Here is a 56,275-nt window from a genome sequence, read left to right on the forward strand (position 1 = left end):
GGCTGGCCCGGGCGCCGCGGGGGGGGGGCCCCCCCGCCCCCCCCCCCCGGGGGGGGGGGGGGGGGGGGGGGGCCCCCCCGCCCCCCCCCCCGACTCGACCTCGCCTGGCACAGCCTGGAGACCAACGCATTCGGGCTCGACGAATTCATGCGCTGGCTCGGCCAGGCCGACCTCGAACCGATCATGGCGGTCAACCTCGGCACCCGCGGCACCGCCGAGGCGGTCGACCTGCTCGAGTACGCCAATCACCGCGGCGGCAGCCACCTCGCCGACCAGCGGCGCGCCAACGGCACGGACGACCCGTACGGCATTCGGCTGTGGTGCCTGGGCAACGAGATGGACGGCCCGTGGCAGGTGGGCCAGCGCAGCGCGACCGAGTACGGCCGCCTGGCGGCACAGACCGCGAAGGCCATGCGCCGTTTCGATCCCGAACTCGAACTCGTGGCCTGCGGCTCGTCCCACCTCGGCATGCCCACGTTCGGTAGCTGGGAACGCGACGTGCTCACCGAGGCGTACGACGACGTCGACCTGATCTCGCTGCACGCCTACTACCAGCCGGTCGACGACGACCTGCCCAGCTTCCTCGCCTCCGGCGAGGACATGGACAGATACATCGACGCCGTCACGGCCATCGCCGACTCGGTCGGGGCGATCCGCCGGTCGACCAAGAAGATCATGATCGCGTTCGACGAGTGGAACGTCTGGTACCAGTCCGCCACCCCGTCGACCCCACCGAGCGGTGACGACTGGCCGGTCGCGCCGCGGCTGTTGGAGGATCACTACAGCGTGGCCGACGCCGTCGTCGTCGGTGGCCTGCTGATCAGCCTGCTCCGCCACAGCGACCGGGTGACGGCGGCGTGCCAGGCCCAACTGGTGAACGTCATCGCACCGATCATGACCGAACCCGGCGGCTCAGCCTGGCGGCAGACCATCTTCCACCCCTTCGCCCGCACCGCCCGGCACGCCCGGGGAGCGGTGCTCGACGTGCTCCGCGACGGCAGCACGACGACCACCGACCGCTACGGTGAGGTGGCCGCGGTCGACGCGGTCTCCACCTGGGACGACGACAGCGGCGAGATCAGCGTGTTCCTCGTCAACCGCGTCACCGACACCCCGGCCGAGGTGACCGTCGACGTCAGCGGCGCCCACCTGACCGGGATCATCGAGTGCGTCACCGTCGGCGGCACCGACCTGGCCGCCAAGAACACCGCCGACGGTCCGGACCACGGCGCACCGCGACCCAACGACACCGCGCGACAGGCCGATGCCGCCGTTCGGCTGACGCTTCCGCCGGCGTCCTGGACCATGCTGCGGCTGCGGGCCACGGAAGCAACCCCGTAACCGCCCTGAGCGGGAAGCGCCCGGCCGCCAGGGGTGGCGGCCGGGCCTTTACCCCGCGATCTTGCACTTTCTGTCCCGACATAAGGGTCACATGCCCCCGAATCAACGACAGAAACTGCAAGATCGGCGCACTCCTCGAGCGCGGGGTGGGCTGCGGCACAGCGCGCCGGTCCTAGCGGCGCGAGGGTTTCACGGGTGGCTCCAGCTCTCCGTCGACTCGGCGGGGAATGGCGGTGCAGCCGTCCTGTAGTTCCTCGGGAAGGATCCAGGCCGGCGCGTCCTGCCAGGCCAGCGGGCGCAGGAAACGCCGGATCGAGGTGGCGCCGACGGAGGTGTGCACGGCGTTTGTCGAGGGCCAGGGTCCGCCGTGGTGCTGGGCCCACGAGACCCGGACGCCGGTGGGATAGCCGTCGAAGACGATGCGACCCGACCGGCCGGCGAACAGCTCGACCAGCCGGCGTACGACAGCGGCGTCGTCGTCCGGCGCGCTGTGGATGGACCCGGTCAGCGACGGTGGGACGGCCGCCAGCGCCGCGTCCAACTCGGCGACGTCGTCGTAGCGCACCACGACCAGGAGCGGGCCGAAGCACTCGTCGGTGATCTCGGCGGTGAGGCCCGACAGCTCGACCTCCAGGAGCGTCGGCGCGACGCGGAAACCCGCCTCGGCGTCGATCCGCGCTCGCGCCGAGACCCGAGCGCCGGCCTGCTCGAAGGCCGCCGCCTGCTGCTCGTACGCGGCCCGGATGCGGTCGTTCAGCATGACCGCACCGCCGGTGGCGGCGACCTTCTCGCGCAGCGCGTCGACCAGGCGCGCGCCGCTCGGATCGGACGGGACGAACGCCAGACCGGGCTTCGTGCACAGCTGGCCGCCCGAGTTGGTGAAGGAGGCGAACAGTCCCTCGGCGATCTGCTCGCCCCGGTCGGCGGCTGCGCCGGGCAGGACGACGATCGGGTTCACGCTGCTCAGCTCGGCGTAGAGGGGAATGGGATCGGGTCGCTCGTCGATGGCCGCCTGGATGCCGCGGGCGGCCCCGACGGAGCCCGTCAACGCGGCGGCGCGGATCGCGGGGTGGCGTACCAGCGAGCGGCCGGCCTGCTCGCCGTACACGGTCGCGATCACACCGTCGGGCCCGCCCAGGTCGCGGACGGCCGCCGCGATGGCCTCGGCCGAGGCGTGTGAGGTCAACGGGTGCGACGGGTGGGCCTTCAGGACCGTGGGACAGCCGGCGGCGAGCGCGGCCGCGGTGTCACCTCCCGCGACCGAGAAGGCGAACGGGAAGTTGCTGGCGCCGAAGACGGCGACCGGCCCGAGGGGTACGAGCATCCGCCGCAGGTCCGGGCCGCGTCCGAGCGGTGTGTCGGCGGCGTGGTCGATGGCGGCCTCGACGTAGCCCCCGTCGCGCAGCACGTCGCCGAACATCCGGAACTGGACCGCCGCCCGGGTGAGTTCCCCGTCGAGTCGCGCGTTGCCGAGGCCGGTCTCCGCCTCCGCCGTCGCCACCACGTCGCCGCGATGGGACTCCAGGGACGCGGCGATGGCGTCCAGCAGGTCCGCTCGGCCGAGTCTGCCCAGGCCGGACAACCACTGCGTGGCGTTGACCGCCTGGCTGGTGATCGCCTCCAGCCGCGGCTCGTCGGTCTCGCGGAGATCCGTCGTACGAGTGTGACCGTCGCGCGGGTCGACCGTGCTGACCATGTTCACAGCAGTCCTCTCCTCACCAGATTGCCCATCAGATCCCGGACGCCGAACTGCCAGGGCTCACACTCCTGGGCGTGTCGCACCCGGTTGACCAGGGTGCCCAGAGCCGGGCAGCCGATCCGTACCACATCATCGATCTTGTGGGTGAAGCCCTCGTCGGGGCGGTCCCGGTCCTGGGTGGGCGCGAACATCGTGCCGAGCATCAGGGCGGCGCCGTCGGGATAGCGGTGGTGCGGCCCGATCAACTGCCGCACCAGTTCCGCCGGGTCGCGCGACATCCGCGTCATCTCCGAGACCGCCTCCAGGTGGAAGCCGTCCACGCCCTCGATGTCCAGGCTCACCTCAAGCTCGCGCACCCGGTCCAGGTCGAACCGTTCGTCGAACAGCCGGATCAGGGGACCGAGGGCGCACGAGGCGTTGTTGTCCTTCGCCAGGGGAAGCAGAAGTGCCGAGCGGCCCTCGACGTCCCGCAGGTTCACGTCGTTGCCGAGGGTGGCGCCGACGATCCGGCCGCTGGACTGGATGATCAGCGTGACCTCGGGTTCCGGGTTGTTCCAGGTCGACGAGGCGAGCACCCCCACCGGGACGGCGGTGCCGACGGCGGAGAGGACCTGGCCCTTGGTGAAGATCTCCGCGTCCGGCCCGATCCCCACCTCCAGGTACTGGCTCCAGATGCCCTCGGCGACGAGCAGGCTCTTGAGCCGGTCGGCCTCGGCCGAACCCGGGGTCAGGCTGTGCAGGTCGGCACCGATGTCGGCGAGCATTCGTTGCCGGATGTCCGCCGCGAGCGCCAGGTCTCCACGGGCCCGTTCCTCGATGACGCGCTCGATGAGCGAGACGGCGAAGGTCACGCCGGCGGCCTTGAGCGCCTGAAGGTCGACCGGGGCGAGCAACCAGGGTCGGCTGTGGTCGCGGGTCGTGGCCGCCGTGTTGGCGAGTATCTCGCCGAAGTCGCCCAGCCGCGGCCCGTCGAGCCCGGCCACCGTCGCGGCGGGGTCGGGCAGCTCGCAGATGTCCCGGACGGTGGGGAACCGCTGGCTGAGGTCGATGACCTGACCGTCTCGGACGGTAACGGGTGACGGGCCGTCGCCGGCCGGATCCCAGATCCGGCCGATGAGGACACTGTCGTCGACGTCGTCGGGCAGCGCCTCGGCGGCGGTCCCGAACCAGTCCGCGCCGTCGGGCTGTCGCCGGGGCTGGGGCACCGTCATGAGCCGCTCTCCAGGTTGAAGAAGGATCGCTCGTCTCGCGGACGGATGTCGTACACGGCGTCCTGGAACATGCGCAGCGGGTGCGGTGTGAACGGGTGCCGCTCGATCGCGGCGAGATCCAACTCGATGCCGAGTCCGACGATGCCGGTCGGGATGAGCACGTCGCCGTCGGCGGTCAGCACCAGCCGTTCGTTGGTGATCTCGGGTCGCCACGGCACGTCCGTCGCCATGATCTCCAGGTAGCGGAAGCTGGGCAGTGTCGCACCGAGTTGCAGCGTGGCGGCCGTACTGAGGGGGCCGCTCGGGTTGTGCGGCGCGAACCCCACGTAACTTGTCGCCGCGAGCGTCGCGATGAAGGCCAGCTCGGCGATCCCGCCGGCATGGGTCACATCGGGTTGGACGAAGTCGACGGCCTGCCGGGCGAGGGCGGGCGCGAAGCCCTGGCGGCCGTACCACCGCTCCCCCGCCGCGATGGGCACCGGCGACGCGCGGCGGATGTCCACAAGCGCGTCGAGGTTGTCCGGCGGGCACGGCTCCTCGAACCACACCGGGTCGAACTGGGCGATCTCCTTCGCGACCTTGATCGCGTGGCGGACGTCGAAGCGACCGTGGCCCTCGACGAACAGCTCGACGTCCCGGCCCACCGCGCCCCGGACAGCGTCGATCTGGGCGAGCACCCGATCCAACTGCGCGGTGGTGATGGTCAGGTCGTAGTTCTCGAACGGATCCCACTTGAGGCCGCGGAAGCCGGACTCCACAGTCCGGCGCGCCGCCGCCGCGTAGTCCTCCGGCGTGACGGCACCGGAGAACCAGCCGTTGGCGTACGCGCGCACCCGGTCCCGGGTCGCACCGCCGAGGAGCCGCGAGACGGGGACGCCGAGGTCGCGCGCCGAGATGTCCCACAGGGCCATCTCCAGCGAGCTCAACGCGGTCATGATGACCGGCCCGCCACGCCAGTACCAGTCCCGCGCCAGGTCGTAGAGGATCTTCGAGATGAGTGTGGGGTCCAGGCCCACGACCGCCTCGGCCAGCTCGGCGATGGCCCCCTGGACGGCCCGTTCCTTGCCCTCCAGGGTGGCCTCACCGAGCCCGATGATCCCCGCGTCGGTGTGCACGCGCACGATGACGAGGTTCGTACGGTAGAAGTCGACGACGAGCGTGTCGATGGAGACGATCTTCATTCTTCGGCTCAACCCTTCACCGCGCCGGCGGTCATGCCGGACACCACGTACTTCTGCACCAGCAGGTAGAAGGCGACGGCGGGCAGCGTGAACAGGAATGCGACGGCCATCACCGTCTGGATCGGCGTACCCAGCTCACCGATGAAGTTCGCGATGCCCACGGAGGCCGGTTGCAGGTCCGGGTTGAAGATGAACGTCACCGCGAACACGTACTCGTTCCAGGCGTGGAAGAAGGCGATGACCGCGGTCGCCGCGATCGACGGCGCGATCAGCGGCACGTTGATCCGGGTCAGGGTGGTGAAGGGCCGCGCTCCGTCGGCGCGCGCCGCCTCCTCCAGCTCCTTCGGGATGCCGTCGATCGCGCCCTTGAGGATCAGCGCCACGATCGGCAGGACGAACGCGGAGTTCACCAGGATGAGACCGGTCAGCGAGTCGAGCAACTCGAATCGGCGGAACAGCGCGAACAGCGGCACGACCATGAGCGCCTCGGGAAGCATCTGCGTGAACAGCAGCACGACGGTCAGCACGGCCTTGCCCCCGAACGAGAACCGGGACAGCGCATAACCGAGCGGGATGCCCAGGCCGACCGAGAGGACCATCGTGCCCACGGCGATGATCAGGCTGTTCAGCAGCCACCCGGCTGCCTTGCCCTCGGCCAGCGCGTCGACGAACACCCCGAACTGGCCGAGGTCCGGCGTGAGGCGGGGCTGGTCGGCGAAGAGGTCGCTGTTGCTCGACAGCGCCGTGACGAACATCCAGTACAGCGGGAACACCGCGACACCGAGTACGACGAGCACGGCGACGATCCGTGCGGTGACACCGAAACGGAAGCGCCTCATCGGGCGTGCTCCTTCTCCACGGCACGGGCGACCAGTCGGCTGCCGATGACGACGATGAGTGAGATGACGACGCCGACCATCCCGATGGCCGCCGCCGATCCGAGTTCCTTCGAGTCGAACGCCTGCGAGTAGAGGTCGATGACGAGCGTCTCGGTGGCGCCGACCGGCCCACCCTTGGTCATCAACCAGATCAGCTCGAACCGCCGCAGCGACCAGATCGTCATGAGCAGCGCCAGGAGCCCCACGGTGGGCTTGATGACCTGCCAGGTGACGGCCCGGAAGGTGGCCCATCGCCCCGCGCCGTCCACGGTCGCGGCCTCGTTGAGGTCCTGCGGGACGGACTGCAACGCGGAGAGCAGCACCACCGAGGTGAACGGGAACAGCTGCCAGATGGTCGTGGCGAGCACCGCCGGGAGCGCGTAGCGCGAGCTGTCCAGGATCGCGCCGCCCGGCACACCGAGTCCCACCGCGTCGAGGAACCGGTTCACGATCCCGTACTGGGCGTTGAGCATCCAGGTGGCGATGAGCGCGACCGCGATGCCAGGAGCGGCCCACGGGACGGTGATCAGCGCCCGCGCCACACCGCGGCCCCGGAACTTCCCGTTGAGCAGGAGCGCGACGCCGAGCCCGGCGCCGATCGCGACGACGACGCAGGTGATCACGTAGACGACGGTGATCAGCAGGGTGTGGCGGAATTCCGGATCGCCGAAGATCCGGTTGAAGTTGTCGAACCCGACCCACTCGCTTCTGGTCGGGTTGAGCAGTCTCGTCCGGGTGAAGCTGAGGTACACCTCCTGGACGAGAGGCACCGCCTGGAAGACGAGGATGAACAGTGCGGCGGGTGCCAGGAACAGGTACGGCGTCCACTTGCTCCCCAGTGGGCTGGGTCGACGCCGCGCTCGGGGTGTTGTCTTCGGTGCTCCGGTCTGCTCGACCACAGTCATCGGGTTCGATCCTTCTGAGGAAGGACGCTGCCGGCGCATGTCCGTCGCGCCGGCAGCGTCGCCGTGTCGAGCGGTCAGCGGACCAGGTCGGTCGCCTGCTGCTGGGCGCGGTCCAGTGCCGACCTCAGGTCGGTCTTACCCTGTAGGGCCGCGACCACGTTCTGCACGACCACCTTGCGGATGTCCGGCGTCTTGGCTTCGAACCCGAGGACGATCTGCGGCAGGCTGGTCTCGGTGAGCCCGTCGAAGACGGGCAGGAACGGGGTCGCCTTGAGCGTCTCCGGGCTGCGCTGCGTGGTGGTGGCGACGCTGCTCGCGCCGAGGATCTCCTGCAACTTGACCTGGTTCTGCGGCTCCAGCGCCCACGTGATGAAGGTGCCGGCCTCGTCCTTGCCCTCGCTCGCCTCGTTGATCACGATCGGCGCGAGGATCGCGCCCTGCTTGCGGACCGGGAACGGGATGGGCGCGACGCTGAAGTTCAGCTTGGCGTTCTGGCCGCGCGTGGCGGTCACGTACCCCCCGTTGTTCAGCTCCATCCCGACCTTGCCCTCGGCGAACATCCGCCGGAACGTCGCCGCGTCCGCGCCGCGCGGGATCACGTTCGCGTCGTACAGGTCCTTGAACGCCTGGAGGCCCTTGAGGTTCTCCGGCGAGTTGATCGTCAGGTTCTTGCCGTCGGACCACGCGCCGCCGAAGCCGTAGACGTAGTTGAAGATGTCCTGCCACACGCCGGCCTCCTCGGCCTCCGTCTGGCGGAACGCCAGGCCGAAGACGTCGCCCTTGGTCAGCGACTTCGCGGTGGAGGTGAACTGCTCGTACGTCGTCGGCGGAGTCGGGATCAGGTCCGCGTTGTAGAACATCGCGTAGTTCGACGCCTCGAAGATGACGCCGTGCCGGACACCGTCGTGGACCATGAACTGGTCCGGCTGCTTGAGCAGGTCGTACTTGCCGGCGTCGATCACCTTGTCCAGTGGTGCGACCAGACCGGCGTCCGAGGCGGCCTCGAACTCGGGCATGTCGAAACGGACCAGGTCGGGCCCCTTGCCACTGCCCATCTGCGTGAGCACCGTCTGACCGAAGGTCGGGTACGGGACCGCGGCGGCGGTGACCTGGACCTTGGTCTGGCTCTGGTTGAACTCGTCGAGCCACTTGGTCAGCAGAGGCCCGCGGCCCGGGTCGCCGAAGGTCGAGGCGGCGAACGTCAGTTTGGTGACGCCGTCGCCCGAATCGCCGTCGGAGCCACAGCCGGTCAGAAGAGCGGCGACCACGCCGAGGGCACATGTCGCCCTGGCGATGCCGAAGCGAGCGCGCTGGTTACCCATCGTTACTCCAGTGTTACGAGTCAGAGTCTTCGGGATGAAATTGCAACGATCGTAGCGCCATGCGCAACGGTGTCAAGTGGCGGTTGCGCATGGCGTCGTCTACATTGCACATATTGCAACGCTAGCGACGGGCTCCCCGTCGCTTCGAGGGGGAAGGCACAGCCTTGGCGCAATCGATTCGCCGTGCGATCGACCTCATCCGTCGATCGGCGGAGCACCCGCTGTCGCTCACCGAGGCGGCGGACGTGCTCGGCGTGCACAAGTCCACGGCCCTGCGGATCCTGCAGACGCTGGAATCCGCGCGCTTCGTCCGCCGGACCGGCGCGGGCACCTACGTGCTCGGTAGCGGACTGATCGAGCTGTCCGAGCTCGCGCTCGGCTCGATGGACCTGCGTCAGTTCGCGGCCGCGCACCTACGCGCACTCCAGCGCGAGACCAGCCACACCGTGCACCTGGCACAGCTGACCGGCGACGAGATCATCTACATCGACAAGGTCGACAGTCCGGCGTTCGATGCCGTCAAGCTGCCCTCACGGGTGGGGCGGGCCGTGTCGATCTACGCGAGCGCCGTCGGCAAGACGATCCTGGCGTACCTGCCGTCCGAGGAACGCGACCGCCTGCTCTCCCCCGTCGTCTTCGAGAGATTCACCGACACCACCTTCGCCGACCACGAGTCTCTCGAAGCCGAACTCGTGCGGATTCGCGAAAACGGCTGGGCCACGGACAACGGCGAGCACGACGCCTACGTGATGTGCGTCGCCGCGCCGATCAGGGACTCCCGGGGCCAGGTCATCGCCGCCGTCTCGATCACGGCGATCGAGGTCATCGCCAACCTCGACCAACTGAGGAGCAACCTGCCGCGCCTGCTGGAGACCGCGAACCAGATCTCGCGCGAACTTGGCTACACACCGCCGTCCGTCCCGAGCCCGGCCGCGCCGGAGGACGGCCGATCGATCGACGAGTGAGCCATGGACAACCGGGGGCGTCGGACCGCGTCTGTCAGCGTCCGGTCGACCCGGGCGCGGCCCACCACCACGTCTCGAGCAGCTTCGACTCCCCCAGCCCGTTCACCCTCTCGACCAGGGCGTCGTCGCCGCGGACGTATCCGGCGGACCGGGCGACCCCCTGCGAGGGCACATTGCCCCGCACGATGGCGAGGCGCAGCCGGGAAAGACCGAGCTCTTCGTGGCAGAACTCGGTCATCCGGCGCAGCGACCGCGACGCCAGACCCTGACCACGATGCGCCGGGCCGACGGCGTACCCCAGGACACCGCCTGCCACGTGCAGGGCGACGAGGCCGAGCGGCTCCCCGCCGTCGCGCGTCACGGCCAGGTCGACGATGCGCTGCGTGCGACGCCGCCGGATCCTGGCCAGGAAGGCGTCCGCGTCGAACGGAGAGGGAATGTCGGTGTTCGCGGCCACGTCGGCCGCGTCGAAGAGCCCGCGAAGGTACGGCAGATCGGAGTCGGCCCATTCCCGTAACACCACCTCCTCCCCGGTCAGCAGGAGAGGAGAACCGGTCGGATCGACGGCGGACGAAATTGTCGATGCGCAGGTCACACGACATCCTGACACGGGTGCGACCGCATCCGGCAACGGGTCGGCTCCGTCGATGACTCCGCGCGAGCTTTCGCCAGTGGTGTCTTTTTCCAGCACTGCGTAGAGGCCGCCGACGATGCGGAGGCTCGCCGACAGTGGGATCTTGTACGGGTGATGGAGGCCGCGCGACGTGAACTCGAACGGGCACGACGCTCCTCGGCCGTGTGGCACGAGCTTCGCTACGAGCGCGGCACCGACGCCGACGGCCAGGCCTGCGACACGAATGCGGGCCGGCGGGCAAGCGTGTTGTGGGCACTGCAGTACGGCCGCCGGGCCACGGACCTTCCGCTGGTGCGGTGGCTGGCCAGGCAGGAGGCCCAGTGTCGACGCGAGGCACCGTTTCAGGGCCTGACTGACGAGACCGAACTGGCTGGCTTTCTGCTCGCAGAGCATCACCAGGTGGAGGACGTGTGGCTGCACTGGGAACTCAAGCGGGCCAACTTCGACACCTGGTGCGGCTACGACGGTGAGCACCTGTTCGCCGCCGGCGCGCCGACCACCGTCGCCTACGTGCGGGACAGCGGGCACGCCGAGCGGGACGACGTGCTGGCGTACCTGTTGGACGAGGAGGGCCAGCCGTGGGTCTCCGAGGAAACGCTTGCGGAATGGTGGCGCGGGAAACGATCGTTCTTCCCGGGTGACCCGGCCGCCGAGGACCCGTCCACCTGGATCGCACGCGCCAAACTGGTCGGTGATCAGACGTTGGCACGCGAGTGGTTGGACCGGTGGGCGGTGGACCGGCCTCGGGACAAGGCCACCCTGAGCCGGCTGCGATATGAGTTGGCTGACCTTGGGGCGTTCACTGAGGCCGCTTCGGCACAGCGGGAGAGCCTGGTGTTCGTCGACAACGCCTGGGATGCGGCGTCGGCCTGGCAGTCCCTTGCCGGGCTGGAACGCCAGGCCGGCAACCACGGCGCCGCCTGGGAGGCGTTACGTGAGTGTCGCCGAGCCCTGCACGACGTGTCCGGCTGGACCGAGGTCGGCCTGGGTCGCATGTATGTGGAGGAGCTTTTCCTCCTGGCCGGTTCCGCCGGCGCCGAGCTTGCCGCCGTGGTGTTCGCCGAGGCCGACCGGCAGGCGCGCCAGGTCCCCCGGTTGCCCCTGGTGGTGCTGCGAGTCGCCGCCGAGGCGGCGGACCGGGTCGGTGACCAGGATGCGGCGAGGCTCTACCGGCGACTGCGCGATGCCGAACAGCGGCGCATCGACGGCGAGCGGGGTTGAGGCCGGACACCCCGCGCCCTCGTGCGGGAGCCGGTGGCGCCGCTGTGGAGGGTCACGCGGGGCCGCGTTCTCTCCGACCCGCTCGGCCGAGGTCTGGCGACCGCTTGAGCAGGACGACACCGCCCACGACGAAGATGATGCTGAGGACCAGCCCGGTGACGTTGCCCTGGGCCAGGGTCGCGAAGAGGCCCAGCAGGCCCACGATGACCGCCACCCCGCCGACAAGCCGCATGAAGTAGCCGCCGACGGACTTGACTCGTTCATTCGCCATGGTGATTCTGTGCCCGACGGGCCGGCGCCACAAACACGGGTCGCCGTGGCCTGCACCAAACCTCGCGGCCGGAGCGCTCAGGCGCCGTTGAGCCGATGGTGTTCGTCGGTCTCCATGTCGATGAAGGCCTGGATCATGCCGCGGTAGATCCGCTCGATCAGGTCCGGGTCCGCGCCGGCGTCGTCCGCCAGCGTGCGGACCCTGGCCACCACCTGTGCCACCCGGTCCGGGGCACGGACCGCCTGCCTGTCGCTCTTGAGCGGGGCCGCCCGCCGGACCAGGGCCTCCCGGCGGGCGAGCAGCCCGACGAGCGCCGCGTCCAACTCGTCGATCTGGGCGCGGATGTCGGTGAGCGCCGATGCGGTGTCTGTCATGCCGGAGATCGTCGCACGGTGGGGCCGGCTGCTCGGACCGTCGACATCCGAGCCCGCTCGCCGCTGCGTGGCGACGCCCGGGCCTCGTATAGTCCCGACGGTGCAGAGCGAGACGGTTCGGCAGGCGTACGGGTCCATCGCAGGTCTCTACATCGACCTGTTCGGCACGACCCGAAAGATGAATCCCGAAGACCCGGCCTTCATCGGTCGACACCTGGCCGGTCATCTCGGCCCGGTGCTCGACCTGGGCTGCGGCCCTGGCCACCTCACCGGTTACCTCCGTTCGCTGGGCCTCGACGTCAGGGGGATCGACCTGGTCCCCGAGTTCGTCACCCATGCGCGGGCCGCCTACCCGGACGTCGAGTTCCACCTCGGGTCGTTCGAACACCTCGATGTCGCCACCGGCTCCGTCGACGGCATCCTGGCCTGGTACTCGCTGATCCACCTGCCGCCGGAGGAGTTCGACGGCGTACTCGGTGAGTTCCGCCGGGCAATGGCCCCGGGCGGAAGGCTGGTGCTGGGGTTCTTCGACGCCGACGAGGTCGGTCCCTTCGCGCACAAGGTGGTGACCGCCTACCGTTGGCCACCCGACGAGGTCTCCGAGCGACTCCGCCGGGCCGGCTTCCGAGAGGTCGAACGCGTACAGCGGCCCAGGGAAGGCAGTCAGCGGCCACACGCCGCCATGGCGGCGGTCGCGGAGTAGCGGCGAGCCGGGGCCGTCCGCGCCATGGGTGCCGATCGCGTCAGTCGGCGTCCTCGACGAATGCCGCACGCGGTTCGAGATGCTGGCCCCGCGCGTACTGCGCGGCGAAGCCGGTCGCGCCGAGCGCCTCGACCGCGGCCGCCCGCACGGCGGCCAGGTCGGCCGCGTCATCGGGATCGGGCACCTGGCCCAGCGCCGCGAACGCGGCGTCCGTGACGGCCACCATTCGACCGGCCCGCGCGTGGTCACCGTTGGCCGAGGCGAGCGCGGCGCCCGCCAGGCAGACGTACGGGACGAACTCCGCCCAATCCTCGCGGAAAACCCTCTCCCGACTCGCGGCGAACAACGCCCGCGCCGCGTCGAGGTTGCCGAGACCCAACTCGCAGAACCCGAGGTTGTGGGTCTCCGAGTTGACGAGCTTGGGCTGGCCCAGGGCCTCGTTCAGCGCGATGCTCTCCCGGTAGAGCTGCCGAGCCCGGGTCAGGTCGCCGGACATCCGGGCCACCGCGGCCAGCACGTGGCGGGGCCGCTCCTCCAGACTCCGGTCGCCGGAGCGAAGGGCGACCGCGAGCGCTTCTTGGGCGCGCGCCTCCCCGCCCGGGAGGTCACCGCCACGGATGGCGACCCGGGCGAGGCTGTACCGGGCCTCCACCTCGCCCGACGGATCGCCGGCCGCCCGTGCCCTGTCGATCTCGGCCTCGCTCATGCGCACCACCGCGTCGGTCTCGCCCCGGCGGAAGGCCGCGCGAACGTCGTCGCTGAAACCCACCTCTGTCGTCCCCTCCGCTCCCCCACCAATGATCACGTGGAAGGCCGCAGCCATCGCCCCCGTGGCGGTCGAGCAGACCTGGGCCGGTTTCCACAGCCGGGAAACCGGCCCCAGGTCTGTCGCTCGTGTTCGCTCGGCCCGGTCAAGGCCTCGCGCGCGGTCAGGCGGCGAGCTTGCCGGCGATCGTGACCACCCGCTGAGCCAGGTGGTCGAGGGCGTTGAGCTGCGCGTCACCCAGCGGCGCGTCGTTGCTTCCGCCGGTGACGTGCGAGACGCCGTACGGGTTGCCGTCGGCGAACTTCACCGGGTCGGTGTAGCCGGGGGCGGCGACCAGGCCGCCGAAGTGGTGGATCGTGTTGTAGAGCGCCAGGAGCGTCGACTCCTGCCCACCGTGGGCGGTCATGGTTGCGGTGAAGCCGGCGTACACCTTGTCGGCCAGCAGGCCCTGCCCCCACTGCGGGCCGAGGGTGTCGATGAACTGCTTGAGCTGGCTGGCGACGTTGCCGAACCGGGTGGGGGTGCCGAACAGCACCGCGTCGGCCCAGACGACGTCGTCGGCGGTCGCCTTCGCCTCGTTCTTCGTGGCGTCGAAGTGCTGGCTCCAGGCGGCGTTGGAGGCGATGGCCTCCTGCGGGGCAAGCTCCGGAACCTGGCGCAGCCGTACCTCGGCGCCGGCCTTCTCGCCGGCCTCGGCGAGCCGCTTGGCCATGGCGTGGATGGTGCCGGTCGAGGAGTAGTAGATGACGGCGAGCTTGGTCATCGGAGGGGTCCTTTCGTCGAAGTAGTTGCTGGCGATAAATTTGCGGCAGCAACAATCTGACTCTAGCAACAGCGGCGAGCGGCTGCCACCGGGGCCGTGAGCGCGGCTCGGAAACCGACAAACGGTGCTGCGGGGCGCAGAACCACCGAGGGATTGGTGATGCCCCGGACCGGGACAGCTCACACCGGACCGGACGTGCCATCGCCGGTACGATCGGCCGCGTGGATCTGGACGCCATCGCCGACCGGCTCGGGGTGCCCGTCGAGGACATCGACCGCGTACACCGCCTGGCGGACGGCAGGCCGTCGACTCCGCTACCCGCCAAGGCCGACGCGCCCGCGATCCTCGACCGGCTCCAGGTACGGCCGGACGACGCCGCCGAGGTCATGGCGGGCTGGCCCGATCCCGACTCACCTCTGTGGACCGCCGAGCTGCGCTGGCTGCTCGACCGCTCGACCGCTCTGGTCCTCGCCGATCTCGGGGGCCACGGCTGGCTGCCGCCCGGCCCGGAGCTGCCGCGCGACCGAGGCCCCGCCTGGCGGCACCTCTACGTGTACGCGTACCTGGCCCTGGTCGACCGCGTCCGGAGCTACCACCGCGACCACGGCATCACCGACGAGGTGTCCTGGGCAACCCTCGCGGACCTGGGCCGCAACCTCGCGATCGACAGGCGGATGCACCGCGAGGGTTGGCCGGTCATGCAGAGCTGGCTGACGCTGCACGCGCGCGGCGGCCTCTACGAGTTGGGCCGATTGCAGTACCAGCGCGGCGGCACCGCCATCGACCTGCACATCCCCGAGGCGGGGCCGCTCACCCCGGAGGCCGTCGACGCATCGCTCGACGAGGCCCGCGCGTTCTTCCCACGCCACTTTCCCGACGAGCACTACACCGCGTTCGCCTGCGGCTCCTGGCTGCTGGATCCGCAGTTGCGGGAGTACCTGCCCGCGGATTCCAACATCATCAAGTTCCAGCAGCGCTTCGAGTTGGACCCCTACGAGGAACCGGAAGGGGTGGACGCCGATGTCGAGGTGCGGCGATTCGCGTTCCGCACCCTGACCACACCGCTCGACGAGTTGCCGCGCGGCACCGTGCTCCAGCGTGCGATCGTCGACCACCTGAAGGCCGGCCGGCACTGGCGCTGGCGCCGGGGCCGATTCCCGACCTAGGACGACGGTCGCGTGGCACCTCAGTCGAGGTCGAACTCGTTGCCCTCCACGTCCTGCATCACGAGGCAGGACTCGTTGTCCTCGTCGGCGGTCAGCAGCCGCACGCGGGTCGCACCGAGCGCGACCAGTCGCGTGCATTCGGCCTCCAACGCGGCCAGTCGCTCATCACCCACGAGCCCGGTGCCGACCCGCACGTCGAGGTGCAGCCGATTCTTGACGACCTTGCCTTCGGGCACGCGCTGGAAGAACAGACGCGGTCCCCTGCCGGTGGGATCGGCGCAGGCGAACGCCGAACCCCGTTGCTCAGGCGGCCGGGCCGACTCGAAATCGTCCCAGGTGGCGAAGCCCTCCACCCGCCGGCGGGCGACCGCTCAGTCAGGGCAGCATCTCGACGTAGCCGTCGCTGCCGTGGACGCGGATCCGCTGTCCGTCGGGGATCAGCCGGGTGGCGTCCACCACGCTGACGACGGCCGGCAGGCCGTACTCCCGGGCGATCACCGCGCCGTGTGTCATCGATCCGCCGACCTCCGTCACCAGGCCTGCGATGCCGACGAAGAGCGGCGTCCAGCTCGGATCCGTGTGCGCCGTGACGAGGATGTCACCCGGTTCGAGGTGAGCCTGTGCCAGGTCGAGGATGACGCGGGCGCGCCCTTCGACGGTCCCGGCGGAGACCGGTAGGCCGACCAGAGCACCGGCCGGCACGTCGTCGCGTCGGTACGCCCCGTTGATGGCGTCGCCCTCGGAGGTCAACACCCGGGGTGGCGTGAGCCCCTGGTACGACCGGAACGCGTCCTTGCGTCGCTGGATCAGCGTGTCGTCCACCCGGTTCGCGCGCACGACGTCGTGCAACTCCTGGAACGTCAGGTAGAAGGCGTCCTCCCGTTCGCGGAGCACGTTGGCCCGCACGAGGCGCTCGGCCTCTCCGAGCAGGGCCTGCTTGTAGAGGAAGTAGCGGCTGATGATGCCGTACTTCGGGTACTCCCGGTAGCCGATGAAGGTCCGGACCCGGTCGATCATGCGCTCGGTCTCGTCGGCCTTCTGCTCCCCGTCCGGCAGTGCCCGCAGGCGCGTCAACACCTCGTGCGCCTTGCGCTGCGCCTCCTGCTGCCCCTGCTCGAAGCGCCGCCGGGCGGCACCCGGCGCGAAGTTCGCGACGTTGTCGAGGAGCACGGGCAGGAGCGTGGCGGGTCGCTCGCGCCACCGCGGTCTCGTGATGTCGATCTCGCCGACGCAGCGCATGCCGTACCGGTCGAGGTAGGCCTCGATGGCGTCGCGCGCCTCGGCCCCGCCCGCGAGCTTCGGCAACTCGTCCAGGAAGTCGTCGTCCTCGACGCCCCGCAGGAACGCCACCACCTCCGGATGCGGACGGATCACGTCCGCGACGTCGAGCAGCGCGAGCCCCATCTCCGACGTGACGTTGCCGGGGGCGGACAGCGTGAGGGTGTCGGCGGCGTTCGTCTCGCCGAGCCACTCCCCCAGTCGGTCGTTGAGCCACCAGGTGGCCTGCATCCCCGCCATGATCGCCTGCATGCTCAACGGATCACCGAGATCCCGCTTGTGCTGCGCGAAGGCCTCCAGCAGGAAGTCGAACAGCGCTGGTCCGGCCAACGGGGCGATGTCGCGTCGCAGGGCGGCGATGGACGCCTCGCTGCGCTCGATCAGTTGGGTGACGATGGCCGGATCGGTCTCGATCGGGGTGGGCGCGGCACCGCCCGGCGGCCCAACGGGGCCGCTGTCCGGCAGCGCCGGGACGAAGCCGGGGCGGTCGAGGACGGTCTGCAGCGCGTCCCGGGTCAACGGATCGGTGCGGCCGGCCATCTCCAGGAAGCGGGCGCGGCTCGCCGGCGCGGCCAGCATCCGGGTCGCGTCGACGAAGAGTCTGCCGCCGGCCTCGTGCATCGGCGCCATGGCCGTCAGCTGCCACATGGAGAGACCCAGTGGCCGCATGGCGTCGGTCATCATCTGCTGGTGGCCGACGGAGAGGTAGACGTGGTTCTCCGGGTCGTGGGCCGTGGGGATGGGGAAGAGCGTGGTGATCGGCCGGCTCTGCACGATCTGGAAGTCATCGTCGACCAGGCACCACTCGATGTCCTGCGGGCAGCCGAACCGCGCCTCGATCTGTCGCCCGAGTCGCACGAGCCGGACGACCTGCGCGTCCGTCAGCGCCGGCTGCTCCCGCCGCGGCGAGTCGATCACCACCTCCTGCGTTCCGCCACCGGGGAGGGCGTGCACGGCGAGCTGTTTTGCGGCGACCGCCCGGCCGACGACCACACCGTCGCGCACCGTGAAGACGTCCGGGTTCACCCGGCCGGAGACCAGGGCCTCGCCGAGGCCGAAGCTGGCGTCCACGGTGGCGACCTTGCGGTTGCCGGTGACGGGGTCGGCCGTGAACAGGACGCCCGCCGACCGCGGGAAGACCATCTGCTGTACGACCACGGCCATGCCGACCTTCCGGTGGTCGATACCGTTGCGGAGGCGGTAGGTCACGGCCCGCTCGGTGAACAGCGACGCCCAGCACCGGCTGACGTGGGCCAGGACCGCCGCCGGACCCACGACGTTCAGGTAGGTGTCCTGCTGGCCCGCGAAGGAGGCCGTCGGCAGGTCCTCCGCTGTCGCGCTGGACCGTACGGCGTAGGCGGACTGCTCGCCGCGCACGAGGAGCGCGCGGGTGATCGCGGCCGCGACATCGCCCGGGATGGCGGCCCCCTCGATGCGCTGGCGGACCTCGGCGCTGAGCGCGCGGATCGCCTCCCGGTCCTCCGGACCCGGGCGCGACAGCCGGTCGAGCAGATCGCCGATCGCCGGCCCTTCCGTCACCACCCGCCGGAAGGCGGCCGTCGTGACGCAGAAGCCGGCCGGCACGCGGAGGCCGTCGATCCGGAACAGCCCGCCCAGGTTCGCGCCCTTGCCGCCGACGAGTGCGACCTGGGTCTGGTCCACCTCTCGAAGATCTACGACGTACTGCTCGATCATCGCCCCACCTCTCCGGCAGCCGCGCTCCGGCGCACCGCTGACCCCACCCGCGGATCGCGGTGGACCCGCCCCCCGTACAACGACCACACACCCACGTCCCGCCCCCGATTTGTCGTCGCCGCCGCGTCCGGCCGCCGATTCTGCGGCACGACCCGGGTCTTGCCGCAAGCCCCCCGGTACGGTATAAGTTAGAAGTGGCAGGGAGTCTGATCTCCCTGCCTTTTGTTGTACTCGCCCGTCGCAGACCCAGGGTCCCGGGCCACACCAACACAGCCATCGACGCCGGGCCGTCGACCGCGAATGCACAACGCCTCGCCGTTCACGAAGAGTCCGAAGAGGACGACAGCGAACGTAAGATTGCATTGGCTGCAACGTTCAGGTTGTAAGATGCAGCGATGACGGGCAACATGGGCCTTCGCGAGCGGAAGAAGGCGCGCACCAGACAGGCGCTCGTCGACGCGGCGATCGCCCTGTTCGCCAGCAGGGGATACGACGAGACCACCATCGCCGACGTGACGGCCGCCGCCGACGTCTCGCCCCGCACCTTCTTCGTCCACTTCGCCAGCAAAGAGGACGTGCTGTTTGACGATCCCCCGCTCAAGCTGGAGATTCTCACCGCCGTGCTGGCGCACCCCGGTCCGGACGAGACCCCCGCGCACCTGCTGCTCCGGGCGTTCCACTCGGTACTCCACGCCGACACCGACCTGATGGGCCAGTCCGAGCGGGTTCGCGCCGACCTGATCCTCCAGACACCGGCACTGCGAGCCGGTGCCGTGCGCAAGGTGTTGGAGGGTCAACGCGAGATCGTCCGGGCTCTGCTCGACGCCTATCCCGACACTCTGGACCCGGTAGCCGCCTCGGCGCTCGTCGGTGCCATGGTGGGTGCCCTGGTCGGCGCGATCACCATGCTCTACTCCGATGCCACGGTCGCGGCCCGGCTGGCCGCCGATCCGCAGCAGCTGCGCGCCGAACTGGAAACCGCCATCACCTCGACCTGGCGACAGCTCGGCACCACCGGCTGACCCGCGAGGGACGACGAGAAGGGTCCACGCCTGTGCTGCTGAGATGGCTGGTTTCGTCGGGCGACGAGCGTCCGGATGCGATCCGGATCGACGACCAGGCGACGTCGTGGGTCCAGTTGCGGCGTCTCGCCGCCGCGGTGGCCGACGACCTGCGCGGGGTGGAGCGTGTCGCCGTCGACGCGACCGCCAGCCTGCACACGGTTGTCGGTGTCGTCGGCGCGCTGCTGGCCGGGTCCGCGGTGATACCGGTGCCGCCGGACGCCGGCCCGATGGAACGTGAGCACATCCTGCGTGACTCGGCACCCGGAGCGATGCTCGTGCCGGCTCACGGCGAACGCCGGGAGGCACCCGAGGGGCTACCGACAATTCCGATCGACCTGGGACGAGGCTCGGACACCAACCATCCGGAGCCGGATCCGGCCGGCATCGCGCTGATTCTCTACACCAGCGGCACCACCGGCGCGCCGAAGGGAGTGACGCTCTCCCGCCGCGCCATCGCCGCCTGCCTCGACGGGCTGGCCGCGGCCTGGCAGTGGACACCTGACGACCTGCTCGTGCACGGCCTGCCGCTGTTCCACGTACACGGTCTGGTGCTCGGCGTGCTCGGCCCCCTGCGGGTGGGCAGCCGGCTGCACCACGTGGGCCAGCCCCGCCCCCAGCGGTACGCGGCGGCGGGCGGCTCCCTCTTCTTCGGTGTCCCCACCATCTGGTCCAGGATCGCCGCCGACGAGCCCTCGGCCCGAGCCCTACGCGCCGCGCGGCTGCTGGTGTCGGGCAGCGCCGCCCTGCCCGCGACCGTCTTCGCCGACCTGACCAGGCTCACCGGCCACCAGATCGTCGAACGCTACGGGATGACCGAAACGTTGATCACGGTGAGCGCCACCGCCGACGGCCCCCGTCGCCCCGGCGCCGTCGGTCTGCCGTTGCCGGGAGTACGCACCCGGATCGTGGACGAGCAGGGCCGCCCCCTGCCCACCGACGGGGTGGCGATGGGCGAGCTGGAGGTGTGCGGCCCGACCCTCTTCGACGGGTACCTGAACCGGCCCGACGCGGACGCCGCCACCCGCACCGCGGACGGCTGGTTCCGCACCGGCGACGTGGCCACCATCGGTCCGGACGGCTGGCATCGCATCGTCGGCCGGGCAGCCACCGATCTGATCAAGAGCGGCGGCTACCGGATCGGCGCCGGGGAGGTGGAGGACGCGCTGCTGGCGCATCCGGGGGTCCGGGAGGCCGCGGTGGTGGGCACTCCGCACCCCGACCTCGGCCAACAGGTGACGGCGTACGTCGTGGGTGACGGGATCGACGAGGCGCAACTGATCGAGTTCGTGGCCCGCCAGCTGTCGACCCACAAGCGTCCCCGGCAGGTGCGGGTGGTCGAGGCCCTGCCCCGCAACGCGCTCGGCAAGGTGCAGAAGAGCCGGCTCCGGGCGGACTGATCCCCCACCGGCCGCCGCGAGGTCGAGGCGTTCCCGGCCGAAAAGTGGGAACGCCGAGTCGCGCACCTCGCGCGGACGACCGCGGGTGCCACCGGAGACCAGGGAGAGCACCATGAACGAGCTGACCGTACGCGCCATTGGCGGGCCGACGGCCGTCCTCGACTATGCGGGCTCGCGCGTCGTGCTGGATCCGACCTTCGACGATCCGCAGACGTACCACTACGGGACGGTCACCGCGACCAAGCTGGTCGGCCCGAGCGTCTCGCCCGCGGACCTCGGCCAGGCCGACCTGGTGCTCGTGTCGCACGAGCACCACCTCGACAACCTCGACATCTCCGGCCGGGAGTACGCGCGGCAGGCCCGCCGGGTGCTCACCACGGCCGCGGGGGCGCCGAAGCTCGGCCCCGACGCGGTCGGTCTTCGGCCGTTCGAGCACGCCGACGTCGGCGACCTGCGCGTCACGGCGGTTCCGGCGCTGCACGGCACGCCGGAGATCGGTGTGGTCAACGGCCCGGTGATCGGCTTCGTGCTGGAGGCGAGTGGCTGGCCCACGGTCTACGTCAGCGGTGACAACGCGTCGGTGGACGTCGTGGCGGTGATCGCGGAGCGGTTCCCGGCGATCGAGGTCGCGATCCTCAACCTGGGCGCGGCCTACATCGCGGCCCGCGGCGAGGGGTTCCTCACCCTGACCGCGGAACTGGCGGCCCGGGCGGCGGCCCTGCTCGGTGTGCGGGCGGTGGTCCCGGTCCACCAGCACGGCTGGGCGCACTACACCCAGGGCGCCGACGACGTCGTGCGTGCCTTCGAGGAGGCGGGGTCGCGCCAACTGCTCGTCGACCTGCGACCCGGCGACACGGCCACCATCTGAGTTCCCGGCGTGGGCGGGTGACCGCCGCTCACGGACGGGTTCCGTGAGCGGCGGCTTGTTTTCGTCACTCGGTCCGCAGCGCCACCGCGACCCGGGTCCTCGCCGCCCAGCCGGCCGGCAGCAGGGCACCGATCACGGCGATGACCAGCCCGCCGAGCCCGAAGAGCAGCAGGTCGACCGACCCGTACACGTCCAGGACCGCGCCCGGCAGGCGGAAGCCCACGCTGCTCGCCATCTCGGTGATGACCGTGCGTTGCAGCAGCACGCCGACCCCCGCACCGACCGCGCCGCCGACCAGGCCGGTGACCACGACCGAGGCGATGACCATCGCCGTGGTCTGCCGGGGCGTCATCCCGAGCGCCTTGTGCACGCCCAGGTCGTGGACGCGTTCCCGGGTCTCCAGGACGACCGTGTTCAGCACGCCGAGACCGGCGACGACCATCAGCAGGAGGCTGAGCAGTCCGGTCAACGCGTTGATAATGATGATCATCTCGTCGGGCTCGTGGCTGAGGCCGTCCGCCACCGCGCCGAGCGGCTCCAGAGCCGCCGTCAACGCCGTGGCGTACGCCCGGGCGTCGGTGCCGGACGCCACCGTGACGTAGTACATCGACGGCGCCAGCTCCGGCTCGGCCGCCCACAGGGTGGCGATATCGGTGACGACCTGCATACCGTCGTCGTCGATGTTGAACGCCTCACCGACGATCGTGACGGGGATGTCGACGCCCTTGTCGGTCAGCACGATGCGGTCACCCACCTGTTTGCCGGCAGCGGTCAGGAACGGCGTCGAGACGACGATCTGCGCCGGGCCGGTCAGCCAGGTGCCCGACACCATCCGGTAGTAGCGCGCCGCGTCCGGCCCGGTGACGGCGACCGCCTCCAGCTCACCGGTGATCCCCCCGGCGGTGATGTCGCTGCGGGCCATGCCCAGGTACCCGTCGGTGCCCGTCTGGTCGGTGATCACCCGCTCGATGGCGGCCGGGTCGCCGAACGACTGCGGCTGCACCGGACCCCGCGGTTGCCCCGGACCCGGCGGCCCTCCCCTCGGCCCTTGGTGCGGCTGCCCGACCTGGACGTCGGCGATGTCCTCGACCTCCTGGATCCGGTTGAGCGACGTACCGAGACCGACCGCGAAGGTGACCGCGGCCGCGCCGAACGCGATCGCGGCGACGATGCTCACCGCTCGTACCGGTCGGGCGAAGGGGTGGGCCAGGCCGAGTGACACCGGCCGGGAGATCGGCAGCCGGCTGGTCAGGCGGGCCGCCCATCGACCGCGGCCGGGCCGGGGGGTACGCCCGACGGCGAGCGCGTCGACGCTGCGCAACCGGCCGGCCCGCGCCGCGGCGGCCAGGGCGGTCACCGCCACGAGGGTGAGCGCGCCGCCGGCCACGACCGCGTCGACCCAGAGCGCGACCCCGTTGTCGCTCGTACCGTAGATCTGATTGGTCTGGGCGAGGATCGGCACGGTCAGGAGGTTGCCGGCGACCACGCCGAGCGCCGCACCGACGGTGGCCGGAACGAGCGCCTGCCCCACGTACGCCCGGACCACCTGGGCTGGCGTGAAGCCGAGCGCCTTGAGGATGCCGATCCGGCGGGTGGCGGTGGAGACCGCGCCGGCGATGACGTTGCCGATGATCAGCACCGCCATGACCACGCCCAGCATGCCGAAGGCGATCAGGAACGGCACCAGCAGGACGGTCTCGCCGGTCGCCTCCCGGCGGATGTCGAGCCACGACACGGCGCTGTCGAGCGCGGCGGCCGGGACGGACGCCTGCACCGCGGTCCGACCGGCCTGGACCTGTGCCGCCGTGCCGGCCTCGGTGAAGCGGTAGAGCATCTGGTAGGCGCGGGGGCCGTCGGGACCCGTCCAGGCCGCCAGCTGCGCCGGGTTGGTCCAGGCGTCGGCGGTCTGGCTGGCCGACCGGGCGAGCCCGACGACGGTCACCGTCGGGCTGCCCGGCGCGTCGGACACCGTCCACCGCTGGCCGAGCACCTGCGGTGGCAACCGCAGGCGCTCCCCCGTGGCCAGCACGATCTCCCCCGGCCCGGTCGCCCACCGGCCGTCGATGACGTCGACCCGGTCGACCGCGCCGCCCGGCTCGGCACGCCCGACGACGGTCAGCGGGGGCACCGGGTTACCCATCGGGCTGCTCAGGTTCAGCTCCGCGTTCGGGAACGGTCCCGCCGACCCGGCGACCCCGGCGGCGCTCGCGGAGGCGGCCAACTGCGCCTCCGTGACCGCGTCCGCGTCGAACTGGGCGGCGAGGTGCGCGCCCTGCTGCTGGCTGAAGGCCCGGTCGAAGGGTCCCCGGGAGGCCACCATCAGCGAACCGCCGAGGACGGCCGAGGTCACCGCGATCATCACCACCAGACCGATCACGACCGTCTGTACGCGTCGCCGCCCAACCCCGGCGCGGACCACCCGAGCCAGCGCGCTCATCGGGTCCGCTCCAGCGCGGTGTCGGCGGCGACCTGCCCGTCGAGGAGCTGGACGGTCCGGGTGGCGCACCTCTCGGCGAGGACCAGGTCGTGGGTGACCAGGATGATGGTCTGGCCGTCGGCGTGCAGTTCGGTCAGCAGCCGCATGACCTCCTCGCCGGAGGCGGTGTCCAACGCCCCGGTCGGCTCGTCGGCCAGCAGCAGCGGCGGCCGGTTCATCAGCGCGCGGGCGACGGCGACGCGCTGCCGTTCACCGCCGGAGAGCCTCCCGGGGTACGCCCCGGCGTGTCGGTCGACGCCGAGCCGGCCGAGCAGCTCGGTCGCCCGACGCTGGGCGGTGCCACGGCCCATTCCGGCGAGCTGTGCCGGCAGCACGACGTTGTCGGCGACGGTCAGGTCGTCGAGGAGGTTGAAGAACTGGAACACCAGGCCGATCCGGGTCCTCCGGTACCGGGCGGAGGCCGCCTCGCCGAGCTGGTCGACGCGCACCCCGTCGACGGTGACCGTGCCGGCGCTCGGCCGGTCCAGCCCGGCCACCAGGTTCAACATCGTCGACTTGCCGCTGCCGGACGGGCCGAGGATCGCCACCGCCTCGCCGGGCGCGACGCTCAACGACACCTCGCGCAGCGCCGGTGGCCCTTCGTCGTACCGGCGTGTCACCTCGTGCAACTCGATAAGCGGTGTGGTCATGTCCCCGTCTCCTCAGGTGATGGTGGGCTGGCGAGGCTGACGCTAGGGGCGGGGACGAGTCGGACACATCGGCAGCGAGAGGCATCTTCGGTACCGCGTCGGGATGAGCGGCGGCGGCGTCATCCCTGCGACGTAGGCGTGCGATGTAGCGACACCGCTCGCCAGGCGGATAGGCAGCGGCGCGGTCGGCACCGAGAATGAACCGATGACGTGGCGTGCGGTGGTGATCCGGCTGTGGTCGCACATCCGGTCCCTGGCGCGTCCGGTCGGCCAGCTGCCACCGTTGTCGCGCCGGGGGCAGCTGTTCGACGCGCTGTTGGCGCTCGGGCTCGGTCTCCTCGCCATCCAGGCGGACAGGGGTGTCGATGACCGGCCGGCGGAGCACCGCATCGTGTTCGAGCGGGGCGAGCTCTGGCCGGGTCCGCCGGTGCCACCCGACCCGGTGTGGCCACCCTTCCTGCCGGTCGAGGACGACGGCACCGGCTGGACGGCGGCGCTGCTCATGCTCGTCGTCCTGCCGTTGCTGTTTCGCCGCCGGTACCCGCTGGGGACGCTCTGGGTGGTGCTGGCCAGCGCCGGGCTGGTCGACGACAATCCGGCCGCGCTGCGGCTGTCCTTCTTCGCCTGCGTGGTGGCCGGCTACAGCGCCGCGGTCTTCAGCCCGTACAAGATCCTGGCGTTGGCCAGCCTGCCGGCGGCCGCGATTCTGCACGCCGGGTTGCAGTCGGACGCCAGCTCGGTGTCCGACAGCGCCGTGCCGTTCCTGATCCTGCTGCCGATCGCGGTGGCGGCCGACGGGCTACGCCGGTGGAAGGAGCACGCCGACGAGGGCCGGGCGCGGATGTCGGCCATGGAGCACGAGCAGGTCGAGGCGCTGCGCCGGGCGACGGAGGTCGAACGTGCCCGGATCGCCCGCGAGCTGCACGACGTGGTGACCCACAACGTCAGCGTGATGGTGATCCAGGCCGGCGCGGCCCGCAAGGTGATGGAGTCCAGGCCCGAGGACGCCCGGGCGGCGCTGCTCGCGGTCGAAGCCGGCGGCCGGGCGGCGATGACCGAGCTGCGGCACGTGATGGGGCTGCTCACGATGGACGGCGACGTCCTGGGGCAGGAGGGCGCCGCCGACCTGGCTCCGCAGCCCGGCCTCGATGGGCTGGACGCACTGGTGCGGCGGGTGCGCGACTCCGGGGTCGAGGTCGAGCTGGTGGTGCGCGGGCAGCGGGGGCCGCTGCCGTCCGGCATCGAGCTGACCGTGTACCGACTGGTGCAGGAGGCGTTGACGAACGCCGTCAAACACGCTGCCGGCGCATCCGTGCGCGTGCTCGTCGACTATGCCGGGACGCACCTGCGGGTCGAGGTGACCGACACCGGCGGCCGAGCCGGCGTGACCGCCGGCACCGGCACCGGGCGCGGGCTGATCGGTCTGCGCGAGCGACTGGCGGTCTACGGGGGCACGGTGCAGGCGGGTCCACGACTCACCGGCGGATACCGGGTCCAGGCCCTGATCCCGGTGGACAATGCCCTGATCGACGACGTCGCGGGCGACGGCCGGGCGGGCACACCTCTGGGGGGCACGGCATGACCGCAGCGCTGCGGGTGGTGGTCGCTGACGACCAGGCGTTGGTCCGGGCCGGGTTCCGGATGATCCTGACCGCCGACGGGATCGACGTGGTCGCCGAGGCGACGACCGGGGTCGAGGCCGTCGAGGCGGTCCACCGGCACCGGCCCGACGTGGTCCTGATGGACATCCGGATGCCCGACCTGGACGGTCTCGCGGCCGCCCGCCAGATCCTCGCCGGCGTCGGCGAGGCACCGCGCATCATCATGCTCACGACATTCGACCTCGACCAGTACGTGTACGCGGCCCTCACCGCGGGAGCGAGCGGCTTCCTGCTCAAGGACGTCACCCCGGAGCATCTGGTGGGTGCGGTCCGGCTGGTCCGCACCGGTGACGCGCTGCTGGCGCCGGCGATCACCAGGCGGCTGGTGCAACGGTTCGCCCAGCGCGACACCGACCCGCCGGCCATCCACCGGGACCTGGCCGCTCTGACCCCGCGTGAGATGGAGGTGCTGGGTCTGCTGGCGCACGGCCTGAGCAACGCCGAACTCGCCGGCCGCCTGCACCTGTCGGAGGCGACAGTGAAGACGCATGTCGCCCGGATCCTGGCCAAGTTGGGCCTCCGCGACCGGGTCCAGGCCGTCGTCGTGGCGTACCGGACCGGCCTGGTCGCCCCCTGACCGTGGCCGCCCGGTCGACGCTCGATCGACCCGGTGGGACGGACACCGTCTGACTCTCGGCGGGACGCTGGGCAGGTCAACGGCACGGTTTTCTTGACACTCATCAATGTTAACGCCAACATTATGGCGCTACCTGGACGCAACACCACCGTCACGCCGCCGACACACGGGTCGCTCACGAACCGCACGGAGGACAGATGCCGCTGCCACTCCCCCGCACCGAGCCGGCGACCCACCGCGCCATCGGTCCGGGGCGCGCCGACCGCCGGGGCCGCCGACGCCGACGGTCGGTCGTGGCCGCCGTGCTGGTGCTGCTCGCCGTCTCCGCCGGACTGCCGGCGGCGGGGCCGGCGCAGGCCGCGCCGGCCGTCAACTACACCAACCCACTGGTGAACCAGCGGGCCGACCCGCACATCTTCCGGCACACCGACGGCTACTACTACCTGACCGCCACGGTGCCGCAGTACGACCGGATCGTGCTGCGACGTGCGACCACCCTGCCGGGGCTGGCGACGGCGACGGAGACGACGATCTGGAGCCGCCACACCAGCGGAGAGATGGGCGCCCACATCTGGGCACCGGAGATCCACTTCATCAACAACAGGTGGTACATCTACTTCGCCGCGGGCCGCACCGACGACGTGTGGCGGATCCGGATGTACGCGCTGGAGAACGCCAACGCCAATCCGCTCACCGGCTCGTGGACCGAACGGGGACGGATCACGACCCCCTGGGACACCTTCAGCCTGGACGCGTCGACATTCGTCGCGAACGGGGTGCGCTATCTGACCTGGGCCCAGCAGGAACCGGGCATCTCCAACAACTCCAACGTGTACCTGGCCCGGATGGGTGCCAACCCCTGGCAGATCACGGGCACCGTGACCCGGCTGGTCGTGCCGACGTACGACTGGGAGACCCGCGGCTACCGGGTCGCCGAGGGGCCGGCGGTGGTCCAACGCAACGGCCGGATCTTCCTGACCTACTCGGCCAGCGCCACGGACGCCAACTACTGCCTGGGGATGTTGAGCGCCTCCGCCACCGCGAACCTGCTCGACGCCGCCTCCTGGAGCAAGAGCCCCAACCCGGTGTTCGTCAGCAACGCGGCCACCGGCCAGTACGGCCCCGGCCACAACTCGTTCACCGTCTCCGAGGATGGGCAGAGCGACATCCTGGTCTATCACGACCGCAACTACCGCGACATCAGCGGTGATCCGCTCAACGACCCGAACCGGCGGACCCGGCTCCAGAAGGTGTACTGGAACGCCGACGGCACCCCGAACTTCGGCATTCCCGTGCCCGACGGGGCCACCCCGGTCCGGCTGCGCTCCCACGACCTGGCCACCAGCTACATCCGGCACTGGGAGTACCGGGCCCGGATCGAGCCGAACGTGACAAATCTGGCCGACTCGCAGTTCCGGATCGTCACCGGGCTCGCCGGCGGTGGATCGGTGTCGCTGGAGTCGACGAACTTCCCCGGGTACTACCTGCGCCACCGGGGCTACGCCCTGTACGTCGAGAAGAACGACGGCTCCGCCCTCTTCGGCGGCGACGCGAGCTTCCGCCGCCAGTCCGGCCTCGCCGACAGCGCCGGGATCTCTCTGGAGTCCCACAACTTCCCGGGCCGACACGTGCGCCACCGCGGCGGACTGCTCTACGTCGAGCCGGTGAGTTCGAGCGCCGACCGCGCCACGGCCACCTTCCACCTGGAATAGCCGCCCACCGGCTGCGACGACCGCGGCCGTCGACACCGTCCCGGCTCGCCCGGAGCCGATCCAGCCCAGGAGGAGCGATGCGCTTCACTCTCAGGACAAGACCGTCCGGCGGCGAATCGATCCGTCGGGGCCGGCGTACGGCCCTGGTCCTCGCCATGATCACCACGCTGGTCGGCGCGGCCGCCGCCGTCCTGGTCGGCGCACCGCCGGCGACGGCGGCGAGCATCGACACCAACGCCTCCTACGTCCTGGTCAACCGATACAGCGGCAAGGTGCTCGACGTGCGGGACACCTCGACGGCGGACGGCGCGGTGCTCCAGCAGTGGTCCCGTAACGACGGCGCGTGGCAGCAGTTCCAGTTCGTCTCCTCCGGCGGCGGTTACTACCGGCTCAAGGCCCGGCACAGCGGCAAGGTCGTCGACCTCTGGGAGTGGAACACCGCCGACGGCGCGGAGTACCGCCAGTGGTCCGACGTCAATGGCACCAACCAGCAGTTCCAGGTACTCGACTCCGACGGTGGCCACGTCCGGCTGATCAACCGTCACTCCGCCAAGGCCCTCGAGGTCTGGGAACGGTCCACGGTCGACGGCGGCCGGATCAGTCAGTACGCCGACGTCAACGGACCCAACCAGCAGTGGCAGTTGGTGCAGATGGGCGGCGGGGGTACCGGGTGTGGCAGCGGGTCGAGCAACGCCGAGGCCGTGCTGAGCGGGGGCACCTGGACATCCCGTAACGGCTCGTCGACCGTCTACTCGGGCGCGGACATGCTGTCGGCGATGCAGGCGGCGGTCAACTCGCTCTCGGCGGGTCGAACGTCGAAGCAGCGGGTGGTGGTTCGCGGCTCTGGTTCGATGAGCGCGGGGTCCCGGTTGTCGCTGCCGTCGTACACGACCCTGGCCGTGTGCGGCACGATAAACGTGACCGGGTCGGGCTCGGGCGACCAGGCGCCGGTGTACTCGCGGGGGACAACTGACGTCGAGGTGCAGAACCTCACGCTCACCGGCTCCCCGTTGTACGGGATCTTCATGCGCAACGTGAACAACCTGACCCTCGGGCAGATCGACATGCGACTCTCCGCCGGTCTGGGCGTCCGCATCGACAACCACGGTGGAGATCGAGCGGTCAAGGTGCGCAACGTCCGCATCGACACCGTGTACGTGTCCGGGACCGGCACCCACGGGGTCGAGACGTACGGCGTGGACGGTCTCACGATCGGCACGGTCACGGCCCGGAACACCCGCGACTCCGGCCTGCTGCTCAACGACACGATCAACGCCACGGTGGGCACCGTCGACGCGCAGGGCGCCGGGGCCGGCACCGGGTACGCGGCGTTCCGGATGGCCAACCGCAACGGCCGGGTGGGCAACGCGTACCCGACGAACATCCGGGTCGGCACCGTGCTCGCGTCCGGGGGTGGTCGGGGGATCTTCTGCGTGTCCGAGTCCGGCGGCGCGGTCATCGACCGGGTCACGATCTCGAACACCGGCAACAACGCGATCCTGGTGGAGAACTGCTACAACGTCGTCATCGCCGGGGTCTCCGGGACGGTGACGGGCGGCGGTGAGATACGGATCGCGGCGCGGAGCGAGTTTCCGATCTCGTCCGGCATCCGGTTCCAGAATCTGACCGTCAGCGGCACCAACATCACCCAGAGCCCCTGCGGTGGAGCGAACAACACGATCAGCAACGTCACGCGGGTCAACTCGACTCTCACCTGGTGTTGAGCCGAGGGGGTGCGGCCGCCCGGGTTCGGACGGCCGCACTCGCCGCGCTCACCGACGGCGGCGGGCCATCCACTGCCAGATGTGGGTGCCGTTGCGGCTCGGGTCGTTGCGGGCCACGTAGATCCAGGACCAGTGGCCGGGGAACCGGTAGCCGTTCCAGACGACCTGGTCGTACAGGGTGATCAGCGATCCCGGGATGAGGTCGTGGGCGTGGATCGTGTTGGTCTCCGGTGGCACGGTGTCGTCGTCACGCGAGGTGACCAGCCAGGTCGGGGTCCGAATCGCCGCCAGTTCCGCGTCGGTGATCAGCGGCGGGCCGTCCCCGCCGAGCGGCTCGACGACGCCGCAGATCGGCACCGACGCGGCGAACAGGTCGGGATAGGTGACGGTCATCTCCAGGGACATGTAGCCGCCGTTGCTGCAACCGACCACGTAGATCCGGTCGGGGTCGACGCGCTTGCGGCGCACGAGGTCCTGGACGATCTCGCGGATCAGCGGGGCGAACCGGGGGCCGTCCTCCATCCAGTAGGAGGTGCTCTGCGGAGCCACGACGTACGCGCCGGAGAAGATCCGCTGCGCCTGGGGAGTGGCGAAGCCGAGCGCCCCGCGGTTGGCGCGCAGGGTGGTCTCGTTGTCGTAGTAGTCGTCCGGCAACGAGGCGCCCTCGCCGGCGCCGTGCAGCCAGACGATCAGCGGTCGTCGACCGTGCCCAGCCGAGTGGTCGGGTGAATACAGCCGGTACTTCATACCCGAGCCCGAGACGTGGTAGCTGAAGGCGTCCACCTCGGGGTTCGACAGCCGTCCCTGCACGAAGCGCGTGATGGTGACCGGCGAGCCGTGGCGCCGGGCGATCGGGGCGTTCTGCGTGATGGTGTAGACGAGGTCCAGCCGCACGTTGCGGCCCTTGCTCAGGATGTAGCCCAGGGTGCCACCGCCGGGTTGACCTTCGGCGTGGCTCAACTCCAGCACGATGTTGCCGTGGCGGTCGAGGCGGGCCGCGGTGACCGTGCGGTCCAGGTCGTACTCGCTGAAGATCTGGTCGCCGGGAGCGATCGGGAGTGGACTCGTGGCCTTGGCGTGCACGCTGAACGTGCCGGGGGTCAGCCCGGCCGGGTCGATCGGCCCGAGTCGGCCGGTGTCGAGGGTGACCGAGGTGACCTGCTCACCACCGTCGAGCGTTGTCGCGTCGAGGGTGAAGCGCACGGTCGTGGGATGGCGGCCGCCGGCGTGGGCGGCGAGGCCGGGCACCGCCAGGCCGATGGCCGCACCGGCTCCACCGGCCAGAACAGTGCGACGAGTGACAGGCGTGGACATGCGGCCCCCGTACGTTGCGACGTCGACGTGCGTCGATGAGATCTCAACGTAACGCCGCCGAGATCCGCTGGCAACCGTCGCCGGCACGAGCGATCCGGGCATTCCACGCGTGGGTCCGGACCGTTGCGGAGGTGGAGTTCGAGCGATCGTCTCAGCGCACGGGTCCGGCGCGCAGGGGGTAGATCACGCCTGTCGCCTCCTCGGACATCGTCCACAGCTGACGTCGCGCGGCCGGGTCACCGGCGCGTCGTGGGGCCTGTTGCCGCTTCGGGGCGCCCCTGAAGCGGCCGGGACCGCCCGGCCCGTAGTACTCACCGCCGGTGACCTGTGGGTCGGTGGCGGCCCGTAGCACTGGCAACGCGCCAGCCTGAGGCGACTGGGTGAACAGCCGTCCGATCGTCGCGTTGGCCACCCGGAATCCCGGCGACGCGTCGCGAAACAGGTCGGTGCGCGCCGCGCCGGGGTGGGCCGCCAGGCTGATCGTCGAGGCGCCGGCCGCGGTGAGCTGATGGTGCAGCTCGAACGCGAAGAGCAGATTCGCGAGCTTCGAGGTGTTGTAGGCGGTGGTTGGCCGATATCCGTCGAGACTTCTCAGGTCGAGACGAGTGATGGAGCCTGCGCCTGCTGCGATGCTGCTGACGGTGACGACCCGACCGGCCGGCGATCGCTCGACCAGGTCGAGGAGCAGTCCGGTCAACGCGAAGTGGCCAAGGTGGTTGACGCCGATCTGGGACTCGAAGCCGTCCTTGGTGCGCCGGGCCGGCTGCCACCACAGACCGGCGTTGTTGATCAGAATGTCGAGTCGTTCGACGCGTTCGTGGAGGTCGGTTGCCGCCTGCCGCACCGATTCGAGGCAGGCCAGGTCGAGTGAGAGCACGCTGCCCCTGCCGGGCAACTGGCGTATGGCGTCCGCGCCGCGCTCCGTGTCGCGTGCGCCGATCACGACGTGGACTCCGTGCGCGCTCAGGGCTTTCGCTGTTTCCAGGCCGATGCCGCCGGTGGCTCCGGTCACCAACGCGGTGGCGCCATCGAGGCGGGACATGTCGCGCGTGCTCCACATGACGTCTCCTATAATCGGAACGGTCGCCCCGTTTAACTATACGGAACGACCGCCCCGCTTGTCGACAGGGAGGGTTTCGTGCGCGCCGACGCTCGCCGCAATCGCCAACGCATCCTGGACACCGCCTACGTGGTCCTGGCCACCGAAGGGGCGGGCGTACCCGTCGACGACATCGCCCGGCGCGCAGGCGTCGGCGCGGGAACCATGTATCGGCACTTCCCGACAAAGGAATCGCTGATCGAGGCCGTGGTGCTCGACCGCGTCCAGGCGCTGACCGCCAAGGCCCGATCCGGTATCGACTTCACCGAGTTCTTCACCGTCATGGTCGACGCCGGCCTCGCCAACCGCGCCGTCGCCGACGCACTGTCCAGCGGCGGCTACCAGATTCCCGCCGACGCCGACGCCGCCCTCAACACCGCCTTCGCCGAACTCCTACACGAAGCGCAGCAACGCGGATCCGTACGCCCGGACATCACACCCGACGACGTCCAGGCCCTCGTCGTCGGCTGCGTCGCGACCGCACGACACCGCGGCGACGCCGACCTCGTTCGGATCGTCGTCACCGGCCTACGACCCTGACACCACCGCCCGACGGTTCGGCAGCAAGCGGGCTCCGGCGCCCGACTCGCCCGCGAAGGTGCCGTCGCGGGCAGGGCCTGCGGGGTCGACCGTCCGCACTCCCATCCCTATAGTGAGTTCCATTATGGAACTAACTGCTTTCTGGCGTTGGTGGTTGGCCAGCACGACCAGCCACCTCGGTTCGGCCGTCGGCGGGCTGGCCCTGCCGATGACCGCGCTGGTCGTGCTGCACGCGTCAGCCTTCGACATGGGTCTCATCACGGCGGCCGGCTATCTCGCGTATCTCTTGATCAGCCTGCCGGCGGGGGTGATCGTGCAGCGCCTGCCGCTGCGCGGCATGCAGGTCGTCCTGGACCTGATCCGGGCCCTCGCCATCGCGTCCGTCCCCCTGGCCTGGTGGTACGACACCCTGACGGTGGCCCAACTGGTCGTGGTCGCCCTGGTCGTGAGCTTCGCCAACGTGCTGTTCGACGTGGCGAACCAGACCTTCCTGCCCGAGATCGTGCCGGCCGCGCAGTTGCAGGCGCGCAACAGTCTCAACTCCGGCACCCTCGCCGCCACCCAGTTGGGCGGGCCGTCCCTGGGCGGGCTCGTGGTGCAACTGCTGGGTGCGGTGCCGACGCTCTTCGTGGACGCCGTCAGTTATCTGGTCTCCGCCGTGCTGCTGCGCACCCTGCCGGCCCGGCGGGTGCGGCAACCGGACCAGCGGCCACCGATGGTCACGATGATCCGCGAGGCTGGCACTACGTGCTGCGCCACCCGATCATCGGACCGGCCATGTGGGACGCCACCGCGACGAACTTCGTCAACGGCGCCATGCTGGCTCTCTTCCAGTTCTACCTGGTGCGCGAGCTGCACGCACCGCCGCTCCTGGTCGGGCTGCTGATCGCCGCCGACGGGCTCGGCACGCTCATCGGCGCCGCGCTGACCACCCGCTTCACCCGCCGGTTCGGCACCGCACGTGGTCTGATCATCGCGGCCTTCGTCGGCGTGGTCGGCGCGCTCATCATCCCGCTGGGCACCGGCACCGCCGGCTACCTCGCCTTCGCCGTCGGGAATCTCATCTTCGCCGGGTCCACGGTGGTGCTCAGCGTGACCACCCGCACGTACCGGATGCTCGCCAGCCCGCCGGAGCTGCTGTCGCGGGTGATCGCCACGGTCAAGTTCGTCTCCTGGGGTGCCATCCCGCTCGGCGGTCTGCTCGCCGGCGTCCTGGCCGGGCCGCTCGGCGCCCGCACCACCCTGCTGATCTTCGGGGCGCTCACCGTGCTCTCCCCGATCATCTATCTCTCGACACCGATCCGCCGGATGCGTGACCTGCCGCTCGACCCCGTCCCGGCACCCGCGGAAGCCCGGGTGTGATCCGCCCGCTCGATCAGTGACGTCGATCGCCCGGGTCCAGGTCGTTCACGCGAGCCAACCACCCAGACATCGACGAAAGGTGTAGCCCGCGGATTCCCGGGGCAAGAACCCGCACATGGAGGGAACGGCAGGATGCGACGGGCATCCGCTCGGCCAGCGGCAGCGCACCGGTGAATCGCACCGGGCCGGGCTCGCGGCGCACCTGTCGACGGCCTCCGTCTGATGCGGTGGAGGCACAGCCTTCCAGCGGCGGCGTTCGGGGCCGCGGCGCTCGGGGCGACCCTGGGCGCCAACCCCGCCCACGCCGACACGCCGCTACCGTTGCCGACGAGTCTCCAGCCGGTGCAGGTCAATTCCTCGCCAGGCACCATCACGGTACGGGTGCCCGACCTCGTCGAGGTGCAGGTGTCCGTCCCCCTGCCGTTGCCGACCGCACTCCCCCTGCCCCTGCCGTCGGCAATTCCCCTGCCACTGCCGTCGGCCGTCCCTCTGCCGACCATGCCGGCCGATCCGCTGCCGACCCTGCCGGCCGATCCGCTGCCGACGTTGTCGGGTGATCCCTCTGCCGTCGTACCGACGCGGCCGGCCCGTACGTCGTCGTCGTCTTCGCCGCAGGCCACGCCCCCACCCCCGAACTCGGCCTCCACCGAGGCACGCGCCGCCTCGCGGTCGGCGCCGGCACCGTCGACGCCCGTGCCGGCGACGGTGTTCCGCGTCGGGCACCACACCTCCGACGGCCGAACACCGGATCGGGCGCGGGTGGCGACGGCCGCGGGCATCGACGAGCCGTCCCGACCACCCGTCCGTCCGGCGTCGGGGCCACCGGCGCTCGTGCTGGCGCTCGCGTCGGCGCCCGCCGGTGTCGGCACCGGCGGTGCCGATCCGCCCACGTCGGCAGCTGAGGCGGTGCCGCCCAGCGCGCCGCTGGATCCAGGGCGCACCGTTACCGCGGTCGACAGGCGCGCTGCCAGCCGACCGGTGGAGCGGGGTCCCCCGCCACCACAGCAACTCCTGATCACCCACTCGCGTCCACGACGTTGATCAGGAGAAGACCATGGAGATAGCCGTCATCTGGATTCCCGCCCACATCGAGCCGGCGGAGCACGCCGTCGCGACGTGTCTTGCGCACCTTCGCCGACACTCGTACCGATTCGCGGGAATCATGCGGGCATCGTGGGAGACCATCGAGCAGGCCATGATCGACGGAGAGGTGGACGTCGTCGTCATCGCCGACCGTGCCCACCTCCCGCCGGACCGGTCCCCCCGGATCGAGCTGGCCACCGCGACCGACGCCGACGGGGACCGCACGGTTTCCTACCCACCGCTCGGCTGACACCACGAAGCGCCCCGTCCGACGCGGACGGGGCGCTTCGTCGACTCTCGACCGAGCCGGGAGGAGCGCTCACGGGCCACGATGGAGAGCTACTGCGCCGTCGCGTCGTCGTACGGGTCCCAGTACGCCGCGTAGCGCAGCAACGAACGGGCCAGGGCCGGGTGTGCCGCCGCCCACCTGGTGTCGAAGAGGAACCACTGGTCGAACCCGAAGAAGTCGTCGATGTATCGGGCGACCTGCGCGATGTGCGGATCCGACCGGACCAGCGACCCGACGGACGGTTGCGGGGCGAGCAGCCGCACCACCTCCGGGTGGATCGCGTGGTGTGCCGATGCCAGCTCGAGGCTGGCGGGCGACGGGTCGTACCCGGACAGCCGAGCGTAGCGCTCCAGCGCCGCGCCGGCGTCCGTCTCGTCGGGCGCGACCAGGGCCCGCAACAGCTGGGCATCGTGGGGCCATCGGCGGGTGCCGGGCGCGTCGACGGCACGCAGACGAGTGGCGAGGTCCGGCAGGGTGAGCCCGGGAAAGGCGATGGCGCCAGCCAGGTCCAGGGTCCGGTCGGCGTCGTGCGAGCCCCAACCCAGACGGACCGAGAACACGGCCTCCGGCCCGGGTGGGGCGATGCGCACGGGACGGACCGGCAGCCCGTGGTCGAAGATCGCGCCCGGCGCGGCGGCGACGGCCGGCAGTGGCCAGGTGTCGTACAGCAGGAAGGCGAGCCGGTCCGGCGACGCGACGGCGGCGGCCTCCTCGACGAAGTAGTAGGCCAGATCCACCTCGTCGTCGTCGGTACGCACGCGCAGGGCGCCCTCGCCGAGCCGGATGAACGTGCCGTCGTCGTCGCCCTCCACGTAGAGGTGCTCGTTCAGCAGCTCGCGTAGGTCGTCGAGGGTCTCCGGCAGCGGCAGGTGCCGCTCTCCCTCGAAGATCGAGTCCAGGCCGTACACGTCATCGCCCAGCTCGCTCTCGATCCAGCCCTGCGGATTGGCACGGCCCCAGCCCCGGCGGAACCAGTCGAGAATCGTCGCGTCGGGCAGGGTGACCACCCGCTTGCTGAACGGCGATTCCTCGCGCCACCGGCACACGAAGTACATGCGGCGAACCCTAGGCGAGCGGCCCGACATAAAGTCCGTGCCCGGATCTGTCCCCGTGCCAGGGCGGGACGGTCAGGCCGCGACGGCCGCCCGCACGTCGTCGTCGGCGGCGCGCAGTCGCGCAGCGGCCTCCTCGGCGGTGCAGTTCGCGAGCAGCAGCACGATTGCCGTCTTGGCGTGCCCGTGCGCCGCCGCGAGGGCCCGCGCGGCGCTGTCGAGATCCGTGTCGGCGGCCTCGGCGACGATCCGCCGCGCCCGGTCGACGAGCTTCTCGTTCGTGGCGTTCATGTCCACCATCAGATTGCCGTAGACCTTGCCGAGCCGGGCCATCGTGGCGGTCGAGAGCATGTTGCAGACGAGCTTCTCGGCGGTGCCGGCCTTGAGCCGGGTGGAGCCGGTGAGCACCTCGGGACCGGTGGGCACCTCGATGGCGACGTCGGCGTACCTGCTGATCACCGCGTCGGAGTTGCAGGCCACCGAGACTGTCGACGCGCCGAGCGCGCGGGCGTGCTCCAGCCCGCCCACCACGTACGGGGTGCGGCCGCTGGCGGCGAGCCCGACCACCGTGTCGCGGGCGGTCAGGCCGACCGCGTCGAGATCGGCGACGGCACGTTTCGGGTCGTCCTCCGCGCCCTCGACGGCGACACCGAAGGCTCGCGCTCCCCCGGCGAGCAGGCCGAGAACCCGGTCGGGCGACGTACCGAAGGTGGGTGGGATCTCGACGGCGTCGAGCATGCCGATCCGGCCGCTGGTGCCGGCACCGAGGTAGATGAGTCGCCCGCCCTGACGGAGCGACGCCACGACGACGTCGACGGCGGCCGCGATGTCCGGCACGGCCCGCCGGACCGCCTGGGCCACCGTCTGGTCCTCGTCGTTCATCGCGAGGAGCAGCTCGGTGGGGGACATCAGGTCGAGGTCGCTGGTCTTGTCGTTGCGGGTCTCGGTGCCGAGGGTGCTGAGGTCCACGGGGTTACTCGTTCCTCTCGCTGTGTTCAGTCGCCGGTCGAACGACGGGCTGCGGCTCGTCGAGCGCCGCGTCCGCAATGTGCCGTTCCGGCCGTGCCAGCCTGGTCGGCACGGTGGGGAGGGGCCACTCCGCTCGACCCCCCGCCTCCCCGTATCCGCAGGCCGGGACCACAGCGTAGCCAGCCCGGACGCGGACTGGCAAAAAGTTTCGCGATACGCTAGACATGCGTCACTTATTGACAACCCCTGGTTGGGAGCGAGCCGTGCGTCAACTCGACCTTGTCGTGATCGTGCTGTACCTCGTGGTGATCGCCTACGTGGGACTACGCCTGTCCGGCAAACAGAAGTCCGCCAAGGACTACTTCGTGGGCGAGGGTCGACTGCCGTGGTGGACCGTCTCGTTCTCCGTCGTCGCCACCGAAACCAGCGTCCTGACCGTGATCAGCGTGCCCGGCGGCGCCTACAGCGGGCAGGGGTTCGGCAACGTCGAACTGGCCCTCGGCTACGTGATCGGTCGCGTCATCGTGGCGGCGGTGCTCATCCCGCTCTACAAGCGGGGCGGCTTCGTCAGCGCCTACCAGTACCTCGGTGAGCGGTTCGGCCTGAAACTCCAGGGTCTGGCGTCGGTCACGTTCGTCTTCACCCGCCTGCTCGCCGAGGGCGTACGGCTGTTCGCCTCGGCCATCCCCATCAAGCTGCTCCTCGACGAGTTCGGGCTGAATGTCGGCTATCAGGCGATCATCATCGTCCTGACGCTGATCACGGTGGTGTACACCTACCTCGGTGGCATCAAGGCGGTCATCTGGACCGACGCCATCCAGATGGGGCTCTACCTGGGCGGGGCGATCCTGGCCATCGGGGTGCTCAGCCACGCCGTCGGCTTCGACGGCTACTCGCAGGCGCTGGACGCCGGCAAGTTCCAGCTCTTCGACACCAACTTCACGCTCGCGCACGTGCTCACCAGCCCGTTCGCCCTGCCGACGGCGATCATCGGTGGTGCGATCTTCGCGATGGCCAGCCACGGGTCGGACCAGCTGATCGTCCAGCGCATCCTGTCCACCCGCACGCTGCGCGAAGGACAGAAGGCGATGATCTCCTCGGGCATCTTCGTGGTCATCCAGTTCGCGGCGTTCTCCCTGGTCGGCGCGCTGCTGTGGTCGTACAACAAGGGTCAGACCTTCAAGGAGCTCGGCCTGGCCAGCAGCGACAACCTCTACCCGAGCTTCATCCTGCACGCCCTGCCGGTGGGCATCTCGGGCCTGCTGGTCGCCGGCATCCTCGGCGCCGCGATGGGGTCGCTGTCCTCGGCGCTGAACTCGATGTCGAACTCCACGGTCGCGGACTTCATCCACAGCTTCTTCCGGAAGGTCCCCTCCGACGACGCGATGCTGCGGCTCGCCCGGGTGATGACCCTGGTCTGGGCGGTGCTGATGGCGGTCTTCGCCTGCGCGTTCAGCTCCAGCACCGGAAACGTCTACCTGACCGGTCTGACCATCGCCGGCTACACCTACGGGGCGCTGCTCGGCGCCTTCCTGCTCGGCCGCCTGGTCAGCCGGGCCAACCAGGTCGACGCGTTCATCGCCTTCCTCGTCACCGTGGCGGTGATGACCTACATCGTCCGCTACGTCAAGATCGACGTCACGACGGCCGGGCACACCGTCCCCACCGCCATCGCCGCGCAGTGGCTGGTGCCGATCGGCGTCCTGATCACCCTGCTGGTCGGCGCGGTGTCGAGCCGGTTCCACGCGGCCCCGGCGACGCCGTACGACCATGGACGCGCCGACGAGATCGACGACGCGGCAGAGCCCGCCGCCCGGGCCTGAAGGAGGACGTGATGCGTGTCATCGGCCTGATGTCCGGCACCTCCTACGACGGCATCGAAGCCGCCGCCGCCGAGTTCGACCTCAGCGGCGACACCCTGCGGATGCGGCCACTGGGCCGGCTCAGCCACCCGTACCCGGAGGAGCTGCGCACCCGGATCGCCGCCGCCCTACCGCCCGCGCCGACCAGCACCGAGGCGATCACGGTGTTGGACACCGGTATCGGCCAGGCCTTCGCCGAGGCCGCTGCGCGGGCGCTCGTGGAGCTGTGCGGCGGAGACGCCGACCTGGTCGTCTCGCACGGGCAGACCATGCACCACTGGGTCGACGGCGGTGTGGTCCGGGGCACCCTGCAACTGGGTCAGCCGGCCTGGATCGCGGAGGCCACCGGCCTTCCGGTCGTGGCCGACCTGCGTACCCGTGACGTCGCGGCGGGCGGCCAGGGCGCTCCCCTGGTCGCCCTCTTCGACACGCTGCTGCTGCGGGGCCTGCCCGGCGTCCCCGCCGCGCTCAACCTGGGCGGCATCGCCAACATCACCGTCGTGGCGCCGGACGCGGACCCGCTCGCGTTCGACACCGGCCCGGCCAACGCGCTCCTCGACGCCGCCGCGCGCCACTTCAGCGGCGGCACCGAGGAGTACGACCGGGACGGGCGCGGGGCGGCGGCCGGGCAGGTGGACCAGGCCCTGCTGCGGCGGCTGCTCGACGAGCCGTACTACCGGCAGCCCGGCCCGAAGAGCACCGGCAAGGAGCTGTTCCACCTGCCGTACCTGCTCGCCGCACTCGCCGACGCGCCCACGCCGGATCCGCAGGACGTCCTGGCCACGCTCACCCGGCTGACGGCGGTCACGGTGGCCGGCGCCTGCCGCGACCACGGCGTCACCCGGCTCGTCGTCTCCGGCGGCGGCGCACACAACCCGACGCTGATGCGCATGATCGCCGAGGAGCTGTCGGACGTCGACCTGTCGTCCAGCGACGACCTGGGTGTCGCGTCGGACGCCAAGGAGGCACTGGCCTTCGCGCTGCTCGGCTACCTGACCGTGCACGGGCTGCCGGGCACCCTGCCCTCGGGCACCGGCGCGCGGCACGCCTCCGTGCTCGGCAGCATCACGCCCGGCCGGCAGGCGCTGCGGCTGCCGGCGCCTGTCGACACCGCTCCGGACCGGCTGATCGTCGCCTACTGACCGCCCCTCCCGGGAGGATCCGCCCATGAGACCCGTCGTAGGAGTACCCGCGCCGACCACGGCCGGCGTCCGCGCCCGCGAGGTCGCCGAGCTGTTGCGCTCACGCCTCGATGATCCGAGCCGGGCCAGCACCGAGCTGCCCCGCAGGCTGGCGGCGGCGCACGACGCCTCGCCGTACCTGTTCGAGCCGCAGGCCGTGGTGCGCGCCGCCTCGGCGGCCGAGGTGGGGGCGCTGATGGCGGGTGCCCGGGAGGCTGGTGTCCCGCTGACCCTGCGCGGCGGCGGCACCAGCCTCGCCGGGCAGGCCGGCGGGGCGGGCGTGCTCGTCGACGTCCGGACCGACTGGCGGCACGCCGAGGTGCTCGACGACGGCCGCCGCATCCGGCTCCAGCCGGGCCTCACGATCCGGCAGGCCAACGCCCGGCTGGCCCGCTACGGCCGCCGGCTCGGCCCGGACCCGGCCAGCGAGGCCGCCTGCACGGTGGGTGGCATGGTGGCCAACAACTCCAGCGGGATGACCTGCGGCACCACCGACAACGCGTACCGCACCATGGAGTCGTTGCGCTTCGTCCTGCCCTCCGGCACCGTCGTCGACTCCGCCGCGCGCGACGCCGACGACCGGCTGCGGGCCGACGAGCCGGAGCTGTACGCCGGGCTGCTGCGCCTGCGCGACCGGGTGCGCTCGGCGCCGGACTCCCGCGCCACGATCGAGCGGCTGTTCGCCATGAAGAACACCATGGGGTACGGGCTGAACTCCCTGCTCGACCACGACAGCCCGGCCGACATGCTCGCCCACCTGATGATCGGCAGCGAGGGCACCCTGGGCTTCGTGGCCGAGGCCGTCTTCCGGACCGTCGAGATCCACAAACACGCCGCCACCGGACTGCTGATCCTGCCGGGTCTCAGCGCCGCCACCGACGCGCTGCCCGCCCTGCTCGCCGTGGGTGCGCGTACCGCCGAACTGCTCGACGCGGCCGCGTTGCGGGTCAGCCAGCGCGACCCCGACGCGAGCGCGGCCCTGCGCGGGCTGACGGTCGCCGGGCACGCCGCGCTGCTCGTGGAGTTCGCCGAGGACAGCGCGGAACGCCTGGCCGCGACCCTTGCCGAGGCCCAGCCCGTGCTCGACCGGCTGCCCGCCGTCACCGGCACCGCACTGACCCACGACCCCCGCGAACGGGCCAAGCTCTGGCACCTGCGCAAGGGCCTCTACACGGCGGTCGCCGGTGCCCGCGCGCCCGGCACCACGGCCCTGCTGGAGGACATCGCGGTGCCGATGCCGCGCCTGACCGGCACCTGCGACGGGCTGATCGACCTGTTCGACAGGCACGGCTACCCGGACGCGGTGATCTTCGGACACGCCCGCGACGGCAACCTGCACTTCATGCTGACCCAGTCCTTCGACACACCTGCCGAGATCGACCGCTACGCCCGGTTCACCGACGACATGGTCGACCTCGTGCTCGGCGAGGGGGGCACCCTCAAGGCCGAGCACGGCACCGGCCGGGCCATGGCCCCCTTCGTCCGCCGCCAGTACGGCGACGAGCTGTACGACGTGATGCGCGACCTCAAGCGGCTGTGCGACCCCAGCGGCCTACTCAACCCCGGTGTGCTGCTCAACGACGACCCGACCGTGCACCTGCGGCAGCTCAAGGCCGTCCCGACGGTCGACCCCGAGCTGGACGCCTGCGTCGAGTGCGGCTACTGCGAGCCGGTCTGCCCCACCGCCGACGTCACCACCACGCCCCGGCAGCGCATCGTCCTGCAACGGCAGATCGCCCTCGCCACCGCCGCCGGCGACGAGGAGCGCCGCCGGGAGTTGACGGCCGACTACGCGTACGCGGCGGTGGACAGTTGCGCCGCGGACAGCCTCTGCGTCACCGCCTGCCCGGTCGGCATCGACACCGGCGCGGCGATGAAGCGGCTGCGCGCCGAACGGCACAGCCCTGCCGCCCAGCGCACCGCCCGCGGCGTCGCCCGGCACTGGAAGGGTGCCGTGACCGGTGTCCGCCTGGGGCTGACCGCCGCACACGCCGTGCCGACACCGTTGACCCGCGCCGCCACCGGGGTGATCCGTGGGCTCGGCGCCACCGAGCTGGTGCCACAGTGGAGCGACGACATGCCGCGTGCCGGCGCTCCCCGCCCCCGACCCCGCAACGCGCCGGACGCCCAGGCGGTGTTCTTCGCGGCCTGCGTGGGCAGCCTCTTCGCGCCGGAGGACGGTCCGGCCGGCGGCGCGGCGGCGGCGTTCCTGCGCCTCTGCGAGCTGGCCGGCGTGCCGGTCGTCGTGCCGGCCGGCACGACGGGCCTGTGCTGCGGAACGCCGTGGCAGTCCAAGGGCTATCCGGCCGGTCACCGCGAGATGGCCGAGCGGACCCTCGCCACGCTGTGGGAGGCCAGCGACCAGGGCCGCCTGCCCGTCGTGTGTGACGCGTCGTCCTGCACGCACGGGCTGACGCAGCTGACCGCCGCCCTGGCCGAGGAGGACCGGGCGCGGTACGACGCCCTGCGGTTCGTCGACAGCGTCACGTTCACCGCCGAGCACCTCCTGCCAGCGCTGCCGGAACCCCGCCGGCTGGGCTCGCTGGCCCTGCACCCCACCTGCTCCACGGTGCACCTGGGCGGCAGCGACGACCTGCGCACGGTGGCCCAGGCCGTCGCCGACACGGTGACCGTGCCGGACAGTTGGGGATGCTGCGCCTTCGCCGGCGACCGGGGAATGCTGCATCCCGAGGTGACCGCGAGCGCCACCGCCGCCCAGGCCGCCGAGGTCAACGAGCGCGACCACGACGCGTACGCCTCCTGCAACCGCACCTGCGAGATGGGCATGAGCCGGGCCACCGGGCAGCCGTACCGGCACGTGCTCCAGGTCCTCGTCGAAGCGGTCGAGCCGCCCGCGTAGCCGCGGTCGGGTCAGCCGCCCACGCCCCGGACCGCCTCGATGATCGTCTCGGTGACCTCGCTCGGCCGGGCCACCACCATGGCGTGCGAACCGCCGGCGACCTCACGCTGGCCCCGCGGTTGGGCGCGCTCGGCCATGAACCGGTGCGCGGCGACCGGGATGTTGTTGTCGGAGTCCCCGAACACGAACCAGCTGGGCAGCGATCGCCACGCCGGGTCGCCGGTGAGCCCGTCACCCAGCGCCTTCTCGGTGATCGGCCGCTGCGTGCGGGCCATCTGCGCGGCGACGTCGGCCGACACGTCCGCGACGAACTGCTGGTGGTAGGCGTCCTGGCCGATCGCCACCTCGTTGCCGCCGGACGAGAGCGGGTACTTCACCAGCGTGTCCGCGAGCGTGCTGCCGGGGAACTGCCCGGACAGCGACAGCCCCGACTCGCCGGTGTCCGGGGCGAACGCGTTGACGTACACGAGGGCTCGCACCAGTGGTTCGTCGGCAGCGGCCTGCGTGATCACCATGCCACCGTAGGAGTGTCCGACGAGGATGACCGGGCCGCCGATCCCGCGTACCACGTCCCGTAGGTAGGCGGCGTCGCCGGCGACCTCCCGCAGCGGGACGGCGGCGGCCACCGAGTCGTACGCGGCACCCAGCCGCTCGATCACGCCGTTCCAGCTCGCCGACTCGGCGAACGCCCCGTGGGCGAGAACGATTGTGGGCTGCGGATCAGACATAACACGCACTCCCTTACTCCGTGACGCTGTTCCACCCACGGCCGCGCCGGTGCGCCTGAATACCCGTACCGCGAGGCCGAAACATCCGGCCCTCTCACCCGTCCGCGGGCTGCTCCTTCGTCAGGTGCAGCAGCCACCCCTCGGCCGTGCGGATGAGCGCGTACCGGCGTCGACCGGCGCGGCCGTGCAACGTGAACAGCAGGCGGCGGTCGTCGCGGTCGTGCTCCTCCCAGGTGCCGATGTCGGCGATCGACTTGTCCGCGTCCTCGTAGGTGAGGTGATCAAGGTGGTGGTCCGCCACGGCGATCGCGAGCCGGTTGGCGCGGGGACTGTCCGGCAGGCCGCGGGGCACCGCCCAGGAACGCAGCACGCCGGCCTCCTCGAGCCGCAGGTCGAAGTGCGGTCGGGGCCGGCGGTGGTGGTGCAGCACGAAGGCAGGTGGCACGCCGACAATTGTCGCCGCCCAGGCGCGCTCCCGGTGCCGTGATCTACCCGGCGACGGCGGTCGCCATCCGGCGTACCGCCTCGGTGATCAGCTCCGGTGCGGTGGCCAGGTTCAGCCGGACGTGCCCGTCGCCGCCGCTGCCGAAGGCCGGACCCGAGTTGAGCGCCACCCGGCCACGGTCGAGGAACACGGCGGCGGGATCGTCGCCGAGGCCGAGGGCGCGGCAGTCCAGCCAGGCGAGGTACGTGGCCTGCCCGGGTCGGTAACGGATGGCCGGCAGGTGCTCGCTGAGCAGCGCGGCGAGAAGCCGGCGGTTGTCGTCCAGGCCGGTCAGCAGGGCGTCGAGCCACTCGCCGCCGTCGCGGAAGGCGGCGGTGTGCGCGATCACGCCGAGGTGGCTGGTGCTGACGCTGGCATCGAACGGGACGCGGACGAGATCGGTGGCCGCGGCCGGGCCGGCGATGAGCAGCGCACCGCGCAGGCCGGCCAGGTTCCATCCCTTGGAGGCCGACATGAGCGACAGGCCGTTCTCCGCGCCGGGCACCGAGAGGTACGGCACGAACCGCGCTCCCCCACCCACCACGGGAGCGTGGATCTCGTCGGCGACCACCCGCACCCCGTGTCGCTCGGCCAGGCTGGCGACGGCGGCCAGCTCGTCGGCGGTGTGCAGGACGCCGGTCGGGTTGTGCGGGCTGCACAGCAGGTACGCGGCCGGTCGCCCACCGGCCCGGGCCTGGCGGAACGCGTCCTCCAGCGTGCCGAGGTCGAGCCGCAGGTCCGCGCCGAGCGGCGCCTCCACGATCCGACGGTCGGCGTGCGCCACGAACTCGTAGAACGGCGGGTAGACCGGGCAGTTGACGACCACGGCGTCGCCCGGCCCGGTGACCAGCCGCAGCGCCTCCACGACACCGTGCATCACGTCGGGCACCAGCGCGGTGCGCTCCACCGCCAGCCCGTCCCACCCCCACCGCCGTCGGGCGAACTCCGCCAGCGCCTGCGGGTACGCCGTCCCGGCGGTGTAGCCGGTGTCGCCGCGCGCGACCGCGTCGGTGATCGCCGCCGCGACCGGCTCGGCCAGTGGCACGTCCATCTCCGCGACCCAGAGCGGCAGCACGTCGTCGGGGTACTCCCGCCACTTGAGGCTCGTCCGTTCGCGGAGCTGATCGATCGTGAGCTGGCGAAGGGGGTTCATCGAGTCTCGGGTACCGCTCAGCACGCCGCTCATCGCTGAAGCCTATTCCGCTCCCCGCGTGCCGGCGGGCCGCGGACCCTCCTGGTAGGGCGGAGCGACCCCCCAGCCCCAGCGTGGTACCGGTGCCTGCCGGATCGGGTCCGCGCCCGGTTGGGAGTTGCGTACCGCCAACCGGGTTCCCCATTCGAGGTAGCCCGTGAAGGCGGCGCGGAACTCCGGGTCGTCGGGCAGGCCGACCTCGTCGGCGGCGTCCATCATGAGGTTGACCCACCGCCGACGCTGCGCCTCGCTGATCGCCCGGCCCAGGTGCTGGCCGAGCATGTGGCGGTAGCCGCCGCGCTCGGCGGTGTAGGTGGCCGGGCCGCCGAAGACCTCGGCCAGCCACATCGCCACATGGTGGGCGTGCGCCGGATCCATGCGCGCGAAGATCGGTGCGAGCAGGTCGTCGGAGCGGACCAGGCGGTAGAAGGCAGCGCAGAGCCGCCCGAACGCGTCGACACCACCGGCCCACTCGTACAGGCTCGGCGGTGCGGCGCCACCAGACCCGGAAATCCCGGTCGGGCGGTAGTGCCGCATCTCCTCGATGTCCTCGACGTACGGCCTGATCGCGGCGAAGAACCGCCCGAACACCGGGCCACCCCGAAACCCCCTGAGGTGCTCGTCCACCGACGTCCAGCGGATGCGCAGCACGTAGGTGGCGGGGTCGTCCAGGCAGCGGCTCAACTCGTAGTCCACGCACTGCGGCGCGGCGCGGAGCGCGTCCGCGGCCCGCTCGTACGCCGCCTCGAAGCCGTCCAGCCGCTCCTGCGGCACGCGGTACCTGATGTACTCGATGACCATGGGCACAGCCCAACACCCGCAGCGACGGCGATCAAGTACGCACCATCTGGTGCGTGCCCCGAGGGAGGCCACGATGCCCAAGCGTTACCACTGCCCGGTGGAGTTCGCCGTCGACGTCATCGGCGGCAAGTGGCGGCCGGTGATCCTGGCCCACCTCAAGGAGGGCGTACACCGCTATGGCGAACTGCGCCGCCGGATGCCGGGGGTCAGCGAGAAGATGCTGACCCAGCGTCTGCGCGAGTTGGAGGCCGACGGGCTCATCCTGCGGCACGACCGCGAGACCAACCCGCCGCACGTCGAGTACCGGCTCACCGAGGAAGGACTCAGCCTCGCCCCGGTGTTGCAGGCCCTCTACGACTGGGGCACCGCACGGGCCGCCCGCACCGGCACCGCCATCGACGAACCCGCTGCCGGTGCCGTCAGTCGCTGAGACCGAGGTGCAGCAGCCACACCCGGTCGTCGCGGCGGACGACGAGGTCGACGTAGACGCCTTCGTACCACTGTCTGGTGTCGACGGTGAGCTCCCAGGACTGCACGGAGCCCGGCCAGAGTCGCCGCAGCAGCGCCACGACCCAGCCGGCGACCGCCTCGGCCAACTGCCGGGCCGGCATCTTCTCGGCCCACGCGTACGCCGGCTCCCCGGGGAGGAACAGTCCGGGTAGCGCCGCGTCGACAAGCGCGGGCCAGGAGCTGACCGGCGCCAGCCGGGATACCGCGCAGTCCTTCGGCAACAGGGCGTTCACCCCGGTGGTCACGTCGCCCAGCAGCGGTCCGCTGGTGAGGGTGAACGTGCAGACGTGGTTGATCCCGACCAGCAGATCCTCCAGAAACCGCAACGCGCGGTCGACCATCTCCGGGATCTCGTCCGCTGTCGCGTCCCTCACCGCCTGCAGCGCGGTCCAGTCGAATGCCGTCACGTCGGCCAAGGTTAGTGAATCCGACACCGGTCCTCGATCCGGAGTGGCCGAGCCTTCGCACGTGCCACGGTTCCGCCCGTCGGAGCGGGTACTCGCGCGGCGTCGTCAGCTGAGAGCCTGACCGGGATGGTGCAACCCACGGGGAGGGTCAATGGCACGGCACGCGGTCCGGGCGGCGCGGATGTTCGACGGTGAGCGGCTCGTGGACGGAGGGGTGCTCGTCCTACTGGACGACGGCCGCGTCGTCGACGTGCACCGGGGTTGGGCCGAGGCGCCGGAAGGCTGGCCGGTGCGTGAGGGGCCGGACGCCACGGTGCTGCCCGGCCTGGTCGACGCGCACGTGCACCTGTGCGCCGACGCCGGGCCCGACGCGCTCGGCCGGCTCGCCGAGCGTCCCGAGCCGGACCTCGACGGGGTCGTCGAGGCATCCCTGCGTGCGCACCTGGCGGCGGGCGTCACCACCGTCCGCGACCTGGGTGACCGCCGGGACGCCGTGCTGCGCTGGCGGGACCGGGAGGGACGCGACGACCTGCCGACGGTGGTGGGGTCGGGCGCGCCCGTCACCAGCGTCGGCGGACACTGCTGGTCACTGGGAGGCGAAGCGAGCGGCGTCGACGGGATCCGCGAGGCCGTGCGCCTGCGGGCGGAGGCCGGCGCCGACCTGGTGAAGGTCATGGCCAGCGGCGGGGTGTTCACTCCCGGCACCGACACGACCCGGCCGCAGTTCAGCGACCAGGAGCTGACCGCCGCGCTGACCCAGGCACACGATCTCGGCCTGCCGGTGACCGCGCACGCCCACGCGCTCGGCGCGGTCGAGCAGGCGGTGCGCGTCGGCGTCGACGGCATCGAGCACTGCACGTGCGTCACCACGACCGGCGCCCACGTCCCCGACGAGCTCGCGGACCGCCTGGCCGCGTCCGGCGTGGCGGTCTGCGCCACGCTCGGCACGGACCCGGCCGTGGTGACACCGCCGGAAGTGGTGGCGATGGCGGCGCGCGCCGGGCTCAGCGAGGCCATACTGCGCGACGGCGTCGCCACCCTGCATCGGGCCGGGGTCCGCCTGGTGGCCGGCTCGGACGCGGGTCTCGGCCCCGCGAAGCCGCACGGGATCCTCCCGGAGACGCTCATCGAGTACGTCGGGTGCGGCATCCCCGCCACCACCGCGCTGGCCGCGGCCACCTCGGTCGGCGCCGAGGTGTGTGGCCTGGGGCGGCGCAAGGGCCGTATCCGCGTCGGGTTCGAGGCCGATCTGCTGGTCGTGGACGGCGATCCGACGGACGACATCACCGTGCTGCGCCGCCCGCTGGCCGTGTACCGCGCCGGCGTTCCGCTGGGCGGCTGAGCGACTCCGTCGATGGGTTGGCGTCGCAGCCGTCGTGTCCCAGCGCGTAAAATCCTAGTTGACACATAGGAATTGTGGGTTAGCGTCGTATCCATGACCAGCCAGCACACCCTGCTTCGGGGCACCGCCATCGCGGTGTCGCGGGGATGCTGCCGTGGCTGGACCGCCGCCTGCGGCTGCTGCCGCTGAGCGAGCGTTACCCGCTTCTTCCATCCGCGGCGCCGCCGGCTCGACGACGACCGGCAGCCGTTCCCTCCACCCGATCAACGGATGCGCGCCGAGCCGGTCACCTGGCTTCTGTCGCGTCACCCAGCGCTGCCCGCTGGTGGCCACGCGATCGTGCTCGCCGAGCCGCTGATCGGCAGTCCCGGCGACGACGCCGCCCCTCGACCACGTGGGGTGCTGCCCCCGTCCCGCAACCAGCCACGAAGGAGTCGTACGTGAGATCACCATCCCTCCTGGATCGACGGGCGTTCCTGTCCGCCACCCTCGGCGCGGTCACGCTGGGCCTGACCGCCTGCGCCGGCGACGAGACACCCGCCGTGGCCCTGGCCGCCGGCGAGCCACTGCCGGAGGTCGTGCCGAAGGGCACCAAGCTCGTCATCGGGGACAAGGAGCACCAGAAGGCGATCGAGTTCTCCGGGGAGGCGGAGAAGCTGTCCTTCACCGTGGAGTGGGCGAACATCAGCGGCGGCCCCCAGACCCTGGAGGCGTTCCGCGCGAAGGCGGTGGACCTCGGCTCGGTGGCGGACATCCCCCCGATCCACTCGCACTGGACCGGCATCCCCACGAAGATCGTCGCCTCGAAGTACCGCCAGGACCCGCTCAACCACGCCATCTACCGCCTCGGCATCGCACCCGGCGTCACGGTCGCCACCCTCGCTGACCTCCGTGGGAAGAAGATCGCGTACAGCCCGGGGCAGGCACAGGGAGCGCTGGTGCTGCGGGTACTCCACAAGGCCGGCCTCAGCAAGAAGGACGTCAAGCTGGTCGAGCTGCCGAGCACGGGCGACGTCTACGGGACAGCGCTCGCCAGCCGCCAGGTCGAGGTGGCCCCGATCGGCGGCGTGCAGATCAAACGCTACGAAAGCAAGTACGGCCGGGACGGCGCGACCGCGATCTCGCACGGACTGCGCGACGACCCCGGACACCTGTACGCGCCGGTCACCGTGCTCGGCGACCCGGCCAAGGCGGCGGCGATCCGCGAGTACGTGCAGGCGTGGGCGCGGGCCTGGCGGTGGCGCGAGGCCAACCCGGACGAGTGGATCGAGCGGTACTACGTCAAGGACCAGGGCCTGAGCACCGACGACGGCAGGTGGCTGGTCGAGAACGGCGGCGTGGCCGACATCCCGTCCAGCTGGACGGAGGCCATCGGCCGGCACCAGGAAACCATCGATCTGCTGGTCAAGGAGACGGGCAACAAGCCCCTCCGGGCCGAGGACCTGTACGACCGACGGTACGAAGCCGTGGGCGCGCAGGCACTGACCGTGGGAGGTGCCAAGTGACAGTCCTGACACTGATCCGGCCTCGGCCGCCCGCCACCGTCGCCGCCCGGCGCCCGCGGCGTCGGCTGAAGCCGGGTCGCCCCATCCCGTACGGGGCGGCGATCGGTCCGTTCCTGCTCCTGGCGGTGTGGGCGGCCGGTTCGGCAGGCGGGTGGATCGATCCCCGTACCCTCTCGGCGCCCTGGACCGTGGTGACGACGGCGGGTGACCTCATCGCCGACGGGCGTCTTCAGGACAACCTGGTCGTCTCGGCGCAGCGCGCCGGCCTGGGCCTCGCCCTCGGCACCGTCATCGGCACCGTGCTGGCGGTGCTCGCGGGCCTGAGCCGGTGGGGTGAGGCCATCCTCGACGGCCCGATCCAGATCAAGCGGGCCATCCCGGCCCTCGCGCTGATCCCGCTGCTCGTCCTCTGGTTCGGCATCGGCGAGCAGATGAAGGTCATCACCATCACGCTCGGCGTGTTCGTCCCCGTCTACATACATACCCACAACGGGCTGCGCACCATCGACAGCCGGTACGTCGAGCTGGGCGAGTCGCTGCGACTGCGGCGGACCGCCTTCATCCGCCGGATCGTGCTGCCCGGAGCGCTGCCCGGCTTCCTGCTGGGCATGCGGTTCGCGGTCGTCGGGGCGTGGCTGTCCCTGGTGGTCGTCGAGCAGATCAACTCGACGAGCGGCATCGGCTACATGATGGAACTGGCCCGCGAGTACGGCCAGACCGACGTGATCATCGTCGGACTCGTGCTGTACGGACTGCTCGGGTTGCTGTCCGACGGTGCCGTCCGACTCGTGCAGAGGAGGGCCCTGTCGTGGCGACGCACCATGGCGGACTGACCGCCACCCGTACCGTCCGGGTCGAGGGGTTGATCCGCGGCTTCGGGGATCGGGCCGTCCTGGACGGGTTCGACCTGGAGATCGAAGAGGGCGAGTTCGTCGCGCTGCTGGGCCGCAGCGGCTCGGGCAAGAGCACCCTGCTGCGGGCGCTCGCCGGCCTGGACGGCGACGCCACCGGCACGGGCCTGGTCGACGTACCGGAGAACTCCTCGGTCGTCTTCCAGGACGCCCGGCTGCTGCCCTGGCAGCGGGTGCTGGACAACGTCGTGCTCGGCCTGCGCGGGCCGGACGCCCACCAGCGCGGCCAGGCGGCACTGGCCGAGGTCGGCCTGGCGGGGCGGGAGCGGGCCTGGCCGAACGAGCTTTCCGGTGGCGAGCAGCAGCGGGTGGCCCTGGCCCGGGCGCTGGTGTCCGAGCCGAACCTGCTGCTCGCCGACGAGCCGTTCGGTGCGCTGGACGCGCTGACCCGCCTACGCATGCACGGACTGCTGCGTGAGTTGTGCGCCCGGCACCGGCCCACGGTCCTGCTCGTCACCCACGACGTGGACGAGGCGATCACGCTGGCCGACCGGGTGCTGCTGCTCGACGCCGGCCGGATCGCCGTCGACCTCGCCATCGACCTGCCGGCGCCCCGCTCGTACCGGCAACCGCAATTCCTCGCGTACCGCGAGACCCTGCTCCGCGCACTCGGCGTCGACCCGACGGAGGGATGACCATGCTGCACCTCAACGCGTTCCTGATGGGCGTCGGCCACCACGAGGCGGCCTGGCGGCTGCCGGAGAGCGACCCGTTCGCGCAGACCGACGTCGAACACTTCACCCGCCTGGCGCGCATCGCCGAGCGCGGCAAACTCGACTCGCTCTTCCTCGCCGACAGCCCGGTGCTTTGGAACAGCATCGGCCGGCGGCCGGCGGGCACGCTCGAACCGACCGTGCTGCTCACCGCGCTGGCCGGCGCGACCCGCCACATCGGGCTGATCGCGACCGCCTCGACGACGTACAACGAGCCGTTCAACCTGGCCCGCCGGTTCGCGTCGCTGGACCACATCAGCGGCGGCCGCGCGGGGTGGAACGTCGTCACCACCGCCGGCGTGGACGCCGCCCGCAACTTCAACCTGGACGAGCTGCCCGCCCACCGGGACCGGTACGAGCGAGCCGCCGAGTTCCTGGAGGTCTCGCTGAAACTCTGGGACAGCTGGGACGACGACGCCCCACTCGGCGACAAGGACGCCGGCCGGTGGGGCGACGACGACCTGCTCTACCCGCCCCGCCACGTCGGACGGCACTTCCGGGTGGCCGGCCCGCTCAACGTGCCCCGCTCACCGCAGGGCTACCCGCTGCTGGTGCAGGCCGGGTCGTCCGAGGACGGCAAGGAGTTGGCCGCCCGGTATGCCGAGGCCGTCTTCACCGCCCAGCAGACACTCGCTGAGGCGCAGGAGTTCTACCGCGACCTCAAGCGACGTGCCGCGCAGGTCGGCCGCGACCCGGACAGCGTCAAGATCCTGCCCGGCATCGTGCCGGCGGTCGCCCCCACCGAGGCGGAGGCCCGCGCGCTGGAGGAGGAGCTGGATCGGCTGATCAGACCCGAGTACGCGAGAGCCCAGCTCGCCACCACGCTGCGGGTCGCCCCGGAGGACCTCGACCTGGACAAGGAACTGCCCGCCGACCTGCCCAGCGAGGACGAGATCCAGGGTGCCAAGAGCAGGTACACGCTCATCGTCACCCTGGCCCGGCGGGAACGCCTGACCGTACGCCAGCTCATCGGCCGACTCGGCGGCGGACGCGGGCACCGCACCTTCGCCGGCACGCCGGAGCAGGTCGCCGACGCCATCGAGGAGTGGTACCGCAGCGGCGCCGCCGACGGCTTCAACATCATGCCGCCGGTGCTGCCGTCCGGGCTGGAGACGTTCGTCGACCACGTCGTGCCGATCCTCCAGCGCCGGGGCCTGTTCCGCACCGAGTACACCGGCACCACCCTGCGCGACCACTACGGGCTGCCCCGCCCGGTCAACCAGTCCGCACGGCGGCTCGCCGCCGCTTCCCACTGACCACCTGGAGAGGACGAACGATGGTGGAGCAACGACCCTTCGGGCGCACCGGCGTACGAATCAGCTCGCTGACGCTGGGCGCGATGAACTTCGGCGAACGGGGTAACCCCGACCACGAGGACGGCATCCGGATCATCCATCGAGCCCTCGACGCGGGCATCAACGCCATCGACACCGCCGACGTCTACTCGCACGGGGAGTCGGAGGAGATCGTCGGCAAGGCGCTCGCCGGTGGGCGTCGCGACGAGGTCTTCCTCGCCACCAAGTTCCACGGCCAGGTGGGCGACAACCCGCAGCACCGGGGCAACTCCCGCCGCTGGATCGTCCAGGCGGTGGAGCACAGCCTGCGTCGGCTGGGCACCGACTGGATCGACCTGTACCAGGTGCACCGGCCGGAGCCGGACACCGACTTCGACGAGACCCTGGGCGCGCTCACCGACCTGGTCCGCCAGGGCAAGATCCGCTACATCGGCTCCTCCACGTTCGAGCCGTCGGCCATCGTGGAAGGTCAGTGGCTCGCGGAGCGGCGCGGCCGGGAGCGGGTGGTCAGCGAGCAGCCGCCGTACTCGATCCTGGCCCGCGAGATCGAGCGCGAGGTGCTGCCGGTGGCGCAGCGCTACGGGCTGGCGGTGATCCCGTGGAGCCCGCTGGCCGGCGGTTGGCTCTCCGGGCGCTACCACGGCAAGCTCGACGCCCCGATCTCCCGCCGGGCCGACCGGCTCCCCGCCCGGTTCGACCCGACCCGCCCGGCCAACGCCGCCAAGCTCGCCGCCGTCGACAAGCTGGCCGCCCTCGCCGACGAGGCCGGGTTGTCGTTGATCCACCTGGCTGTCGCGTTCGTCCTGGAGCACCCGGCCGTCACGTCGGCGATCATCGGCCCGCGCACGCTCACCCATCTGGAGTCACAGCTCGGCGCGGCCAAGGTGACCCTGTCCCGCGACGTGCTGGACCGCATCGACGCCATCGTCCCGCCGGGCACCACCCTGAACCCCGCCGACGCCGGATACCAACCACCGTCGCTGACCGACCCGGCACAGCGGCGTCGCGGCGGAGGGAACGGCTGATGAGCGCGAAGTTTCTCTGGTACATCCCCAACCAGGTCGAACCCGGCCACCGCGGGGACGACGTCGTCCAGCACCACAACAGTCTGGACACCCTGACCGGTCACGCCCGGGCCATCGAGCAGCACGGGTGGGCCGGTGCGCTCATCGGCACCGGCTGGAGTCGCCCCGACACCTTCACCGTCGCCGCCGCGCTGGCCGCCCGCACGACGACATTCCAACCACTGATCGCGATCCGGCCCGGCTACTGGCGTCCGGCCCACTTCGCCGCTGCCGCCGCGACGCTGGACCACCTCACCCAGGGGCGGGTGCTGATCAACATCGTGTCGGGCAAGGACAACCTGGCCGCGTACGGCGACACCGACGGCGACCAGACCGCACGGTACGCCCGGACCAGGGAGTTCATCCAGATCGTGCGCCGCCTGTGGACCGACGACACCGTCACCTACCGCGGCGAGCACTTCAGCGTCACCGACTCGACGCTCGGGCCCCGACCGGTCGTCCGGGGCGAGCGCCGGCACCCACCGCTGTACTTCGGCGGTGCCTCGGCCGCCGCCGAGGAGGTGGCCGCCACCGAGGCCGACGTCCAGCTCTTCTGGGGCGAGCCGCTCGACGGCGTGGCCGAGCGGATCGATCGGCTGCGGCAGCTCAGCGACAAGCTGGGGCGCGAGCACGCCCCGTTGGAGTTCGGGCTGCGGGTCACCACCCTGGTCCGGGACACCACCGACCAGGCGTGGGCCGACGCCGAGGCGAAGGTTGCCCAGCTGGCAAGCCGCAACGGCGGCATCGAACGCAACCCGCACTGGCAGGCCGCAGTAGGCCAGCGGCGGTTGCTCGACCTCGCCGCGCGCGGCGAGGTGCTCGACGACAACCTGTACACCGCTCCCGGCAGGTACGGCGGCGGCGGGGCCGGCACCACCTGGTTGGTCGGGTCGGCCGAGGACGTGGCGCAATCACTGCGCAGGTACCAGCGTCTCGGCATCACGCACTTCGTGCTCTCCGACACGCCCTACCTCCCGGAGATCGACCGCCAGGGCACGCAGCTCCTGCCCCTGCTGCGCGAAGGAGCCCTCGCCGCGCCCCGGACCAGCACGCGGGACCGGGGTGCGGTGCCGGCGGTCAGCTGAACCCGATCACCCGCAGTGCGGCCCGGTCGGCCCGGCAGGCAGCGTGTAGAGCCGGGCGGCCGGGCACCCTCTGGCGTGGCGGCACGGTCCGTCGTCCCCCGGTCCTGCTCAGACCGAAAGGAGCC

At 71.2% G+C, this 56,275-nt stretch carries 52 protein-coding genes and 1 pseudogene (1 of these 53 cut by a window edge); 28 read left to right on the forward strand and 25 right to left on the reverse strand.

Features of this window, described 5'->3' with window-relative positions; translation table 11 throughout:
* Positions 1–147 precede the first annotated feature (147 nt).
* A complete protein-coding gene (locus tag AB0O48_RS31515) occupies positions 148–1,341 on the forward strand; it encodes an alpha-L-arabinofuranosidase C-terminal domain-containing protein (protein ID WP_365069545.1) in 1,194 nt (397 codons plus the stop codon).
* A 172-nt stretch (positions 1,342–1,513) separates the two neighbouring features.
* On the opposite strand, the gene AB0O48_RS31520 is transcribed toward AB0O48_RS31515, so the two are convergent.
* The 6 genes from AB0O48_RS31520 to AB0O48_RS31545 all read right to left on the reverse strand — a co-directional run bounded on the left by AB0O48_RS31520 (position 1,514) and on the right by AB0O48_RS31545 (position 8,537).
* Complete coding sequence (locus tag AB0O48_RS31520; protein WP_357571334.1) at positions 1,514–3,037, reverse strand: aldehyde dehydrogenase (NADP(+)); 1,524 nt, start codon at positions 3,035–3,037, stop codon at positions 1,514–1,516.
* 2 nt (positions 3,038–3,039) lie between these two features.
* On the reverse strand, positions 3,040–4,251 hold the full coding sequence (locus AB0O48_RS31525) for a fumarylacetoacetate hydrolase family protein (RefSeq protein ID WP_357255323.1): 1,212 nt from the start codon (positions 4,249–4,251) through the stop codon (positions 3,040–3,042).
* Positions 4,248–5,432, reverse strand: a complete 1,185-nt coding sequence (locus AB0O48_RS31530; protein WP_365069548.1) for a mandelate racemase/muconate lactonizing enzyme family protein — start codon at positions 5,430–5,432, stop codon at positions 4,248–4,250. Before AB0O48_RS31530 ends, AB0O48_RS31525 begins: the two co-directional genes overlap by 4 nt.
* An 8-nt stretch (positions 5,433–5,440) precedes the next feature.
* Entirely contained in the window at positions 5,441–6,271 is an 831-nt protein-coding gene (locus AB0O48_RS31535) for a carbohydrate ABC transporter permease (protein ID WP_355033267.1), read from the reverse strand.
* Complete coding sequence (locus tag AB0O48_RS31540) at positions 6,268–7,215, reverse strand: sugar ABC transporter permease (protein WP_357255329.1); 948 nt, start codon at positions 7,213–7,215, stop codon at positions 6,268–6,270. Before AB0O48_RS31540 ends, AB0O48_RS31535 begins: the two co-directional genes overlap by 4 nt.
* 74 nt (positions 7,216–7,289) lie before the next feature.
* Positions 7,290–8,537, reverse strand: a complete 1,248-nt coding sequence (locus AB0O48_RS31545) for a sugar ABC transporter substrate-binding protein (RefSeq protein WP_365069550.1) — start codon at positions 8,535–8,537, stop codon at positions 7,290–7,292.
* Positions 8,538–8,701: 164 nt separating this feature from the next.
* Here AB0O48_RS31545 and AB0O48_RS31550 point away from each other — a divergent pair, with 164 nt between their 5' ends.
* Positions 8,702–9,502, forward strand: coding sequence for an IclR family transcriptional regulator (locus tag AB0O48_RS31550; protein ID WP_357255336.1), 801 nt, complete (start codon positions 8,702–8,704; stop codon positions 9,500–9,502).
* Between the two features lie 34 nt (positions 9,503–9,536).
* On the opposite strand, the gene AB0O48_RS31555 is transcribed toward AB0O48_RS31550, so the two are convergent.
* Positions 9,537–10,529 carry a GNAT family N-acetyltransferase gene (locus AB0O48_RS31555; protein WP_365069685.1) on the reverse strand — a complete coding sequence of 331 codons (993 nt, stop codon included), beginning with the start codon at positions 10,527–10,529 and terminating at the stop codon, positions 9,537–9,539.
* 6 nt (positions 10,530–10,535) lie between these two features.
* Here AB0O48_RS31555 and AB0O48_RS31560 point away from each other — a divergent pair, with 6 nt between their 5' ends.
* Positions 10,536–11,357: a hypothetical protein gene (locus tag AB0O48_RS31560; RefSeq protein ID WP_365069552.1), complete on the forward strand. Its 822-nt coding sequence runs from the start codon at positions 10,536–10,538 to the stop codon at positions 11,355–11,357.
* 52 nt (positions 11,358–11,409) lie between these two features.
* Here AB0O48_RS31560 and AB0O48_RS31565 read toward each other — a convergent pair whose 3' ends face one another.
* Together AB0O48_RS31565 and AB0O48_RS31570 are read right to left on the reverse strand one after the other, a co-directional pair.
* On the reverse strand, positions 11,410–11,628 hold the full coding sequence (locus tag AB0O48_RS31565) for a hypothetical protein (RefSeq protein ID WP_357255345.1): 219 nt from the start codon (positions 11,626–11,628) through the stop codon (positions 11,410–11,412).
* A 77-nt stretch (positions 11,629–11,705) separates the two neighbouring features.
* Complete coding sequence (locus AB0O48_RS31570; RefSeq protein ID WP_357255348.1) at positions 11,706–12,002, reverse strand: chorismate mutase; 297 nt, start codon at positions 12,000–12,002, stop codon at positions 11,706–11,708.
* A 100-nt stretch (positions 12,003–12,102) separates the two neighbouring features.
* Here AB0O48_RS31570 and AB0O48_RS31575 point away from each other — a divergent pair, with 100 nt between their 5' ends.
* Positions 12,103–12,705, forward strand: a complete 603-nt coding sequence (locus AB0O48_RS31575) for a methyltransferase domain-containing protein (RefSeq protein WP_357571155.1) — start codon at positions 12,103–12,105, stop codon at positions 12,703–12,705.
* Between the two features lie 40 nt (positions 12,706–12,745).
* Here the strand turns inward: AB0O48_RS31575 and AB0O48_RS31580 are convergent, their stop codons facing one another.
* Together AB0O48_RS31580 and wrbA are read right to left on the reverse strand one after the other, a co-directional pair.
* Positions 12,746–13,474, reverse strand: a complete 729-nt coding sequence (locus AB0O48_RS31580) for a tetratricopeptide repeat protein (RefSeq protein ID WP_357255354.1) — start codon at positions 13,472–13,474, stop codon at positions 12,746–12,748.
* A 160-nt stretch (positions 13,475–13,634) separates the two neighbouring features.
* Complete coding sequence (wrbA, locus tag AB0O48_RS31585) at positions 13,635–14,234, reverse strand: NAD(P)H:quinone oxidoreductase (RefSeq protein ID WP_357255357.1); 600 nt, start codon at positions 14,232–14,234, stop codon at positions 13,635–13,637.
* 221 nt (positions 14,235–14,455) lie between these two features.
* Between wrbA and AB0O48_RS31590 the strand changes: the two genes are divergently transcribed.
* The gene (locus AB0O48_RS31590) at positions 14,456–15,400 is read left to right on the forward strand and encodes an acyltransferase domain-containing protein (protein ID WP_357255360.1); all 945 of its coding nucleotides are present in this window, start codon (positions 14,456–14,458) and stop codon (positions 15,398–15,400) included.
* Between the two features lie 20 nt (positions 15,401–15,420).
* On the opposite strand, the gene AB0O48_RS31595 is transcribed toward AB0O48_RS31590, so the two are convergent.
* Positions 15,421–15,753: a VOC family protein gene (locus AB0O48_RS31595; protein WP_365069555.1), complete on the reverse strand. Its 333-nt coding sequence runs from the start codon at positions 15,751–15,753 to the stop codon at positions 15,421–15,423.
* Between the two features lie 22 nt (positions 15,754–15,775).
* Positions 15,776–18,373, reverse strand: a complete 2,598-nt coding sequence (gene rph / locus AB0O48_RS31600) for a rifamycin-inactivating phosphotransferase (RefSeq protein WP_365069557.1) — start codon at positions 18,371–18,373, stop codon at positions 15,776–15,778.
* Between the two features lie 395 nt (positions 18,374–18,768).
* On the opposite strand from rph, the gene AB0O48_RS31605 reads away from it, so the two are divergent.
* From AB0O48_RS31605 to AB0O48_RS31615, 3 genes are all read left to right on the forward strand, one after another.
* Positions 18,769–19,395 (forward strand): TetR/AcrR family transcriptional regulator, encoded by a 627-nt coding sequence (locus AB0O48_RS31605; protein WP_365069559.1) that lies wholly within the window; start codon positions 18,769–18,771, stop codon positions 19,393–19,395.
* Between the two features lie 32 nt (positions 19,396–19,427).
* Positions 19,428–20,834 carry an acyl-CoA synthetase gene (locus AB0O48_RS31610; protein WP_365069561.1) on the forward strand — a complete coding sequence of 469 codons (1,407 nt, stop codon included), beginning with the start codon at positions 19,428–19,430 and terminating at the stop codon, positions 20,832–20,834.
* A 112-nt stretch (positions 20,835–20,946) separates the two neighbouring features.
* On the forward strand, positions 20,947–21,702 hold the full coding sequence (locus tag AB0O48_RS31615) for an MBL fold metallo-hydrolase (RefSeq protein WP_357255374.1): 756 nt from the start codon (positions 20,947–20,949) through the stop codon (positions 21,700–21,702).
* 64 nt (positions 21,703–21,766) lie between these two features.
* Here AB0O48_RS31615 and AB0O48_RS31620 read toward each other — a convergent pair whose 3' ends face one another.
* Positions 21,767–24,139, reverse strand: coding sequence for an FtsX-like permease family protein (locus AB0O48_RS31620; RefSeq protein ID WP_365069563.1), 2,373 nt, complete (start codon positions 24,137–24,139; stop codon positions 21,767–21,769).
* Complete coding sequence (locus AB0O48_RS31625; protein WP_357571163.1) at positions 24,136–24,828, reverse strand: ABC transporter ATP-binding protein; 693 nt, start codon at positions 24,826–24,828, stop codon at positions 24,136–24,138. Before AB0O48_RS31625 ends, AB0O48_RS31620 begins: the two co-directional genes overlap by 4 nt.
* 205 nt (positions 24,829–25,033) lie before the next feature.
* On the opposite strand from AB0O48_RS31625, the gene AB0O48_RS31630 reads away from it, so the two are divergent.
* The 4 genes from AB0O48_RS31630 (at position 25,034) to AB0O48_RS31645 (ending at position 30,502) form a co-directional block, all read left to right on the forward strand.
* On the forward strand, positions 25,034–26,410 hold the full coding sequence (locus AB0O48_RS31630) for a histidine kinase (RefSeq protein WP_365069565.1): 1,377 nt from the start codon (positions 25,034–25,036) through the stop codon (positions 26,408–26,410).
* The gene (locus AB0O48_RS31635; protein WP_357255386.1) at positions 26,407–27,066 is read left to right on the forward strand and encodes a response regulator transcription factor; all 660 of its coding nucleotides are present in this window, start codon (positions 26,407–26,409) and stop codon (positions 27,064–27,066) included. The genes AB0O48_RS31630 and AB0O48_RS31635 overlap by 4 nt, the downstream gene beginning before the upstream one ends.
* A gap of 197 nt (positions 27,067–27,263) precedes the next feature.
* Positions 27,264–28,778, forward strand: coding sequence for a family 43 glycosylhydrolase (locus AB0O48_RS31640; protein WP_365069567.1), 1,515 nt, complete (start codon positions 27,264–27,266; stop codon positions 28,776–28,778).
* A 155-nt stretch (positions 28,779–28,933) separates the two neighbouring features.
* Positions 28,934–30,502 carry an RICIN domain-containing protein gene (locus tag AB0O48_RS31645; protein WP_365069687.1) on the forward strand — a complete coding sequence of 523 codons (1,569 nt, stop codon included), beginning with the start codon at positions 28,934–28,936 and terminating at the stop codon, positions 30,500–30,502.
* 48 nt (positions 30,503–30,550) lie between these two features.
* Here AB0O48_RS31645 and AB0O48_RS31650 read toward each other — a convergent pair whose 3' ends face one another.
* Together AB0O48_RS31650 and AB0O48_RS31655 are read right to left on the reverse strand one after the other, a co-directional pair.
* Positions 30,551–31,816, reverse strand: a complete 1,266-nt coding sequence (locus AB0O48_RS31650) for a PHB depolymerase family esterase (protein WP_365069569.1) — start codon at positions 31,814–31,816, stop codon at positions 30,551–30,553.
* A 151-nt stretch (positions 31,817–31,967) separates the two neighbouring features.
* Positions 31,968–32,876: an oxidoreductase gene (locus tag AB0O48_RS31655; protein ID WP_365069571.1), complete on the reverse strand. Its 909-nt coding sequence runs from the start codon at positions 32,874–32,876 to the stop codon at positions 31,968–31,970.
* A gap of 78 nt (positions 32,877–32,954) precedes the next feature.
* Between AB0O48_RS31655 and AB0O48_RS31660 the strand changes: the two genes are divergently transcribed.
* The 4 genes and pseudogenes from AB0O48_RS31660 (at position 32,955) to AB0O48_RS31675 (ending at position 36,150) form a co-directional block, all read left to right on the forward strand.
* Entirely contained in the window at positions 32,955–33,455 is a 501-nt protein-coding gene (locus AB0O48_RS31660) for a helix-turn-helix domain-containing protein (protein WP_365069573.1), read from the forward strand.
* A 124-nt stretch (positions 33,456–33,579) separates the two neighbouring features.
* A pseudogene (locus AB0O48_RS31665) lies at positions 33,580–34,817 on the forward strand (MFS transporter).
* A gap of 222 nt (positions 34,818–35,039) precedes the next feature.
* Positions 35,040–35,858, forward strand: a complete 819-nt coding sequence (locus tag AB0O48_RS31670; protein ID WP_365069575.1) for a hypothetical protein — start codon at positions 35,040–35,042, stop codon at positions 35,856–35,858.
* Positions 35,859–35,871: 13 nt separating this feature from the next.
* Positions 35,872–36,150: a hypothetical protein gene (locus AB0O48_RS31675; protein WP_357255405.1), complete on the forward strand. Its 279-nt coding sequence runs from the start codon at positions 35,872–35,874 to the stop codon at positions 36,148–36,150.
* An 89-nt stretch (positions 36,151–36,239) separates the two neighbouring features.
* Here the strand turns inward: AB0O48_RS31675 and AB0O48_RS31680 are convergent, their stop codons facing one another.
* Positions 36,240–37,244 carry a hypothetical protein gene (locus AB0O48_RS31680; protein ID WP_365069577.1) on the reverse strand — a complete coding sequence of 335 codons (1,005 nt, stop codon included), beginning with the start codon at positions 37,242–37,244 and terminating at the stop codon, positions 36,240–36,242.
* A 72-nt stretch (positions 37,245–37,316) separates the two neighbouring features.
* Positions 37,317–38,210 carry an N-acetylmuramic acid 6-phosphate etherase gene (gene murQ, locus AB0O48_RS31685; RefSeq protein ID WP_357255410.1) on the reverse strand — a complete coding sequence of 298 codons (894 nt, stop codon included), beginning with the start codon at positions 38,208–38,210 and terminating at the stop codon, positions 37,317–37,319.
* 263 nt (positions 38,211–38,473) lie between these two features.
* Here murQ and AB0O48_RS31690 point away from each other — a divergent pair, with 263 nt between their 5' ends.
* From AB0O48_RS31690 to AB0O48_RS31700, 3 genes are read left to right on the forward strand one after another with little or no spacing between them, the layout of a single operon-like run.
* Complete coding sequence (locus tag AB0O48_RS31690) at positions 38,474–40,033, forward strand: sodium:solute symporter (protein ID WP_357255411.1); 1,560 nt, start codon at positions 38,474–38,476, stop codon at positions 40,031–40,033.
* A gap of 11 nt (positions 40,034–40,044) precedes the next feature.
* A complete protein-coding gene (locus AB0O48_RS31695) occupies positions 40,045–41,214 on the forward strand; it encodes an anhydro-N-acetylmuramic acid kinase (protein ID WP_357255413.1) in 1,170 nt (389 codons plus the stop codon).
* A 25-nt stretch (positions 41,215–41,239) separates the two neighbouring features.
* Positions 41,240–44,113 carry an FAD-binding and (Fe-S)-binding domain-containing protein gene (locus AB0O48_RS31700; protein ID WP_365069581.1) on the forward strand — a complete coding sequence of 958 codons (2,874 nt, stop codon included), beginning with the start codon at positions 41,240–41,242 and terminating at the stop codon, positions 44,111–44,113.
* An 11-nt stretch (positions 44,114–44,124) separates the two neighbouring features.
* On the opposite strand, the gene AB0O48_RS31705 is transcribed toward AB0O48_RS31700, so the two are convergent.
* The 4 genes from AB0O48_RS31705 to AB0O48_RS31720 form a co-directional block, all read right to left on the reverse strand.
* Entirely contained in the window at positions 44,125–44,841 is a 717-nt protein-coding gene (locus AB0O48_RS31705) for an alpha/beta hydrolase (protein ID WP_357571175.1), read from the reverse strand.
* Between the two features lie 94 nt (positions 44,842–44,935).
* Positions 44,936–45,286, reverse strand: coding sequence for a DNA polymerase ligase N-terminal domain-containing protein (locus tag AB0O48_RS31710; RefSeq protein ID WP_357255422.1), 351 nt, complete (start codon positions 45,284–45,286; stop codon positions 44,936–44,938).
* Positions 45,287–45,329: 43 nt separating this feature from the next.
* Positions 45,330–46,511, reverse strand: a complete 1,182-nt coding sequence (locus tag AB0O48_RS31715; RefSeq protein ID WP_357255425.1) for a MalY/PatB family protein — start codon at positions 46,509–46,511, stop codon at positions 45,330–45,332.
* 9 nt (positions 46,512–46,520) lie between these two features.
* On the reverse strand, positions 46,521–47,318 hold the full coding sequence (locus AB0O48_RS31720; RefSeq protein ID WP_357571181.1) for an antibiotic biosynthesis monooxygenase: 798 nt from the start codon (positions 47,316–47,318) through the stop codon (positions 46,521–46,523).
* Positions 47,319–47,391: 73 nt separating this feature from the next.
* Between AB0O48_RS31720 and AB0O48_RS31725 the strand changes: the two genes are divergently transcribed.
* Positions 47,392–47,748: a helix-turn-helix domain-containing protein gene (locus AB0O48_RS31725; protein ID WP_357255431.1), complete on the forward strand. Its 357-nt coding sequence runs from the start codon at positions 47,392–47,394 to the stop codon at positions 47,746–47,748.
* Here the strand turns inward: AB0O48_RS31725 and AB0O48_RS31730 are convergent.
* Positions 47,738–48,235 (reverse strand): hypothetical protein, encoded by a 498-nt coding sequence (locus AB0O48_RS31730; protein WP_357255433.1) that lies wholly within the window; start codon positions 48,233–48,235, stop codon positions 47,738–47,740. The genes AB0O48_RS31725 and AB0O48_RS31730 overlap by 11 nt on opposite strands.
* Before the next feature lie 151 nt (positions 48,236–48,386).
* Here AB0O48_RS31730 and AB0O48_RS31735 point away from each other — a divergent pair, with 151 nt between their 5' ends.
* The 8 genes from AB0O48_RS31735 to AB0O48_RS31770 all read left to right on the forward strand — a co-directional run bounded on the left by AB0O48_RS31735 (position 48,387) and on the right by AB0O48_RS31770 (position 56,150).
* Positions 48,387–49,577, forward strand: a complete 1,191-nt coding sequence (locus AB0O48_RS31735) for an amidohydrolase family protein (RefSeq protein ID WP_365069585.1) — start codon at positions 48,387–48,389, stop codon at positions 49,575–49,577.
* Positions 49,578–49,847: 270 nt separating this feature from the next.
* Entirely contained in the window at positions 49,848–50,021 is a 174-nt protein-coding gene (locus tag AB0O48_RS31740; protein ID WP_365069587.1) for a hypothetical protein, read from the forward strand.
* On the forward strand, positions 50,018–51,082 hold the full coding sequence (locus AB0O48_RS31745) for an ABC transporter substrate-binding protein (protein ID WP_365069589.1): 1,065 nt from the start codon (positions 50,018–50,020) through the stop codon (positions 51,080–51,082). Before AB0O48_RS31740 ends, AB0O48_RS31745 begins: the two co-directional genes overlap by 4 nt.
* On the forward strand, positions 51,079–51,915 hold the full coding sequence (locus AB0O48_RS31750; protein WP_357255444.1) for an ABC transporter permease: 837 nt from the start codon (positions 51,079–51,081) through the stop codon (positions 51,913–51,915). The genes AB0O48_RS31745 and AB0O48_RS31750 overlap by 4 nt, the downstream gene beginning before the upstream one ends.
* 29 nt (positions 51,916–51,944) lie before the next feature.
* Positions 51,945–52,628, forward strand: a complete 684-nt coding sequence (locus tag AB0O48_RS31755) for an ABC transporter ATP-binding protein (RefSeq protein ID WP_357255478.1) — start codon at positions 51,945–51,947, stop codon at positions 52,626–52,628.
* Positions 52,625–53,962: an LLM class flavin-dependent oxidoreductase gene (locus AB0O48_RS31760; RefSeq protein WP_357255447.1), complete on the forward strand. Its 1,338-nt coding sequence runs from the start codon at positions 52,625–52,627 to the stop codon at positions 53,960–53,962. The genes AB0O48_RS31755 and AB0O48_RS31760 overlap by 4 nt, the downstream gene beginning before the upstream one ends.
* A 20-nt stretch (positions 53,963–53,982) precedes the next feature.
* Positions 53,983–55,026, forward strand: a complete 1,044-nt coding sequence (locus AB0O48_RS31765; protein ID WP_365069592.1) for an aldo/keto reductase — start codon at positions 53,983–53,985, stop codon at positions 55,024–55,026.
* Positions 55,026–56,150, forward strand: a complete 1,125-nt coding sequence (locus tag AB0O48_RS31770) for an LLM class flavin-dependent oxidoreductase (protein WP_365069594.1) — start codon at positions 55,026–55,028, stop codon at positions 56,148–56,150. The genes AB0O48_RS31765 and AB0O48_RS31770 overlap by 1 nt, the downstream gene beginning before the upstream one ends.
* Positions 56,151–56,258: 108 nt before the next feature.
* Here AB0O48_RS31770 and AB0O48_RS31775 read toward each other — a convergent pair whose 3' ends face one another.
* Positions 56,259–56,275, reverse strand: the final stretch of a protein-coding gene (locus tag AB0O48_RS31775; protein WP_365069596.1) for a glutaredoxin domain-containing protein. Its footprint extends 430 nt past the window's final position; 17 of the gene's 447 nt are visible here — the last part of the coding sequence; its start codon lies off the right edge, out of view — the gene reads right to left on this strand; its stop codon occupies positions 56,259–56,261.

Origin of the sequence: Micromonospora sp. NPDC085948 (assembly GCF_040686315.1) — a bacterium.
Classification (GTDB): Bacteria; Actinomycetota; Actinomycetes; order Mycobacteriales; family Micromonosporaceae; genus Micromonospora.

Bases quoted from the DNA above. Each gene is read 5' to 3' on its own strand.
- AB0O48_RS31515 (WP_365069545.1), top strand. From the start codon at position 148: ATGCGCTGGCTCGGCCAGGCCGACCTCGAACCGATCATGGCGGTCAAC.
- AB0O48_RS31520 (WP_357571334.1), bottom strand. From the start codon at position 3,037: ATGGTCAGCACGGTCGACCCGCGCGACGGTCACACTCGTACGACGGAT.
- AB0O48_RS31525 (WP_357255323.1), bottom strand. From the start codon at position 4,251: ATGACGGTGCCCCAGCCCCGGCGACAGCCCGACGGCGCGGACTGGTTC.
- AB0O48_RS31530 (WP_365069548.1), bottom strand. From the start codon at position 5,432: ATGAAGATCGTCTCCATCGACACGCTCGTCGTCGACTTCTACCGTACG.
- AB0O48_RS31535 (WP_355033267.1), bottom strand. From the start codon at position 6,271: ATGAGGCGCTTCCGTTTCGGTGTCACCGCACGGATCGTCGCCGTGCTC.
- AB0O48_RS31540 (WP_357255329.1), bottom strand. From the start codon at position 7,215: ATGACTGTGGTCGAGCAGACCGGAGCACCGAAGACAACACCCCGAGCG.
- AB0O48_RS31545 (WP_365069550.1), bottom strand. From the start codon at position 8,537: ATGGGTAACCAGCGCGCTCGCTTCGGCATCGCCAGGGCGACATGTGCC.
- AB0O48_RS31555 (WP_365069685.1), bottom strand. From the start codon at position 10,529: ATGCTCTGCGAGCAGAAAGCCAGCCAGTTCGGTCTCGTCAGTCAGGCC.
- AB0O48_RS31565 (WP_357255345.1), bottom strand. From the start codon at position 11,628: ATGGCGAATGAACGAGTCAAGTCCGTCGGCGGCTACTTCATGCGGCTT.
- AB0O48_RS31570 (WP_357255348.1), bottom strand. From the start codon at position 12,002: ATGACAGACACCGCATCGGCGCTCACCGACATCCGCGCCCAGATCGAC.
- wrbA (WP_357255357.1), bottom strand. From the start codon at position 14,234: ATGACCAAGCTCGCCGTCATCTACTACTCCTCGACCGGCACCATCCAC.
- rph (WP_365069557.1), bottom strand. From the start codon at position 18,373: ATGATCGAGCAGTACGTCGTAGATCTTCGAGAGGTGGACCAGACCCAG.
- AB0O48_RS31605 (WP_365069559.1), top strand. From the start codon at position 18,769: ATGACGGGCAACATGGGCCTTCGCGAGCGGAAGAAGGCGCGCACCAGA.
- AB0O48_RS31615 (WP_357255374.1), top strand. From the start codon at position 20,947: ATGAACGAGCTGACCGTACGCGCCATTGGCGGGCCGACGGCCGTCCTC.
- AB0O48_RS31620 (WP_365069563.1), bottom strand. From the start codon at position 24,139: ATGAGCGCGCTGGCTCGGGTGGTCCGCGCCGGGGTTGGGCGGCGACGC.
- AB0O48_RS31625 (WP_357571163.1), bottom strand. From the start codon at position 24,828: ATGACCACACCGCTTATCGAGTTGCACGAGGTGACACGCCGGTACGAC.
- AB0O48_RS31630 (WP_365069565.1), top strand. From the start codon at position 25,034: ATGACGTGGCGTGCGGTGGTGATCCGGCTGTGGTCGCACATCCGGTCC.
- AB0O48_RS31635 (WP_357255386.1), top strand. From the start codon at position 26,407: ATGACCGCAGCGCTGCGGGTGGTGGTCGCTGACGACCAGGCGTTGGTC.
- AB0O48_RS31640 (WP_365069567.1), top strand. From the start codon at position 27,264: ATGCCGCTGCCACTCCCCCGCACCGAGCCGGCGACCCACCGCGCCATC.
- AB0O48_RS31645 (WP_365069687.1), top strand. From the start codon at position 28,934: ATGATCACCACGCTGGTCGGCGCGGCCGCCGCCGTCCTGGTCGGCGCA.
- AB0O48_RS31650 (WP_365069569.1), bottom strand. From the start codon at position 31,816: ATGTCCACGCCTGTCACTCGTCGCACTGTTCTGGCCGGTGGAGCCGGT.
- AB0O48_RS31655 (WP_365069571.1), bottom strand. From the start codon at position 32,876: ATGTGGAGCACGCGCGACATGTCCCGCCTCGATGGCGCCACCGCGTTG.
- AB0O48_RS31670 (WP_365069575.1), top strand. From the start codon at position 35,040: ATGCGGTGGAGGCACAGCCTTCCAGCGGCGGCGTTCGGGGCCGCGGCG.
- AB0O48_RS31675 (WP_357255405.1), top strand. From the start codon at position 35,872: ATGGAGATAGCCGTCATCTGGATTCCCGCCCACATCGAGCCGGCGGAG.
- AB0O48_RS31680 (WP_365069577.1), bottom strand. From the start codon at position 37,244: ATGTACTTCGTGTGCCGGTGGCGCGAGGAATCGCCGTTCAGCAAGCGG.
- AB0O48_RS31695 (WP_357255413.1), top strand. From the start codon at position 40,045: ATGCGTGTCATCGGCCTGATGTCCGGCACCTCCTACGACGGCATCGAA.
- AB0O48_RS31700 (WP_365069581.1), top strand. From the start codon at position 41,240: ATGAGACCCGTCGTAGGAGTACCCGCGCCGACCACGGCCGGCGTCCGC.
- AB0O48_RS31705 (WP_357571175.1), bottom strand. From the start codon at position 44,841: ATGTCTGATCCGCAGCCCACAATCGTTCTCGCCCACGGGGCGTTCGCC.
- AB0O48_RS31715 (WP_357255425.1), bottom strand. From the start codon at position 46,511: ATGAGCGGCGTGCTGAGCGGTACCCGAGACTCGATGAACCCCCTTCGC.
- AB0O48_RS31720 (WP_357571181.1), bottom strand. From the start codon at position 47,318: ATGGTCATCGAGTACATCAGGTACCGCGTGCCGCAGGAGCGGCTGGAC.
- AB0O48_RS31725 (WP_357255431.1), top strand. From the start codon at position 47,392: ATGCCCAAGCGTTACCACTGCCCGGTGGAGTTCGCCGTCGACGTCATC.
- AB0O48_RS31735 (WP_365069585.1), top strand. From the start codon at position 48,387: ATGGCACGGCACGCGGTCCGGGCGGCGCGGATGTTCGACGGTGAGCGG.
- AB0O48_RS31740 (WP_365069587.1), top strand. From the start codon at position 49,848: ATGCGCGCCGAGCCGGTCACCTGGCTTCTGTCGCGTCACCCAGCGCTG.
- AB0O48_RS31760 (WP_357255447.1), top strand. From the start codon at position 52,625: ATGACCATGCTGCACCTCAACGCGTTCCTGATGGGCGTCGGCCACCAC.
- AB0O48_RS31765 (WP_365069592.1), top strand. From the start codon at position 53,983: ATGGTGGAGCAACGACCCTTCGGGCGCACCGGCGTACGAATCAGCTCG.
- AB0O48_RS31770 (WP_365069594.1), top strand. From the start codon at position 55,026: ATGAGCGCGAAGTTTCTCTGGTACATCCCCAACCAGGTCGAACCCGGC.